The organism is uncultured Sphingorhabdus sp., assembly GCF_937872355.1.
GTDB lineage: Bacteria > Pseudomonadota > Alphaproteobacteria > Sphingomonadales > Sphingomonadaceae > Sphingorhabdus_B.
The window spans coordinates 1-57,105 of the sequence record NZ_CALMSV010000096.1 but is presented as its reverse complement, the minus strand read 5'-3'; the positions used below and the strand labels follow the sequence as shown (position 1 = coordinate 57,105).

At 57.0% G+C, this 57,105-nt stretch carries 53 protein-coding genes and 1 pseudogene (1 of these 54 only partly in view); 32 read left to right on the top strand and 22 right to left on the bottom strand.

The genetic code is table 11. From position 1 onward, the window contains the following. Nucleotides 1–115, top strand: partial view of a hypothetical protein gene (locus tag Q0239_RS05570; RefSeq protein WP_298599633.1) — the end only. Its footprint begins 365 nt before the window's first position; the window shows 115 of its 480 coding nt (coding positions 366–480); the start codon falls outside the window, past its left edge; the stop codon is at nt 113–115. A gap of 3 nt (nt 116–118) precedes the next feature. On the opposite strand, the gene trpD is transcribed toward Q0239_RS05570, so the two are convergent. The 4 genes from trpD to Q0239_RS05550 are packed head-to-tail and all read right to left on the bottom strand — an operon-like array spanning nt 119 to nt 5,157. After that, nucleotides 119–1,087, bottom strand: coding sequence for an anthranilate phosphoribosyltransferase (trpD, locus tag Q0239_RS05565; protein ID WP_298599630.1), 969 nt, complete (start codon nt 1,085–1,087; stop codon nt 119–121). Then, nucleotides 1,084–1,680, bottom strand: a complete 597-nt coding sequence (locus tag Q0239_RS05560) for an aminodeoxychorismate/anthranilate synthase component II (protein WP_298599627.1) — start codon at nt 1,678–1,680, stop codon at nt 1,084–1,086. Before Q0239_RS05560 ends, trpD begins: the two co-directional genes overlap by 4 nt. Next, nucleotides 1,677–3,197 carry an anthranilate synthase component I family protein gene (locus Q0239_RS05555; RefSeq protein ID WP_298599624.1) on the bottom strand — a complete coding sequence of 507 codons (1,521 nt, stop codon included), beginning with the start codon at nt 3,195–3,197 and terminating at the stop codon, nt 1,677–1,679. The genes Q0239_RS05560 and Q0239_RS05555 overlap by 4 nt, the downstream gene beginning before the upstream one ends. Before the next feature lie 16 nt (nt 3,198–3,213). Further along, nucleotides 3,214–5,157 carry a peptidyl-prolyl cis-trans isomerase gene (locus Q0239_RS05550; RefSeq protein WP_298599621.1) on the bottom strand — a complete coding sequence of 648 codons (1,944 nt, stop codon included), beginning with the start codon at nt 5,155–5,157 and terminating at the stop codon, nt 3,214–3,216. A 158-nt stretch (nt 5,158–5,315) separates the two neighbouring features. On the opposite strand from Q0239_RS05550, the gene tpiA reads away from it, so the two are divergent. The 3 genes from tpiA to Q0239_RS05535 all read left to right on the top strand — a co-directional run bounded on the left by tpiA (nt 5,316) and on the right by Q0239_RS05535 (nt 8,270). Then, on the top strand, nt 5,316–6,056 hold the full coding sequence (gene tpiA, locus Q0239_RS05545; RefSeq protein WP_298599618.1) for a triose-phosphate isomerase: 741 nt from the start codon (nt 5,316–5,318) through the stop codon (nt 6,054–6,056). An 84-nt stretch (nt 6,057–6,140) separates the two neighbouring features. Continuing rightward, entirely contained in the window at nt 6,141–6,521 is a 381-nt protein-coding gene (gene secG / locus Q0239_RS05540) for a preprotein translocase subunit SecG (protein ID WP_298599615.1), read from the top strand. A gap of 114 nt (nt 6,522–6,635) precedes the next feature. Then, the gene (locus tag Q0239_RS05535; RefSeq protein WP_298599612.1) at nt 6,636–8,270 is read left to right on the top strand and encodes a CTP synthase; all 1,635 of its coding nucleotides are present in this window, start codon (nt 6,636–6,638) and stop codon (nt 8,268–8,270) included. Nucleotides 8,271–8,403: 133 nt separating this feature from the next. Here the strand turns inward: Q0239_RS05535 and Q0239_RS05530 are convergent, their stop codons facing one another. Beyond that, entirely contained in the window at nt 8,404–8,883 is a 480-nt protein-coding gene (locus Q0239_RS05530) for an Hsp20 family protein (protein ID WP_298599610.1), read from the bottom strand. Between the two features lie 430 nt (nt 8,884–9,313). Here Q0239_RS05530 and Q0239_RS05525 point away from each other — a divergent pair, with 430 nt between their 5' ends. From Q0239_RS05525 to Q0239_RS05495, 7 genes are all read left to right on the top strand, one after another. After that, the gene (locus Q0239_RS05525) at nt 9,314–10,564 is read left to right on the top strand and encodes a lipoprotein-releasing ABC transporter permease subunit (protein WP_298599607.1); all 1,251 of its coding nucleotides are present in this window, start codon (nt 9,314–9,316) and stop codon (nt 10,562–10,564) included. Further along, nucleotides 10,557–11,231 carry an ABC transporter ATP-binding protein gene (locus Q0239_RS05520; RefSeq protein ID WP_298599605.1) on the top strand — a complete coding sequence of 225 codons (675 nt, stop codon included), beginning with the start codon at nt 10,557–10,559 and terminating at the stop codon, nt 11,229–11,231. The genes Q0239_RS05525 and Q0239_RS05520 overlap by 8 nt, the downstream gene beginning before the upstream one ends. A gap of 94 nt (nt 11,232–11,325) precedes the next feature. Beyond that, nucleotides 11,326–11,862, top strand: coding sequence for a hypothetical protein (locus Q0239_RS05515; protein WP_298599602.1), 537 nt, complete (start codon nt 11,326–11,328; stop codon nt 11,860–11,862). Between the two features lie 14 nt (nt 11,863–11,876). Further along, nucleotides 11,877–12,356 (top strand): glutathione peroxidase, encoded by a 480-nt coding sequence (locus Q0239_RS05510; RefSeq protein WP_298599599.1) that lies wholly within the window; start codon nt 11,877–11,879, stop codon nt 12,354–12,356. 84 nt (nt 12,357–12,440) lie between these two features. Then, complete coding sequence (gene dnaE / locus Q0239_RS05505) at nt 12,441–15,926, top strand: DNA polymerase III subunit alpha (RefSeq protein ID WP_298599597.1); 3,486 nt, start codon at nt 12,441–12,443, stop codon at nt 15,924–15,926. A gap of 26 nt (nt 15,927–15,952) precedes the next feature. After that, on the top strand, nt 15,953–17,557 hold the full coding sequence (locus Q0239_RS05500; RefSeq protein WP_298599595.1) for a long-chain fatty acid--CoA ligase: 1,605 nt from the start codon (nt 15,953–15,955) through the stop codon (nt 17,555–17,557). Further along, the gene (locus Q0239_RS05495; RefSeq protein WP_298599592.1) at nt 17,557–17,997 is read left to right on the top strand and encodes a DUF1330 domain-containing protein; all 441 of its coding nucleotides are present in this window, start codon (nt 17,557–17,559) and stop codon (nt 17,995–17,997) included. Before Q0239_RS05500 ends, Q0239_RS05495 begins: the two co-directional genes overlap by 1 nt. On the opposite strand, the gene Q0239_RS05490 is transcribed toward Q0239_RS05495, so the two are convergent. The 4 genes from Q0239_RS05490 to Q0239_RS05475 all read right to left on the bottom strand — a co-directional run bounded on the left by Q0239_RS05490 (nt 17,998) and on the right by Q0239_RS05475 (nt 22,184). After that, nucleotides 17,998–19,059 (bottom strand): PA0069 family radical SAM protein, encoded by a 1,062-nt coding sequence (locus Q0239_RS05490; protein WP_298599590.1) that lies wholly within the window; start codon nt 19,057–19,059, stop codon nt 17,998–18,000. Between the two features lie 68 nt (nt 19,060–19,127). Next, the gene (moaB, locus tag Q0239_RS05485) at nt 19,128–19,655 is read right to left on the bottom strand and encodes a molybdenum cofactor biosynthesis protein B (RefSeq protein WP_298599587.1); all 528 of its coding nucleotides are present in this window, start codon (nt 19,653–19,655) and stop codon (nt 19,128–19,130) included. Beyond that, the gene (locus Q0239_RS05480) at nt 19,642–21,462 is read right to left on the bottom strand and encodes a lytic transglycosylase domain-containing protein (RefSeq protein WP_298599584.1); all 1,821 of its coding nucleotides are present in this window, start codon (nt 21,460–21,462) and stop codon (nt 19,642–19,644) included. The genes moaB and Q0239_RS05480 overlap by 14 nt, the downstream gene beginning before the upstream one ends. Next, nucleotides 21,420–22,184: a uracil-DNA glycosylase family protein gene (locus Q0239_RS05475; RefSeq protein WP_298599582.1), complete on the bottom strand. Its 765-nt coding sequence runs from the start codon at nt 22,182–22,184 to the stop codon at nt 21,420–21,422. Before Q0239_RS05475 ends, Q0239_RS05480 begins: the two co-directional genes overlap by 43 nt. Nucleotides 22,185–22,299: 115 nt before the next feature. Here Q0239_RS05475 and Q0239_RS05470 point away from each other — a divergent pair, with 115 nt between their 5' ends. The 7 genes from Q0239_RS05470 to Q0239_RS05440 all read left to right on the top strand — a co-directional run bounded on the left by Q0239_RS05470 (nt 22,300) and on the right by Q0239_RS05440 (nt 30,704). Beyond that, entirely contained in the window at nt 22,300–23,946 is a 1,647-nt protein-coding gene (locus Q0239_RS05470; RefSeq protein WP_298599579.1) for an electron transfer flavoprotein-ubiquinone oxidoreductase, read from the top strand. Nucleotides 23,947–23,965: 19 nt separating this feature from the next. Continuing rightward, complete coding sequence (locus tag Q0239_RS05465) at nt 23,966–25,537, top strand: tetratricopeptide repeat protein (protein ID WP_298599576.1); 1,572 nt, start codon at nt 23,966–23,968, stop codon at nt 25,535–25,537. 4 nt (nt 25,538–25,541) lie between these two features. Next, entirely contained in the window at nt 25,542–26,369 is an 828-nt protein-coding gene (locus tag Q0239_RS05460; protein WP_298599573.1) for a 4-(cytidine 5'-diphospho)-2-C-methyl-D-erythritol kinase, read from the top strand. After that, a complete protein-coding gene (locus Q0239_RS05455) occupies nt 26,366–27,094 on the top strand; it encodes an N-formylglutamate amidohydrolase (protein ID WP_298599570.1) in 729 nt (242 codons plus the stop codon). Before Q0239_RS05460 ends, Q0239_RS05455 begins: the two co-directional genes overlap by 4 nt. A gap of 58 nt (nt 27,095–27,152) precedes the next feature. Continuing rightward, nucleotides 27,153–29,009 (top strand): dihydroxy-acid dehydratase, encoded by a 1,857-nt coding sequence (gene ilvD / locus Q0239_RS05450; RefSeq protein ID WP_298599567.1) that lies wholly within the window; start codon nt 27,153–27,155, stop codon nt 29,007–29,009. Nucleotides 29,010–29,071: 62 nt separating this feature from the next. Further along, nucleotides 29,072–29,455, top strand: coding sequence for a hypothetical protein (locus tag Q0239_RS05445; RefSeq protein ID WP_298599566.1), 384 nt, complete (start codon nt 29,072–29,074; stop codon nt 29,453–29,455). Between the two features lie 46 nt (nt 29,456–29,501). Further along, entirely contained in the window at nt 29,502–30,704 is a 1,203-nt protein-coding gene (locus Q0239_RS05440; RefSeq protein ID WP_298599562.1) for a class I SAM-dependent RNA methyltransferase, read from the top strand. Nucleotides 30,705–30,712: 8 nt separating this feature from the next. Here Q0239_RS05440 and Q0239_RS05435 read toward each other — a convergent pair whose 3' ends face one another. From Q0239_RS05435 to Q0239_RS05410, 6 genes are all read right to left on the bottom strand, one after another. Continuing rightward, a complete protein-coding gene (locus Q0239_RS05435) occupies nt 30,713–31,150 on the bottom strand; it encodes an MAPEG family protein (protein WP_298599560.1) in 438 nt (145 codons plus the stop codon). A 22-nt stretch (nt 31,151–31,172) separates the two neighbouring features. Continuing rightward, a complete protein-coding gene (locus Q0239_RS05430) occupies nt 31,173–31,595 on the bottom strand; it encodes an MAPEG family protein (RefSeq protein ID WP_298599557.1) in 423 nt (140 codons plus the stop codon). Between the two features lie 67 nt (nt 31,596–31,662). After that, complete coding sequence (locus Q0239_RS05425; RefSeq protein WP_298599554.1) at nt 31,663–32,874, bottom strand: type III PLP-dependent enzyme; 1,212 nt, start codon at nt 32,872–32,874, stop codon at nt 31,663–31,665. A gap of 180 nt (nt 32,875–33,054) precedes the next feature. After that, nucleotides 33,055–33,876, bottom strand: coding sequence for a hypothetical protein (locus Q0239_RS05420; RefSeq protein ID WP_298599551.1), 822 nt, complete (start codon nt 33,874–33,876; stop codon nt 33,055–33,057). A 62-nt stretch (nt 33,877–33,938) separates the two neighbouring features. Then, nucleotides 33,939–35,093: a carboxynorspermidine decarboxylase gene (locus Q0239_RS05415; RefSeq protein WP_298599548.1), complete on the bottom strand. Its 1,155-nt coding sequence runs from the start codon at nt 35,091–35,093 to the stop codon at nt 33,939–33,941. Next, the gene (locus Q0239_RS05410; protein WP_298599545.1) at nt 35,093–36,301 is read right to left on the bottom strand and encodes a saccharopine dehydrogenase family protein; all 1,209 of its coding nucleotides are present in this window, start codon (nt 36,299–36,301) and stop codon (nt 35,093–35,095) included. The genes Q0239_RS05415 and Q0239_RS05410 overlap by 1 nt, the downstream gene beginning before the upstream one ends. 54 nt (nt 36,302–36,355) lie before the next feature. Here Q0239_RS05410 and Q0239_RS05405 point away from each other — a divergent pair, with 54 nt between their 5' ends. Continuing rightward, entirely contained in the window at nt 36,356–37,342 is a 987-nt protein-coding gene (locus Q0239_RS05405) for a threonine/serine dehydratase (RefSeq protein ID WP_298599542.1), read from the top strand. Continuing rightward, nucleotides 37,339–37,929 carry a GNAT family N-acetyltransferase gene (locus Q0239_RS05400; protein WP_298599538.1) on the top strand — a complete coding sequence of 197 codons (591 nt, stop codon included), beginning with the start codon at nt 37,339–37,341 and terminating at the stop codon, nt 37,927–37,929. The genes Q0239_RS05405 and Q0239_RS05400 overlap by 4 nt, the downstream gene beginning before the upstream one ends. Nucleotides 37,930–37,932: 3 nt before the next feature. Here the strand turns inward: Q0239_RS05400 and Q0239_RS05395 are convergent, their stop codons facing one another. From Q0239_RS05395 to murI, 3 genes are all read right to left on the bottom strand, one after another. Further along, the gene (locus Q0239_RS05395; RefSeq protein WP_298599535.1) at nt 37,933–38,442 is read right to left on the bottom strand and encodes a DUF1993 domain-containing protein; all 510 of its coding nucleotides are present in this window, start codon (nt 38,440–38,442) and stop codon (nt 37,933–37,935) included. Nucleotides 38,443–38,496: 54 nt separating this feature from the next. Next, the gene (gene hemA / locus Q0239_RS05390) at nt 38,497–39,717 is read right to left on the bottom strand and encodes a 5-aminolevulinate synthase (protein ID WP_298599532.1); all 1,221 of its coding nucleotides are present in this window, start codon (nt 39,715–39,717) and stop codon (nt 38,497–38,499) included. A gap of 82 nt (nt 39,718–39,799) precedes the next feature. Next, entirely contained in the window at nt 39,800–40,615 is an 816-nt protein-coding gene (murI, locus tag Q0239_RS05385) for a glutamate racemase (RefSeq protein ID WP_298599529.1), read from the bottom strand. Nucleotides 40,616–40,708: 93 nt separating this feature from the next. On the opposite strand from murI, the gene plsY reads away from it, so the two are divergent. The 3 genes from plsY (at nt 40,709) to topA (ending at nt 45,023) form a co-directional block, all read left to right on the top strand. Then, on the top strand, nt 40,709–41,302 hold the full coding sequence (plsY, locus tag Q0239_RS05380; protein WP_298599526.1) for a glycerol-3-phosphate 1-O-acyltransferase PlsY: 594 nt from the start codon (nt 40,709–40,711) through the stop codon (nt 41,300–41,302). A gap of 6 nt (nt 41,303–41,308) precedes the next feature. Beyond that, nucleotides 41,309–42,400, top strand: coding sequence for a DNA-processing protein DprA (gene dprA, locus Q0239_RS05375; RefSeq protein WP_298599523.1), 1,092 nt, complete (start codon nt 41,309–41,311; stop codon nt 42,398–42,400). A 79-nt stretch (nt 42,401–42,479) separates the two neighbouring features. Then, nucleotides 42,480–45,023 carry a type I DNA topoisomerase gene (gene topA / locus Q0239_RS05370; protein ID WP_298599520.1) on the top strand — a complete coding sequence of 848 codons (2,544 nt, stop codon included), beginning with the start codon at nt 42,480–42,482 and terminating at the stop codon, nt 45,021–45,023. A gap of 39 nt (nt 45,024–45,062) precedes the next feature. Here the strand turns inward: topA and era are convergent, their stop codons facing one another. From era to lepB, 3 genes are read right to left on the bottom strand one after another with little or no spacing between them, the layout of a single operon-like run. Continuing rightward, nucleotides 45,063–45,956: a GTPase Era gene (gene era / locus Q0239_RS05365; protein WP_298599517.1), complete on the bottom strand. Its 894-nt coding sequence runs from the start codon at nt 45,954–45,956 to the stop codon at nt 45,063–45,065. Then, nucleotides 45,953–46,621, bottom strand: coding sequence for a ribonuclease III (rnc, locus tag Q0239_RS05360; protein WP_298599715.1), 669 nt, complete (start codon nt 46,619–46,621; stop codon nt 45,953–45,955). Before rnc ends, era begins: the two co-directional genes overlap by 4 nt. Then, nucleotides 46,618–47,505, bottom strand: coding sequence for a signal peptidase I (gene lepB / locus Q0239_RS05355; protein WP_298599514.1), 888 nt, complete (start codon nt 47,503–47,505; stop codon nt 46,618–46,620). Before lepB ends, rnc begins: the two co-directional genes overlap by 4 nt. Before the next feature lie 85 nt (nt 47,506–47,590). Between lepB and pgi the strand changes: the two genes are divergently transcribed. The 3 genes from pgi to Q0239_RS05340 all read left to right on the top strand — a co-directional run bounded on the left by pgi (nt 47,591) and on the right by Q0239_RS05340 (nt 51,586). Then, entirely contained in the window at nt 47,591–49,087 is a 1,497-nt protein-coding gene (gene pgi, locus Q0239_RS05350) for a glucose-6-phosphate isomerase (RefSeq protein WP_298599511.1), read from the top strand. An 83-nt stretch (nt 49,088–49,170) separates the two neighbouring features. After that, a complete protein-coding gene (gorA, locus tag Q0239_RS05345; RefSeq protein WP_298599508.1) occupies nt 49,171–50,514 on the top strand; it encodes a glutathione-disulfide reductase in 1,344 nt (447 codons plus the stop codon). A gap of 55 nt (nt 50,515–50,569) precedes the next feature. Next, nucleotides 50,570–51,586 carry an NAD-dependent epimerase/dehydratase family protein gene (locus Q0239_RS05340; RefSeq protein ID WP_298599505.1) on the top strand — a complete coding sequence of 339 codons (1,017 nt, stop codon included), beginning with the start codon at nt 50,570–50,572 and terminating at the stop codon, nt 51,584–51,586. Here the strand turns inward: Q0239_RS05340 and Q0239_RS05335 are convergent. Continuing rightward, nucleotides 51,583–52,986, bottom strand: a pseudogene (locus Q0239_RS05335) (short-chain fatty acyl-CoA regulator family protein). The gene Q0239_RS05340 and the pseudogene Q0239_RS05335 sit on opposite strands and share 4 nt — an antisense overlap. 129 nt (nt 52,987–53,115) lie before the next feature. Here Q0239_RS05335 and Q0239_RS05330 point away from each other — a divergent pair. From Q0239_RS05330 to Q0239_RS05305, 6 genes are all read left to right on the top strand, one after another. Then, the gene (locus Q0239_RS05330) at nt 53,116–54,648 is read left to right on the top strand and encodes an acyl-CoA carboxylase subunit beta (RefSeq protein WP_298599712.1); all 1,533 of its coding nucleotides are present in this window, start codon (nt 53,116–53,118) and stop codon (nt 54,646–54,648) included. Next, the gene (locus Q0239_RS05325; protein ID WP_298599503.1) at nt 54,645–54,875 is read left to right on the top strand and encodes a hypothetical protein; all 231 of its coding nucleotides are present in this window, start codon (nt 54,645–54,647) and stop codon (nt 54,873–54,875) included. Before Q0239_RS05330 ends, Q0239_RS05325 begins: the two co-directional genes overlap by 4 nt. Nucleotides 54,876–54,882: 7 nt before the next feature. Continuing rightward, nucleotides 54,883–55,323, top strand: coding sequence for a methylmalonyl-CoA epimerase (gene mce / locus Q0239_RS05320; RefSeq protein WP_298599500.1), 441 nt, complete (start codon nt 54,883–54,885; stop codon nt 55,321–55,323). Between the two features lie 26 nt (nt 55,324–55,349). Next, nucleotides 55,350–56,135 carry an enoyl-CoA hydratase-related protein gene (locus Q0239_RS05315; RefSeq protein ID WP_298599498.1) on the top strand — a complete coding sequence of 262 codons (786 nt, stop codon included), beginning with the start codon at nt 55,350–55,352 and terminating at the stop codon, nt 56,133–56,135. After that, on the top strand, nt 56,135–56,746 hold the full coding sequence (locus Q0239_RS05310) for a glutathione S-transferase family protein (protein WP_298599495.1): 612 nt from the start codon (nt 56,135–56,137) through the stop codon (nt 56,744–56,746). The genes Q0239_RS05315 and Q0239_RS05310 overlap by 1 nt, the downstream gene beginning before the upstream one ends. Nucleotides 56,747–56,757: 11 nt before the next feature. After that, the coding region (locus Q0239_RS05305) for a methylmalonyl-CoA mutase family protein (protein ID WP_298599492.1) at nt 56,758–57,105 on the top strand (348 nt) is incomplete at its 3' end.

The window sequence follows — 57,105 nt, the reverse complement described above, 5'->3', positions numbered from 1 at the left end:
TAATAATCTCGGTGCAATGTTAATTGTTATCATTTTCACTATGATAATGACGCTTGCATTGGCTGCCTTTTTAGCTTGGCAAATGACCAAGAGGCTGCCTCGCGCAAAGACCTAAATCTCAGTATCTCACCCAACAATCCAGCAGAGCCTTAGCCAGCCCCTTGTCAATGGCCTCGGCGGCTTCTTCGACCCCTGACTGCCAATCATTGGCATGACCTGCAACCATCAGCGCGGCGGCGCTGTTGAAGAGGACGGCATCGCGATAGGCGCGGTCTTGTTCGGATTCCTGCGTGCCAGCCAGCAGTCGGCGGAGGGCGTTGGCATTATAGTCCGCATCTCCGCCCTTCAGGGCTTCGGGGGGATGGCGCGGTAGGCCGGCATCCTCAGGTGCAATGCGTTCCGGCGGCTGACCAAGGCGGATGAAGCTACTAGGGCCCGAAATAGACAATTCGTCTAATGGTTCGTCGCCAGCCACGAGCATTGCATCATCATAGCCGAGCAGTTCAAGAGCGCCTGCATAAACGGGCATAAAATCAGGCCGTGCAACGCCGATCAACTGACGTGTGACCCCAGCAGGATTGCAGGCCGGGCCGCAGAGGTTGAAGATGGTGCGTCGCCCGATTTCCTTACGGATCGGGGCGAGGCGGCCAAGAGCGGGATGGTATTTCTGCGCAAATAGAAAGGCGATGCCGAGGTCGGCGAGAGTTTGCTCTGCTGTTTCTGCCGCACGATCAAGATTGAGGCCTAAAGCCTCGAGCGTATCCGCACCGCCCGCCTTACTGGATGCCGCCCGGTTGCCGTGTTTTGCGACCGGCACTTCGCAGGCGGCCACTACGATGGCGACCGCGGTGGATACGTTCAGGCTGTGCGCGCCGTCTCCGCCAGTGCCGCAGACGTCTATGGCACCTTCGGGAGCAGAAACGCGGATCATGCGGGCGCGCATCGCGCGGATGGCTCCGGCGATTTCTTCCGAGGTTTCGTCGCGTTCGGCCATTTCGATCAGGGTGGCCTTGATCTCGGCGTCGCCCATTTCACCGTCGAGCATCCTGCCGAACAGGGCTTCGGATTCCTGGAGAGACAAACTCACAGACGGTCCTTTGGTGTCATGCCCGCAAGCCGCATGAAGTTTGCCAGCATGGCGTGGCCATGTTCGGTGGCGATGCTTTCGGGGTGGAATTGTACGCCGTGGATCGGCAGTTCGCGGTGGCGGAAGCCCATGACGTGGCCGTCGTCGCTGGTTGCATTGACGACAAGGCTATCGGGAATATCTTCGACAATCAGTGAGTGATAGCGGGTGGCAATGAATGGTGAGGGCAGGCCGGTGAACAGCCCGCTGCCGTCATGGCTGACCGGGCTGGTCTTGCCATGCATCAACCCGCCACGCACCACCTTGCCGCCGAAATGCTGGCCGATGGTCTGGTGGCCCAGACAGACGCCGAGCAGAGGTTTTTTCGCCTCGGCACAGGCAGCAACCATATCGAGACAGATACCTGCTTCATTGGGTGTGCAAGGGCCGGGGGATAGCAAGAAGGCCTGGGCTCCACTCGACAGCGCTTGTCCTGCGGAGATGGCATCGTTGCGAACAACCTCCACCTCGGCACCCAGTTCCTGCAGATAATGCACCAGGTTGAAGGTGAAACTGTCATAATTGTCGATGACGAGGATAGGGTTGTTGCTCACTGGCCGAACCCTGCCTCTCCGGCAACGCGGACGGCTTCGCGAGCGGCGGCCATCAAGGCGCCTGCCTTGGCCTCGCATTCGCGCTGTTCATAATCGGGGTTGCTGTCAGCGACGATGCCAGCGCCTGCCTGCACATGCAGCATGCCATCCTTGACGATGCCGGTGCGCAGCACGATGCAGCTGTCCATATTTCCGTCCGGGCTGAAATAGCCGACGCCGCCTGCATATGCGCCGCGTGTTTCGGGTTCCAGTTCGGCGATGATTTCGCAGGCACGGACCTTGGGGGCGCCGCTGACCGTTCCAGCCGGGAAGCCCGCGAACAACGCATCGAGCGCGTCCTTGCCTTTGGCGAGGCGGCCGACGACGTTCGAGACGATGTGCATCACATGGCTGTAGAATTCGACCATATAGCTGTCGGTTACCGTCACGCTGCCGCCCTCGGTCACACGGCCGACATCGTTGCGGCCAAGATCGAGGAGCATCAGATGTTCGGCCCTTTCCTTAGGATCGGCGAGCAGGCTGTCGCGATTTTCGGCATCCTCGAGCGCGGTCTTGCCGCGCGGACGGGTGCCGGCAATCGGGCGGATGGTGACTTCGCCGTCGCGCACGCGGACAAGGATCTCCGGGCTTGAACCGATTAATGCAAAACCGGGCATGTCGAGAAAGTAGAGGAAAGGCGAAGGATTGATCCGCCGTAATGCGCGGTAGAGATCGACCGGGGGCAATTCGAAGGGCAGCGAGAAACGCTGTGCCAGCACGACCTGAAAGATATCGCCCGCCGCGATATAGTCCTTCGCCTTCAACACCATCTTTTCATATTGGCCGGGGCCGAGGGCGGGGGTTGGTTCGGGCAGCGACGCAAGTTCGGCATGTGCCAGACTTGCAGGAACCGGTTGGGCCAGCTTCGCCGCTGTGGCATCGATCCTGTCATAGGCTGCATCAATCAACCGGTCCGGATCGCCACCCTCAGGCCAGATCGGTGCGGCTATGTAGAGACGATCGGCGAGCCGATCAAAGACCAGCACCACCGTTGGCCGCACAAACATCATGTCCGGCACATTTATCGGGTTTGCAGGTGGGCGTGGAAGTTTTTCAACGAGGCCGATGGTTTCGTATCCAAAATGCCCGACAAGGCAGGCGAAGGCCGCTGGCAGCCCTTCAGGCATGTCGATGCGGCAGGTCTCTACCAGCTTGCGCAGGGATGCAAGCGCACCTTCGCCGGTCGGCTCAAAGGCCGTCCGGTCGGTCTGCCATTTGCGGTTGATTTGAGCGGCGTCGCCCTCGGCGCGAAAAACGAGATCGGGCGCAAGGCCGATCAGGCTGTGACGGCCCCGCACCGCACCGCCTTCGACTGATTCCAGGATGAAATCGCCGCGCCCAGCCTCAAACAGTTTGAGTGCCGCAGAAACCGGTGTTTCAGTGTCCGCTATCAAATCACGCCAGACGATGGCCGACTGGCCAGCGGCCAATTGGGCGCGTGCAACGTCGGCAGGGCGGGCAGAGCTGGTGTCGTTCATACCCGTCCAATAAGCCTTACTGCGCCGCGTCCTGATTGGTCAGGCGGCGGCGAATATCCTTGATGGCGCTGTCATTCTTGCTGACGCCAACTTCGGTGCGGGCGGCATTGATCAACTGCGCAGCATATTCCTGCTGTAACAGACCCAGCATTTCCTGACGGCGCGCTGCGACCAGTTCGACATTTTTGCTCGCATCGCCCTTTATGACTTCGTTGAGGTGCACGACGAACCAGCCCTGGCTGCGTCCGGCATCGAGTGTTTTGGCTGTGCCCTTCTTCATCGCGAACATCATCGCGAGCGGCGGCGGCATTTGCTGGCCTTCGCGGTTGAGATCCATACGGCTGCCTGACACGCTTTCAACTGCTGGCAATTTGACGCCAACCGCTGCCATCGCCTCGGCCAACGACTTGCCGCTCAGCACGGCGCGCTGCACTTGTTCGGCAACTGCCTTTGCCTTTTTCGAGCCTTCTGCCAGCGCCCACTGCTGCAGCACGACATCACGAACCTCGGCAAGCGGCGGAGGAGCGGCTTCTTCAAAATCGGCTACCGAAACCATTGCAAATTTCTCACCGGGAACGATCTCGATCAGTTGGGCTTCGCCGTCGCTTTCCATTTCGAACGCGGCAGGCAGGATGCGCTGCATCTCAGCTATCGGCTTGTACGCAGGCGAAGCCGGGTTCTGACCATTGGCGAACAGCTTCGGTGTGGTTTCCACCTTTAGGCCATTGGCCTTGGCCATGTCGGCAATGGAGGCACCACCGGCAAATTCATCTTCGATTTCCGAAGTCAGGTCAGACAGTAATTCCGCTTTCTTTTCGGATGCAATTGTCCTGGCAATTTCGGCGCTGACAGCGGCGAGGGGGCGCGCCGCGATTTCATTGACTGCGTTGACCTTGACCACATACCAACCAAGGCCGCCGCGTGTTGGTGTCGCTGTCTTTCCTGAAGCTGTTGCAAACACAGCATCGGCAACGGCTTTTGATGCAGAATTCGTCAGAGCTTCACGAGTGACCGCATTGCTGTTGGTGGGGCTGAGGCCAAGTTCAGCCGCAACCGCTGATATGGATTGTCCAGCCGAAACTTTTGCGAGTGCAGCTTTGGCTGCTGCCTCGGTCGGGAAAACCAGCTGGCTGATGTCTCGGGTTTGTGATGCAGCATATTGCTTGGCGTTTGCCTTATAATAGTCGGCAATTTCCTGCGTCGTCGCATCTGCCTTTGAATCGACGATAGAGGCATCGAAAATTGCATAGCTGATCGCGCGCTTCTCGGGGATAGTGAAGCGTGCTGAGTTGGCACGGTAATAGGCCTGCAACTGGGCATCGGTTGGTGCAGTTGTTGGCAGAAATGCCTGTGACGGCACCAGCGCGACGTTACCCGCGCGCTTTTCGAGAAACAGCGAGGCGTAGGGCAGGACAAGACTGTTGGGCGCGGGGGCACCTACGCCAGCCACCGGCAGGATCTGCTGGGCGTACAAGTTCTGCGTAAAATCGTCGCGGATCATCTGCTCGGTAAGATCAAGTCCTTGCAGGAAAGACTGGAAGGCCTGTTGGCTGAACTTGCCGTCAGGGCCATTTACATTGGGCAGTTTGCGGATTTCGGAATCAACCAAACGCTTGCTGACTGCAATACCATGTTCTTCGCCAAAGGATGAAAGTGCGTAGCGATTGATCAGTCGATCGAGCGTGCCGTCCAGACCGCCGCTTTCAACGAACTTCGCCATATCAAGCGTGGGATTGTCGCGGCGTTCGGCGCGCAAGCTGTTGTCGAGAAGGTCTTGAAACTCGCCGAGTCCGATCTTTTTGCTGCCAACCTTGGCGACGTGGCCTTGACCTAATCCGCCAAAGCTGCCCGAGCCCGTGACATCACCCAGCGCAAAGGCAAAGCCAACCAGCACGACAAAAGCCAGGGCGAAAACGGCGCCCCAGCGTGAACCCAGAAGCTTGCGTATAAAACTGATCATGTCGGTCCTGAAAAACTATGGCAAAGCGCGATTGGCGCCCGCTTTAGGCGGCACTGGTCGGTCAATCAAGCATGAAGGCCATTTGGATTTGTGATGCCAATTTGCTAGCGGGCCGAATCGAAATTCACCCTTTATCCAGACCGGCAGAGGAAAACAGGATGCGCAAGCTGATCGCAGGCAATTGGAAAATGAATGGACTGCTCGCTGAGTTGGAGGATGTCGCATCGATTTGCGAGGCGGTGGCGGCACATCCGTCGGTCGATACGGCACTATGCATTCCCGCAACGCTGATCCGTTCGGCCGCCGGGCGATTTGCCGATATGGCGATTGGCGGTCAGGATTGGCACATGGCTGCTTCTGGCGCCCATACCGGATGCATTTCAGCAGAGATGCTGGCCGATGCAGGGGCGAAGCTGACGATCATAGGGCATAGCGAACGCCGTGCGGCGCAAGGTGAAAGTGATGCCGATATCCGCGGCAAGGCATTGGCTGCTAAGCGGGCAGGGCTAGCTGCCATTTTATGTGTTGGAGAAACCGAAGCGGAACGCGACGCAGGGCGGGCTGAAGCCGTTGTGTTGGGGCAATTAGAGGGTTCAATGCCTGATGATGCAGCAAGTGAATGGATATCGGTTGCCTACGAGCCTGTTTGGGCTATCGGAACCGGTCGCATCCCGTCGGTGGAGGATGTTAAAGCAATGCACGCGGCAATCCGCGGTGCACTGGTAGCCCGCTTCGGAACTGATGGCTCTAATATCCGGATTCTGTACGGCGGATCGATGAATGGTGATAATGCTGCAAGCCTGCTGGCGATCCCCGATGTCGATGGGGGTCTCATTGGTGGCGCGAGCTTGAAGGCCGACAAATTCTTGCCGATTGTAGCCGCTGCGGCTGCCGCTTGAGCAATAAGATTTGAAAAACGTGGCTGCCATCCCTATGTGGGCGGCATTCCGGCCAAGTGCCATGCTATTTTATCGGACAGAATAATGGGTCTATTTCACTTCCTCCTCGTCGTTTTTGCCGTTGTTGCGGCTGCACTGGTTGGCGTTATCCTGATGCAGCGTTCCGAAGGCGGTGGTCTCGGGATGGGCGGCAGCCCTTCGGGCCTGATGTCGGCACGCGGCGCAGGGGATTTCCTAACCCGCACCACGGCGATTCTCGCTACCCTGTTCGTTGGCCTTGCCATTGCTATGGCATTTGTTTCGGCGAAGCGTGGCGCACCCGCGGGCGTGGATGAAACCCTCGAACGTGCGGCTCCCGCCACGCAGCAGCAGACTGTCGATCCGACCGCAGCGCCCGCAAATGCACCCGCTGCTGACAAGGCTGCACCTGCATCGCCCGCAAGCGACGTGCCGCTGGACAAATAATCGGCAGTTCGGTCGCTTTCGTGCGCGGCACGCGTCTGCGTCCACAATTTATTTGCTCCGGCGGGCATTCGCCCCTTGCCGAATCCCATAAACTCGTCTTAGGCCTTTCCTCCCATGGCGCGGTACATTTTCATAACCGGCGGCGTGGTCTCCTCGCTTGGCAAAGGTCTTATGGCAGCCTCTTTGGCGGCTCTTTTGCAAGCGCGTGGCTACAAGGTCCGCATTCGTAAATTTGATCCCTATCTCAATGTCGATCCGGGCACGATGTCGCCCTATCAGCATGGTGAAGTCTATGTGACCGACGATGGCGCGGAGACGGATCTCGATCTCGGCCACTATGAGCGCTTTACCGGTGTTTCGGCGCGCCAGTCGGACAATGTGACTTCAGGCCGCATTTATCGCGACATCATCGCGAAGGAACGGCGCGGCGACTATTTGGGCGCTACGGTGCAAGTAATTCCGCACGTTACCAACGAGATTAAGGCATTTGCGCAAGCTGATGTGGAAGGCCTCGACTTTGTACTATGCGAAATCGGTGGCACGGTGGGGGATATTGAATCGCTGCCCTTCATCGAAGCCATTCGTCAAATGCGCAACGAATTGGGCCGTGAACAGACCGTATTCGTCCATGTGACGCTAGTCCCTTATATCGCGGCTGCTGGTGAGTTGAAGACCAAGCCGACCCAGCACAGCGTCAAGGAACTGACCGCGCTGGGAGTGCAGCCTGACATATTGCTCTGTCGTTGCGAACATCCGCTGCCTGAAAATGAGCAGGCGAAGATTGCGGCTTTCTGTAATGTGCGCAAGGAAGCCGTTATTCCGGCACTCGATGCCAAGTCTATCTATGCTGTACCGTTGCAATATCACGCCGAAGGGCTGGATTATGAAGTGCTGCGCGCCTTTGGCATTACGCCGGGCGTCGCTCCGGATTTGCGCCGCTGGGAAGACATTCTTGATCGCCAACAGAACCCTGAAGGTGAAGTGACCATTGGTGTGGTCGGCAAATATGTCGGCCTGGCCGATGCCTACAAGTCGCTGAACGAGGCGCTCGCGCATGGTGGCTTTGCCAACAGGGTTAAGGTCAATATCAACTGGATAGATGCCGAGCTGTTCGAGAAAGACGACAGCGATATCGCTGCCGCACTTGAACCGATGCATGCAATCCTCGTTCCCGGCGGATTTGGCGAACGTGGTTCCGAAGGCAAGATCGCCGCAGTCCGTTTCGCCCGCGAACGTAAGGTTCCATTTTTTGGTATCTGCTTGGGGATGCAGATGGCCTGCATCGAAGGCGCGCGGAATACTGCAGGGATCAAGAAGGCCTCAAGCACCGAATTTGGCCCGACCGACGAGCCGGTTGTGGGCATCATCACTGAATGGATGACCGAAGAAGGCTTGCAGAAGCGCGAAGCTGGTGGCGATTTGGGTGGTACGATGCGCTTGGGGGCCTATGAGGCGCAGCTTGCAGGCAACAGCCATGTCGCTGGAGTCTATGGTTCGACAGAGATTTCAGAGCGCCATCGGCACCGTTATGAGGTCAATGGAGCCTATAAGGAGCCGCTTGAAAAGGGTGGTTTGATGTTTTCGGGCATGTCGCCGGATGGTTTGCTGCCGGAGATTGTAGAGCGGCCCGACCATCCCTGGTTCATTGGGGTCCAGTTTCACCCCGAACTGAAATCGAAGCCTTTTGATCCGCACCCGCTGTTCGCCAGCTTTATCGCAGCGGCGGTGGAACAGAGTCGTTTGGTATAAACTAAGGTCCAAAACAAAATCTCGTCACCCCCGCGCAGGCGGGGGTCCAACCCCTGTGATCGAAATTTAGAAGGCAGGGGTTGGATTCCCGCCTTCGCGGGAATGACGAAATCATACTAATCGGCGTTCCGCATCAAGCGGCCTTGCCGCCTTTTTTCTTCGCTTCGTCATGCTCGATGACGGTTGGTGTGGCGCCACCGATCAATACCTTGCGCGGCTTCAATTCCTCGGGAACCTGACGCTCAAGCTGGATGATCAAAAGACCATCGGCAAGGTCGGCACCTTTCACAAACACATGGTCTGCAAGCTGGAAGCGGCGTTCGAAATTGCGGTTGGCGATGCCAAGATGCAGGAAGTCGCGGTTGTCATTGCCTTCGACCTTTTTCTGGCCGGCGACCACCAACTGGTTCTGCTGCGCGGTAATGTCGATCTCGTCGGGCTTGAAACCTGCGACCGCAATCGTCACTACATATTCTGTTTCGGAGGTGCGTTCGATGTTGAACGGAGGATAATTGTCGCCCTGTGTAACGCCGCGTGCATTTTCGAGCATGTCGAAGAGGCGGTCGAAACCTACGGTATTGCGGCGATAGGGGGTGAAATCAAAACGGTTCATGTCAAATTCTCCTGTTGAGCAATTTGGTTTTGGTGAAAGCCCGCATGCACGGCGCTTCCTTTTTGGTTGAGGGACCGTCTCCGGCTCCCTCACGGCTTAGATGGAATGCGAAAGGCAAAAATCAAGGCCGCCCAATAAAAATTGGACGGCCTGATTGACGAAAAATCGTCAGGGTCACACCGTTTCGCTTTTCGCAAAATCGCGTGGGACCAAATCCCCCTGAACCACGGCCATTCAGCGATGAACCTATTCAGCGCGGTCAAAATGACGCAATCCAGCGCGTTCGCAACGATTCTCTGTTTCGGTCGAACGCTTTTTCAAACAGTGTGTCATCGCTGCAACAATAGTGTAACACAGGCTTTGGCTTGCGCGCAGCATTGCTGCACCCTAAAGGCTTGAGCAACAACGCTATGCCGGAACACTGCCCGACATGATCCTCAATCGATACGAACGCATGATCGCCAGGCGCTATGTGCTGCCGGGCAAAGGCGAAGGGTTTATATTCCTGGTCGCGACGATCAGCCTGATCGCCGTCGCGCTTGGAGTCGCCGCGCTCATCATCGTGATGAGTGTGATGAATGGATTCCGTGCCGAACTTTTCGACAAGATCGTCGGGTTAAACGGACACGCGGTCGTGCAAGGCTATGGAGGGCGTTTGACTGACTGGCGCGAGGTCTTGAAAGATGTGCGCGCCACGCCCGGCGTGACCGAAGCGTCTCCATTGATCGAGCAGCCGCTGCTCGCGACCAGCGAAGGCCGCGTTGAAGCGATCCTTGCACGCGGGATGGAGGTCAGGGATATTCTGACCAACCCAACGCTCAAGGGTAAAACCTTGGCGGGTGACATGAAGCTGCTTCGCCCGGGGAGCGAACGGGTAGCTATCGGTTCGCGCCTCGCGCAAAATTTGGGTGCTCGTGTCGGCCAACGTATTACGATCATCAATCCGGCGGGTCGGACGACACCATTTGGCACCGTTCCGCGCGAGATTTCCTATGAAATTGCCGCAATCTTCGAGGTCGGTGTCTATGACTATGACAAAGCCTTTGTCATCATGCCGATTGAGGATGCGCAAATCCTGATGCTGATGGGCGATCAGATCGGGATGATCGAACTGACCACCACCGATCCGGACAAGGTTAATGACATTCTGGCACCACTGCAGCCCAAAATTGCCGACAAGGCGGTTATTGTTGACTGGAAAAGCATGAACGCAACCCTGTTCGAGGCGCTTGCGATCGAGCGGGTGGCGATGTTCATTGTGCTATCGATCATCGTGCTGGTGGCGGTGTTCAACATCCTGTCGTCACTGATCATGCTGGTCCGAGCCAAGACGCGCGACATCGCGATATTGCGCACAATGGGCGCATCGCGGCAGTCATTGCTCAAGATTTTCGTGACTGTTGGGCTGTTGATCGGCGCGGCAGGGATGGTGGCGGGATTGATCCTCGGCTTCATCTTTCTGTTTTTCCGCCAGTCGATCGTCACTGCCATCCAGTTTGTTACGGGGTTGGAGCTATGGGATCCATCAATCCGTTTTCTGACCGAGCTGCCGTCACGCACCGACCCGTTCGAGGTGCTGGCCATCTGCACGCTGGCCCTGTTCTTCAGCTTCCTCGCGACACTGTATCCGGCTTTCAAGGCCGCAGGAACCGATCCGGTACAGGTGCTGCGCTATGAGTAAGATAGTCGCCGAAATGCGCGATGTCCGACGCAGCTTTACGCAGGGTGACGTGACTATTGACGTTTTGCGTGGAGTAAATCTCTCGATAGCCGAGGGCGAACTAGTGGCGTTGCTTGGGCCTTCTGGCACTGGCAAGTCGACGCTGTTGCAGGCACTGGGGCTGCTTGAGGGCGGCTTTACCGGCTCTATCCTGATCGATGGTGAGGAAATGCGCGATGCCGGGCCAGACCGGGCAACCGATGTCCGCCGCGCGAAGCTGGGCTTTGTGTATCAGTTTCATCATTTGTTGCCTGATTTCGATGCGCTTGAAAATGTCGTGCTGCCGCAACTGATCGCAGGCGTGGAGCCTGATGCAGCAACGGAGCGTGCGACTTCATTGCTGTCGACGCTGGGATTGGGTGAGCGGCTCGAACATCGCCCGTCGAAGCTTTCGGGTGGTGAGCAACAACGCGTTGCGGTCGCGCGTGCGCTCGCAAATAGGCCTCGCCTTGTTTTGGCAGACGAGCCCACCGGCAATTTGGACGAACATACCGCCGATGTAGTGTTGCGTGAGTTCATGACGCTGGTGCGCGAGCAAGGCTCGGCAGCGCTGGTTGCGACACATAATGAACGCCTTGCGGCCAAGATGGACCGCGTCGTGCGCCTGCACGATGGCGTGCTCGGCTGAATTGACGTTTATCGAATCTCCAAGTCGAATGGACGACAAGCAATTGCTGAAATTTGACACACATTCATGATCTCCAAATCTGGGGAGAAACATCATGAGCTTTTTTGCACCAGCAATTTTACTCGCAGTCCAATCGGCGCCCGCCGCAGCACCATCCGCGCCGCCTCCGTCGCCTTGTGCCGCAGCAGAATTCAGCCAGTTTGATTTCTGGGTGGGTGAATGGGATGTCTATCCCAATGGCAAAGACAATCAAGTTGCGCTTAGCAAGATCGAGAAACTCTATGCGGGCTGCGCGATCCGCGAGAACTGGATGCCGCTGAAAGGGCCGGGAGGTGGGAGTCTGAACGCCTACAACCCGGCAACGAAGAGCTGGCACCAGACTTGGGTCGGTTCCGCGCCGGGCCATGTCAATTTTGACGGCGGATTTACCGGCGAAAAGATGGTGCTGACCGGAATGTGGGCAGGTGTAAACGGTCCAGGACAGGATGCGCTGATCCGGATGATCTATTCGCTGCAACCCGATGGCTCGGTCCGCCAGCATGGCGAACAATCGACAGACCAGGGTTTGACATGGTCGACCAATTTCGATTTTATATATAAGAAGCGCAAAGAGCCCATTCCGGCCAAATAGCGCCGGAGATTGCAATGAACGTACATGATTTCACCGTCGACATGCCCGGCGGCGGCAAGCAGGATATGTCTGCGTTTAAGGGCAAAGTTTTGTTGCTAGTGAACACTGCATCGAAATGCGGCTTCACCCCGCAATATAAGGGGCTGGAGGCGCTGTACGAAAAATATGGCGAAAAAGGCCTCGTTGTAATGGCCTTTCCCTGCAACCAGTTTGGTGCGCAGGAACCAGGCGATGAGGAAGAAATCAAGAATTTCTGCTCGCTAACCTACGATGTTACCTTTCCACTAGCCAAGAAAATTGACGTAAACGGTGATGCTGCTGACCCGTTGTGGAAGCATCTAAAGGATCAGCAGGCGGGTCTGCTCGGTAGCCGCGCAATCAAATGGAACTTCACCAAATTCCTTGTCGATCGCGATGGTAAAGTTGTCGGCCGCTATGGCCCGCAAGTGGCGCCTGGTTCGCTGGAAAAGGATATTGAAAAGCTATTGGGTTAGTTGGCGTCGGCAGGGTGGTGTTTGTCCACAAATTAGCCCGCGCTTTCATTTGCAGAATCATCGAGACTGACGCACTTTGTGCGCATGGCCATCGCACCCTTTGTTCCCTTGCGGGTTTTCTCCGCTTACACGATGCTAGAGGGTGCGATCGAGCCCAAGGCTATCGGTAAATATGCCAAGGGCCTAGGCTTTCCGGCTGTCGCAATCACCGACCGTAACGGGCTCTATGGGGTGATGCCTTTCGAAGACGGTTGCCGCGGTGTCGGCGTCCAACCGATAATGGGATTGATGCTCGGCTTGCAAAGGCCACCGGAATATGCCGGCGGACAGGCGGTGCGCGACTGGATTGCACTCTATGCGCAGGACGAAGCGGGGTATGAAAATCTCTGCCGCTTGACCTCGATGGCGCATCTGGAAAATCCGGATGATAGCGATGCTCAGGTGCGCTTTTCTCAATTGGAAGGGCGCACCGATGGGCTGATTGCTTTGACGGCGGCGGGTGAGGGCGGTCTCGCTCGGCTGTTTGCCGACGGGCAACTGGATAGCGCCGCTGACTATTGCTCAAAGCTGCAAAAGCTTTTCCCTGACCGGCTCTATATTGAACTGGCGCGGCGCGGTGATGCGACGGAAGAAGCTGCCGAAGAGGCATTAATCGCACTGGCCTATGAGCGCGATCTACCGCTGGTCGCGACTAACCCCGCCTGTTTTGCTGAACCCGATTTCTACGCCGCACATGATGCGATGCTCTGTATTTCAGATGGCGAATATGTCGAGAATGACGATCGCCGTAAAAGCAGCCCGCATGCATGGATCAAGACGTGGCAGCAGATGTCCGAACTGTTTGCCGATGTGCCCGAGGCGCTGTCCAACACGCTGGTCGTTGCGCAGCGCTGCGGGGTCGGAGCACCCAAACGCAAACCAATTCTCCCCAGTCTTGCGGGCAGCCGAGAGGCAGAAGAACAGCAGTTACGCGACGATGCGCGTGAGGGACTTATTGCCCGGCTTGAGCACGCCGGCATCAAAGACGAAGAAGCCCGCAAACCATATTTCGAACGACTGGAATTCGAGTGCGATGTTATCTGCTCGATGGGTTTTCCCGGTTACTTCCTGATCGTTGCCGATTTCATCAAATGGGCCAAATCGCATGACATTGCGGTGGGGCCCGGGCGTGGTTCGGGTGCAGGCTCGGTCGTCGCATGGGCGTTGACGATTACAGACCTCGATCCGTTGCAGCTCGGCTTGCTGTTCGAACGCTTCCTCAACCCCGAACGCGTATCGATGCCCGACTTCGATATCGACTTCTGCGAAACGCGTCGTGGTGAAGTGATCCGCTATGTGCAGGAGAAATATGGCCGCAACCAGGTCGCGCAGATTATTACCTTCGGTAAGCTGAAGGCACGCGCTGTTTTGCGCGATACCGGTCGCGTCTTGCAGATGAGCTATGGGCAAGTGGACAGGCTGTGCAAGCTGGTACCGAACCATCCAACCGATCCGTGGGATCTGGAGAAGGCACTGGGTGGTGTTCCCGAACTGCGCGAAGAGTATCGCCGCGATGAACAGGTCAAGCGGTTGTTCGACCTTGCGATGAAGCTGGAGGGCTTACCGCGCCACAGCTCCACCCACGCTGCGGGTGTGGTGATTGGAGACAGGCCCCTTTCCGAACTGGTTCCACTCTATCGCGATCCACGCTCGGATATTCCCGTTACGCAGTTCGACATGAAATTTGTCGAGGCAGCAGGGCTGGTGAAATTCGACTTTCTCGGCCTGAAGACTCTGTCAGTGCTGCAAAAGGCGGCGCAAATGCTCGCCAAACGCGGCATCATCGTTGAGTTTGACAAGCTGACGCTTGATGATCCAGCAACCTATGAACTGCTGCAATCGGGCGATACGGTGGGCGTGTTCCAGCTGGAATCCGAAGGTATGCGGCGCACGCTGGCGGCGGTGCGACCAACCAATTTTGGCGACATTATCGCGCTCGTTTCACTCTATCGCCCCGGCCCGATGGACAACATCCCGATGTTCGGCCGCCGTAAAAATGGCGAAGAGAAGATTGAGTATCCGCACCCGCTGCTTGAAGGCATTCTCGCCGAAACCTATGGTATCTTCGTCTATCAGGAGCAGGTGATGCAGGCCGCGCAGATCCTGGCTGGCTATTCGCTTGGCGGCGCAGACCTTCTCCGTCGCGCGATGGGCAAGAAGATCAAGTCGGAAATGGATGAACAGCGCGCGATCTTCGTCAAGGGCTGCGCGGAGCACAACCAGATAGACGCAGCTAAGGCGAACGAACTGTTCGACTTGATCGACAAATTTGCAGGCTATGGCTTCAACAAATCGCACGCTGCGGCTTATGCGTTACTGTCCTACCATACGGGCTGGCTGAAGCGGCACCATCCTGAGGCCTTTTACGCCGCATCGATGTGTTTCGATATGCATCAAACCGACAAGCTGGCGGTGTTTGTTGACGATATGCGCCGAATGGGCACGCACTGCCTGCCGCCTTCGATCAACCACAGTGAAGCCGAATATAGCGTTGAAGAATGCGATGCCGGATTGGCAGTGCGCTACGCGCTCGCCGGCCTCAAAAATGTCGGTGAAAAGGCGATGGAAGGCATTGTTGCGGAGCGCGAGGCCAATGGACCCTATCGCGACCTCGACGATTTCGCCAACCGCGCCGATCCATCGCAAATCAACCGTCGCAGTCTCGAAAACCTTGCTTCCGCAGGGGCATTTGACGAATTTGAACCCAATCGAGCGTCAGTCTTTGGTGGTATTGAAACTATACTCGCTACCGCTCAGTCAGCACGCGACCAGCGCGAAAGCGGGCAGGGAGGGTTGTTCGGCGGCGATGCCGCAACCGATGGAGGAAAGATGCGTCTGCCCAATGCCGAGAAATGGTCCGTCGCGGAAACAATGGAGCATGAGCGGGAGGCGTTCGGTTTCTACTTCTCCTCACACCCCATTTCACAATTCACCCAGATTGCGGCAAGCCATGGAGCGAAAAGCTATCTCGAAACCATTGATTGCGGCCCGATACCCGAAGGCGGCCGCAAATCAGCGGTAATTGCGGCAATGGTTCAATCGGTTAAGTGGCGTGAATCCAAACGCGGCAAACGCTTTGTGCAGGCTGATTTTTCAGACAGCAGCGGCCAGTTTCAGGCAAGCTGTTTCGATGAAGATGTGTGCGCGAGTCTTGCTGAATGGGCTAAGTCCGGAGAATGCCTGCTCCTTACGGTCGAAATGGACCTGCCTTCGGGTGAGGAAATTCCGCGCATCGCTGTGCGCAGCGCAAAGCCGCTTGCTGGTCTGGTATCGAACACGCAATTCAAAATGCTGCTGGATATCGACAGCGCTGATGCCTTTCTGCGGCTTCAAGGCCTGATCCTGCCGCTTGGTGGCGGACGCGGTGAAGTTATTGCACGCACTCGCACCGCCAACGGCAAGACCGCCGATATCGTACTAGGACGCAAATTCAGGCTTGACGTGGAGCTGGTCGAGAAGGTCAAAGAAATACAAGGCGTCGAGAATGTGGAACTCGCGCCGGTCAAACCGCATCTGATGAGCGTCCGCTGAAAATATAGCGGGCAGGGGAGAGAAAAATGCTGGGTGGAATGCAAGATTGGGATCTGAGGGTCACACATCTGATTGACTATGCCGAACGCGAACATGGCACCCGCGAAATTGTGACGCGCTGGGCCGATGGCAGCATCGAACGCACCAATTGGGCGGGCGTTGCCAGTGAGGCGCGGCGCATGGCGCAAGCCTTTGTCGGCATGGGGCTTAAGCCCGCAGATCGCGTTGCGACCTTTGCGATGAACCACCACCGTCATCTGGCAGCCTGGTATGGTGCGATTGGCTGCGGCGGTGTGATCCACACTGTGAACGTCCGGTTGTTTGATGAAGACCTTATCTACATCATGAACCATGCCGAGGATAAGGTGCTGCTCTATGATGCGCAGTTCCAGCCCGTCATTGACCGGCTGAAGCCGCATTTGAAGACAGTGGAGCATTATATCGTCTTCGACAGTGTGCAGTATGAAGAATGGCTCGGCGGGCAGGAAGGCAATTTCGATTGGGGGGGGGGCGACGAGGGCGACCCTTGCATTCTCCGCTATACGAGCGGTACGACCGGAAACCCGAAAGGCGTGCTGTACCAGCATCGCTCGACCATGTTGCACGCCATGGCGGAGGTGGCGCCGACCATCTTCAACTTATCGATGACTGCGGTTTTGTTGCCGATCGTCCCAATGTTCCATGCTGCGAGCTGGGGCCTGCCTTTTGCGGGTGCGATGGCTGGCGTGAAGTTCGTTTTTTCCACCACAAACGAAGCAGCCGTGCTGCATACACTGATGCTCGACGAAGGCGTCACGCACAGCGCTGGCGTACCGACGGTGTGGCTTGCGATGTTCCAGCACCTCGATGCTGAAAAGGCTGCAGGGCGCCGCTATGACCTTGGCAAATTACAATTGGTGACCATTGGAGGCACGGCGGCTCCCCGCATGATGATCGAGCGGCTGATGACACAAGGTGTGCGTGTTGCTCACGCTTGGGGCATGACGGAAACCTCTCCGATCGGCACGATGGGTGCACCCATCCCGGGCTGGGATGAAATGACGCTCGACCAGCAGATCGATGTTGTTTCAAAACAGGGCAAAATCCCATTCGGTGTCGAGCTGCGCGTTATCGATAAGGACGGCAATGTCGCCCCGCGCGATGGCACCACCGAAGGCGCGCTTCAAATTCGCGGGCCATGGGTGATTAAGCGCTATTTCAAGGCCGAGACCGATGCCGTCGATGGGGAGCAATGGTTCGATACTGGTGACGTCTCGGTCATCCATCCGAATGGCACTATGCAGATTACCGATCGCGTCAAGGACGTCATCAAGTCGGGCGGCGAATGGATCAGTTCGGTTGAACTGGAAAATGCCGCTGTGGGCTGCCCTGGCGTGGCGCAGGCCGCAGCCATCGGTGTCTATCACCCCAAATGGGATGAGCGGCCGATCATTGTTGCGGTGAAAAAGCCCGAGGCGGAGACGCTGACCGAAACCGATGTGATAGATTACCTCAAGGAACGTATCGCCAAATGGTGGCTGCCGGATGAGGTGCATTTCGTCGACAGCATGCCGATCACGGGCACGGGCAAAATCCAGAAGGCAGAACTGCGAAAGCAATACAAGGATTACAAACTGCGGAGCCTCGGCTGATGTCTGTCGAGGCGCATGTCGATCCGACGCGTGAGGCATTCAACGCCTTCAAAGCGTTGCCGCGCGATGTGCCGATCCAGATGCTCAACCTGATCCGTTATCGCGATCTTGCAGCCTATCCGGAAGGTCACGAAAATGCCGGCAAGGGCTGGTCAGGCGAGCGCGCCTATCAGGAATATGGTAAAACCAGCGGACCTATCTTCCAGCGCGTGGGGGGAAGCGTCCTTTGGCGCGGCGCCTTTCAGGCCGTACTGACTGGTCCTGCCGACGAGCATTGGGACGCAGCTTTCATCGCGCAATATCCCAACGCCGGAGCGTTTCTGGAGATGGTCACCGACCCCGACTATCGTCTCGCGGTGGTCAACCGCCAGGCTGCGGTGCAAACGAGCCGACTTATTCGTTTTGCACCCATGGAGGGTGATACCAGCAGCTTTGGCTGATCAGAACAGCGCCAGTTGTCCGTCGCAGCGGGGCGGAATGAACAGGTCGCTGCGCAATTCTATCCTTGTCTGGTTTAGTCCGGCCTTTCGCGCAGCGATTCTAAAACGGTTCCTGATCAAATCAGCCCAAGGTCCCGACCCGCGCATGCGCTGGAAAAAGTTCGGATCGTTGTCTCTGCCTTCACGGATTGAGCGAACAATCGACATAACTTTGCCTGCTCGGTCGGGAAAATGCACTTGCAGCCAATCCTGAAATAAAGGTGCGACTTCATGTGGCAAGCGAAGCGGAATCCAGCTTGCGGTTTTTGCGCCAGCGTCTGCCGCTCGCTCTATGATAGACTCGATTTCATGGTCGTTTATCGCGGGAATGATAGGTGCTACATTGACGTGAGTGGGGATGCCTGCGGTCGCCAGTTCTTTAATTGCCGCCAATCGCTTCTCCGGGCGAGGTGCGCGCGGTTCTAAAATCCGGTGCAAAGCCGGATCGAGCATGGTCACCGAAATTGCTACAGCCACCAACCCCTTCGTCGCCATGGGTGCCAGCAAATCGATATCCCTCAGGATACGGTCAGACTTTGTCGTGATAGTTAGCGGATGATTGGCCTTTGCTAGTACTTCGAGGCATTGGCGCATGATCCTCCATTCGCGTTCGATGGGCTGATAGGCGTCTGTGTTCGTGCCAAAGGCAATGGGTGTCGGTACATGCCCCTTGCGCCCGATTTCCTTACGCAGCAAGCTGGCTGCATCGGGTTTGGCGAACAGGCGGCTTTCAAAATCAAGCCCTGGCGACATGTCATGATAGGCATGAGTAGGCCGGGCATAGCAATAGATGCATCCATGTTCGCAGCCGCGATAGGGGTTGACCGATTTGTCGAATGGGATGTCAGGAGATGTATTGCGGGCAAGGACGGATTTTGGACGTTCCGACGTCACTTGCGTTCTCAGTGGGGCAATACCTCCGTCAATCTCTTCGCGTTCATCCAGCCAATCGCCATCCGCCTCTCGCGAATTCAGATTGAAACGCGAAGGGGAGGTGTTGGCGGGAGCGCCTCGTCCCTCCACAAAATCCGGGTAACAGCTTTTGGGCACCCGGAAAGGGTAACACCAAGCATGGAACAAATAAAGAACAATTATTGTTCGCGCAGCCGAGGCATCAGTTCAACGAAGTTGCACGGCTTATGACGGCTGTCGAGCTGGTGGACCAAAATCTTGGTCCAGCCATCTTTCACCGCACCATTCGAACCAGGCAGGGCAAAAATATAGGTCCCCCGCGCCAGCACTGCACAAGCGCGACTCTGGATTGTTGAAGTGCCAATGGTTTCGTAACTCAGCATTCGGAACAATTCGCCAAAGCCCGGGATATCCTTGCTTTTTACGCGATCAAGCGCCTCGGGCGTAATATCGCGCCCGGTGAGGCCGGTGCCACCGGTTAAAATGACAACGTCGATATTGTCATCATCGATAAGCATATGCAGCCGTGCGACCAATCGAGAGGCATCGTCTTGCTCGATCACGCGGTCGGCCAATTTATGTCCAGCCTCGACTATGAAATCTGCCAAAAGATCACCGCTGGTGTCGTTTGCAAATGTGCGGGTGTCCGACACCGTGATCAACGCGATGTTGACGGGCTTGAAGGGCTTGGTTTCATCGAGCGGCAATGCTGCCTCCATTTCGTGGCGTGTTGCCCATGCGAACAGTGGCCACGCGGCCTTCCTTGGGGACTGTGGGCCATAAATATTGCGCAAGTCCCTTCATGCTGCCGCTATTTTTGCCGCGCTGGATTTCGTACATCCAGTAGTTGCGCAGGATGATCGATACATAGCCGCGGGTTTCCCAATAAGGGATCGACTCTATAAACAGCAGTGGATCGCCATTGTCGCGGATTTCGCTATTCCAGCGCGTGACGGGGGCCGGTCCGGCGTTATAGGCAGCGATGACCTTTGGCAGCAGCCCTCCGGTCGCGTTCATGTCGCGTAATTTCTCGATGTAGCTCTGGCCATATTCCAGATTAACCGAAGGACGGTCTAGATCGCTCGCTGACAGGAAAGAGCCGCGCGCGCGCGCCATTTCCTGGGCGGTAGATGGCTTAACCTGCATCAGGCCACGCGCACCTGCGCTGCTGATCACTGAGGTGCGGAAGGCGGACTCCTGCAGTGAGTGGGCATAAACCAGCGACGGGTCAATGCGCCAACCGCCAATTGGCGTCCAGTTCGGATAGGGATAACGCATCATCGGATCGAGTTTTCCGCCGGATGGGCCATAATGCCCCATCCAAAGCTGCGTTGCAGGCAGATTCAACGCGCCTGCAATTTGCGCGAGTGCCGAATGTTGTTCGGGGTTGCCGATCTTGGCCTGATGGCGGAGCGCTTCGTCAGCAAGACTATCTTTGCCGATTGAAGCGAGTGTAACGGCAGTGCGGACATTTTCTTGCTGGCCCAGCTGCTTCCAGTTGGTCGAATGATATCGCATCGTCTTGCTCGCGACCGGTTCCATACCCAATGCTTCGCTGGCAAGCAGACCGTAAAAGGTTTCCTGAAGGCGGGCAGCTGCCTGAAGACGCGGTTGCACTTGTTGCGGTTGACGCGCAGCCATTGCCGCACGGCTGCTCCAGAAAAGCGCTGCGCTACGCAGTTCATCATTATCGGCAGTACGTGCAACCTTGTCGAAACTGGCGAAAGCCTCGCGCTGGTCGCCGAGACGCCAGCTAGCCAGGCCATGTACCCATTGCGATTGTGTCGCCCAGGCTCCACCTGCGACCATTGCCGTTGCGGCCAATCGGCGGGCGTTTGTGTCATCATTTTCGATATAGTAAGACCAGGCGACGCGATAACGCAGTTCGGTGAGCGCTTCGCTGTCGAGCGAAACACCTTGTTCGTTCAATAGCGCTTCCGCTTCAGCCGGATTGTCGGCCTTGATAAATTCCTGCAGCTTGGAGCGAAGGGCTGCTGCGCTTTGGTTGCTATCGGGCAGATCGCGTTTGGGGGCGCTGCCAAGGAAAGAAAAACGGCGGGTGCCTGGTCGTACCGGCAGATCGGCGACGCCGCGCTTGATAGCCATTTTTTCGATCTGTTCGGCTTGTGGAAGCCAGGGGGCCTCTTCGAGCAGCGCCTGTAGCTGAGCAGCCTCAACTTTCGGACTACCCGCCGCCAGATATAGTTCGGCGCGGGCCATAGAAGTCATAGGCCCTTTGGGTGCAGCCTCAATCAATCGCGCTGCTTCCACCCAGTTCTTGCCGTCAATCGCAGCAAAAATGGCAGCATAGGCCTGCTTGTCCTTGCTTGTCGGCATCGCGCCAAGTGCGTCAAGCGAATCGGGCGAGACCGCTTGGCGAACGCTATCGGCAGTGCCCGCAGACGCGGCTGTTGAAATGCCGAACGCCGAAGCTGCCAGAATGAGAGATTTGCCCAGTTGCACGGTCTTGATCACTGCTGATCTTTCTGCACGATCCGCTGCAGATCCTTCCAAGCCTGCGCCTTCAAAACCGGGCGCGCGAGGAGAGTTCGCGGATGGAATGTTGCCACTGCGGTCAAAATGCCGCCATCTTGGTTAAAATCAGGTAAATTTGCGCGAGCTGACATCAGTTCTTCGCCCAATAATGCTTCGGACACCGCAGAGCCGAGCAGCAGCAACCTTCCTGGCTGCGCAACTTTGATCTGATGGCGCGCAAATTCGCCCAAAATTGGAATGTCTTGCGGTGGCAGTGCGCCGCTCGCTGGGCGGCTGTGCGCTAGGGCAGAGAGGTGGACGCTTTGGGGCGCGTATCCGCAGGCTTTCAACATCGCCTGCAGCAATTGCCCAATGGGCCCGCTACCCAATTTTCCGGCCGCCAAATCCGCTTCTTCGGGGAAGTCGACAAGAACCATTAATTCGGGTGCTTGTGTCCCATGAGGCGCTGCGCGAGCGGGACTGTAGCCATTGCCGGGAAGCGATGCATCGCTGGCGATGACGTTTTGCAACGTTTCAAAATCGGTCGGCCAGTCTTTGCTTACAGATTTTGCCGCAACGGGTGCAATCGGCGATGGTGTTGCGCGTCTGATGGGTTCTTCCAGCTTTGTTGACGACGCGGCAGGTTCATCCAGCCAGTTGGTCGTCGCTTCACGGCACAGATAATCGACGCCGGCATCGTGCCACCAGCCAATGATCGAGTCTGCGAGGATTTTTCCCCTGTCCTGCGGTGCGACCTGCATGTTTCGCATCAGTCACTGGTTGACGCGAAGGTCAATTGCTTGGCATGGCGAATCCTGTCAGTTGAGGCAAAATCGAGACAGCCCGATATCAGGGCAAAGGGAAGGATGAGTTGCTATGAGCGAACGGGAGTCGATGCCCTATGATGTGGTGATCGTCGGTGGCGGTCCGGCAGGCCTATCTGCGGCCATTCGCCTCAAACAGATTAACCCTGAAACCTCTGTTTGCATCCTGGAAAAAGGGTCGGAAATCGGCGCCCATATCTTGTCTGGCGCGGTATTCGATCCGAAAGCAATCGACGAATTGCTGCCGGACTGGAAAGATCAAGGCTGTCCGATGGCCGACGTTCCGGTCACCGAAAACCACCACTGGGTGCTTTCGCGCGGCGGCCATATGGCTATTCCGCATCTGTTCACGCCGGGTTGGATGCACAACAAGGGCACCTATACAGGCTCGCTTGGCAATCTGTGTCGCTGGCTGGGCACGCAGGCCGAAAATCTCGGCGTCGAAATCTTCCCGGGCTTCCCGGCTGCCGAAATCCTCTACAATGATGATGGCTCTGTAAAGGGCGTTGCGACCGGAGACATGGGTGTAGCCCGCGACGGTAGCCACAAGCCCGACTATATGCCGGGGATGGAATTGCACGCCAAATATACCTTGTTTGCAGAAGGCGCGCGCGGACATCTCACAAAACAATTGAAATCAAAATATGATTTGGAGCGTGATTGCCAGCCGCAGGTTTACGGTATCGGCATGAAGGAATTGTGGGATATTGAGCCTGAAAAACACAAGCCGGGCAGGGTAATCCACACCCAAGGCTGGCCACTGTCTGAAACCGAAAGTTGGGGCGGGGGCTTCCTCTATCACCAGGCAAATGGTCAAGTGGCCTTAGGCTTCGTCGTCGCGCTCGATTATACCAACCCGCATGTCTTCCCGTTTGAGGAATTCCAGCGTTGGAAGCAGCATCCCGAAATCCGCAAGATTTTGGAAGGCGGCAAGCGTGTGTCCTATGGCGCGCGTGCGATCAACGAAGGTGGCTGGCAATCGGTGCCGAAGCTCGCTTTCCCGGGCGGCGCGCTGATTGGTTGCTCTGCTGGTTTCGTCAATGTTCCCCGTATCAAGGGCAGTCACACCGCAATGAAATCGGGTATGCTGGCTGCAGAAAGCATCTCGGCTGCGCTGTCCGCGGGCCGTGAGCATGACGAATTGTCGGATTATCAGGCCAATCTCAACGAAAGCTGGATCGCGACCGAGCTTAAGCTGGTAAAAAATGCCCAGCCTGCGGTCGCCAAATATGGCGAAACCTATGGTACAATCTTCGCAGGTATCGACATGTGGATGCGCACGCTGAAGATCGGCCTGCCGATCGAGATGAAGCATCATGCGGACAATGAATCACTTGGCCGCAAGGACCTGTATCAGCCCGTTAATTATCCAAAGCCCGATGGCGTAATCAGCTTTGACCGGCTTTCCTCGGTGTTTCTGTCAAACACCAATCATGAGGAAGACCAGCCCTGCCATTTGCAGCTCAAAGACCCCGAGGTGCCCATCACCGTTAACCTCGCGCTCTATGACGCGCCAGAAACGCGTTACTGCCCGGCAGGTGTTTATGAAATCGTCGGTAAGGATGAAGGGCAACTGCGCCTTCAGATTAACGCGCAAAACTGTGTCCACTGCAAAACTTGCGACATCAAGGATCCGACGCAGAACATCAACTGGGTGACGCCCGAGGGCGGAGGTGGCCCCAATTATCCGAATATGTAAGACCCTTTCTGTTTCCGTATTGCTGGCGATTGCCGCGCCAGCCTCTGCGGCGCAGGAGGCGAGCGACATTTACTGGAATGCGCAGCGGCAGGAAATAACCGGCCGCGGTGATGAGGCGTTGAAAAGCTATGCGAAGCTGCTTGCGCGTAGCCCGGATAGCGAGGCAGCGGCCAGCAACCTGTTGGATGCGGCGGTTCGGGAAGGGAGTTTCATCGATGCGGTGGCTGGCGGGGAAGCTGCGCCCAAGGCGGAACAGGCTGACAGCGATGCACCGCTTTTGCTTCTTGCCGATGCTTTTCGTCGAAAGAAATGGGGTGAAGCGGATCGCACATTGACTGATCTGGAAGCAGAAGGCGATTTTGCTTTCATGATGCCGATGCTCAAGGGCTGGTTGAATGTTGCGCAAGGGCGCGATTCCGGCGTCGATGTACGGACATTCCAATCATCTGGGCTCACCGCCTATTACAGCGACGATCAGCTGATATACTTCGATCTTACCGAGCGTAATATTGCGCAGGCAAAATTGCGGCTGCGTAATTTCAGGGGTTATGATGAGCCGCACGGCCGCTTCCTTGCCGGGCACGCTATGGGTGAATTTTCGCGAAGCGGGGATGCTGAGTTCGAATCCGCACTGGGGCGACAGATCGGTCTGGATGCGGGCAATTATGCGACGCCGCCAGTTACTGCGGAACTAGGGCTGGCAATGCTGTTCGCCCGTCTCGGATTGGCACTTGATGAGCAGGGGCAGCCGCAGAAGGCTCTGTATTTCGCGCGTATCGCCAACTGGATCGCGCCGTCCAGCGATGCCGCCAAATTGTCCTTGGCAGAATTGTTTGACAGGCAAGGGCTGGATGCAAAGGCGTCCGGGCTACTGAAAGTGATTGCGCCAGCTTCGCCTTTCTGGACCCAAGCCGTTGTTAACCAAACCCAATTGGCGGCCACGCCTGAAGAGGCGGTTGCAATTGCCCGATCGGCTTCAGAGATGCAGCCTGCTTCGTCGCAACTGAAACTGCTCCACGCGCAAACGCTCGAGCAGGCAGAAAAGCGAGATAAGGCCATAACAGTCTATCGCAGTCTGCTTGATCAGGATGCGGGAGGTGCAAATGGACCAAGGCGCGCGGTCTACCTGTTGTTGCTCGCAACGGCCCTCGATGCAAATGGCGATTGGGACAGCGCCCGAAATGCATTGGAGGATGCGGCTGTTCTTGACCCCCAAAACGCGCAGATCCTCAACTATCTGGGATATTCTCTGCTCGAACGACGGATCGACGTCGCACGAGGGTTCGACCTTGTTTCGAAGGCGCACCAACTCGCGCCACAATCTGCCGCCATCACGGACTCGCTGGGTTGGGCGCATTTCTTGCGTGGCGAAACCGACGCGGCGATACCGTTGCTCGAAAGCGCGGTTAAGGGTGCGATTGCCGATGTGGCGATCAACGAACATCTGGGCGATGCCTATTGGGCCAACGGACGGCGGACCGAAGCGCGTTTCGCCTGGAAGGCCGCGGCGCTGGCAGCCGAAGGTAATGTGGCAGAGCGTTTGACCCGAAAAATCGACTTTGGCTGGACCAAAGAGACGGCCGCACCCTAAGCCGATGCTGTTGAGCGAAACCGCCTACGCCAAGATCAACCTTGCGCTGCATGTCCGGCGGCGGCGCGAGGATGGCTATCACGAACTGGAAACGCTTTTTGCGTTTACGGAAGATGGCGACCTTTTGACGGCGGAGCAGGCAGATACACTTGCGCTTTCTATTACGGGGCCGTTTGGCAAGGGTTTGGAGGCCGATGACACCAATTTGGTTCTGCGCGCTGCAAAGGCGCTGCAGGTCGCCGCTGGGACGGGGCAGGGAGCGCTAATCAAGCTCGATAAACGCCTGCCTGTTGCAGCCGGTATTGGCGGAGGTTCGGCTGACGCAGCTGCCGCGCTACGCCTTCTGACACGACTGTGGGGAGTCGCTATTCCCGATGCAGCGGTGCAGGAAATAGCGATCCGCCTTGGCGCAGATGTTCCGGCATGCCTGCAGTCGCAGACCGTTTTCGGCAGCGGCGTCGGTGAAAAGCTCACCGCACTGGCTGTCCACGACATCGCTGGCGCACCGATCCTGCTCGTCAATCCTTTGAAACCCTGCCCGACCGGTGCTGTGTTCAAGGCTTGGGATGGGGCTGACCGGGGTGTGCTAGATGTGCAGGACTGGCGGCATGCGCGCAATGATCTGGAGGTGCCGGCGATCGGGTTGGTTCCGGAAATTGCTGAGGTGATTACTCAGCTTAAAGTGCAACCGGGTGTCACTTTTGTGCGTATGTCAGGTTCAGGCGCGACCTGTTTTGTGTTGTTCGGGTCGTTGGATGACAGAGACAGGTCTGCACAGGCCATATCGGAATCGAGGCCGGACTGGTGGTTGCTGCCAACGGTGCTGCGATGAATGACGCTTGGAAACTGATCGGTGAACCCAAGGCAGGTGGCATCCTGATTGTCAGCGATCATGCGTCTAACCGCGTTCCGGATGATATCCATCTGGGCATCGATCCGGTCGTGTTGAACCAGCACATTGCCATCGACATAGGGGTTGCAGGCGTGGCCGAGATCATGTCAGAAAGTACCGGCTATGCGGCGTTTCTCGGCAATGTCAGCCGTCTGGTTTGCGATTTCAATCGAGAGGAACATCAACCTGCGGCGATTCCGATCGCCAGCGATGGACATGCGATACCGGGAAACGCCCTCGACCATGAAGCGCATGAGGCGCGCCTCAATCGCTTCTTCCGGCCGTATCATGTGAAACTAGCGGAATTGCTGGAACAACATCGGCCAGCGCTAATCCTTTCCTTGCACAGCTTCACTCCACAATTGGAAAGCCATCCAGAGCAGAAACGGCCGTGGCAAGTTGGCGTATTGTATAACGAAGATGATCGCGCTGCGCGTATTGCCATTCCCATGCTTGAGGCGGAGGGCCTGTGCGTTGGCGACCAGCAACCCTATTCAGGCAAGCTGCTCAACGCGACGATGAACCGCCATTGCGAAGCTCATGGCAGGCCCTATCTCGGCATCGAAATCCGGCAGGACCAGATCGGTGACGGGACGGGACAGTCTGCCTGGGCAAACCGCCTTATTCGGATTTGCAACGAAGTGGCGTTGAAACTGCGGGCTTAGCGCTGTAAGGCGCCTGCAAACGCCTTATTGGCGAAATAATATTACAGGAGTCTCCCTCATGCCCGCCCTTCGTTCGCGCACCTCAACCCATGGCCGTAATATGGCAGGCGCGCGCGGGCTTTGGCGCGCAACGGGCATGAAAGATAGCGACTTCGGCAAGCCGATTGTTGCGGTGGTCAACAGCTTCACCCAGTTCGTGCCGGGGCATGTCCATTTGAAGGACCTCGGCCAGATGGTCGCGCGCGAAATTGAAGCCGCAGGCGGCGTTGCCAAGGAATTCAATACCATCGCTGTCGATGATGGTATCGCCATGGGGCATGACGGGATGCTCTATTCCTTGCCAAGTCGCGATCTGATTGCCGACAGCGTCGAATATATGGTCAACGCGCATTGCGCTGATGCGATGGTTTGCATTTCCAACTGCGACAAGATCACGCCCGGCATGTTGATGGCTGCTCTGCGCATCAACATTCCCGTGGTGTTCGTCTCCGGCGGGCCAATGGAGGCGGGCAAGGTCATCCTGAAAGGCAAGGAAGTCGCGCTCGATCTGGTCGACGCGATGGTTGCCGCGGCCGACGGGAAATATAGTGATGAAGAAGTCGCAACGATCGAACGGTCGGCTTGCCCGACATGCGGTTCCTGTTCGGGCATGTTCACCGCCAATTCGATGAACTGCCTGACTGAAGCGCTGGGCCTTTCGCTTCCCGGCAATGGCTCAACGCTTGCGACCCATTCTGACCGCAAGGCGTTGTTCCTGCGTGCGGGTGAACTCGCAGTCGAGCTGTGTCGCCGCTATTACGAGCAGGAGGACGAGAGCGTTTTGCCGCGCAACATCGCGACATTCGAAGCCTTCGAAAATGCGATGAGCCTCGACATTGCAATGGGCGGTTCGACCAATACCGTGCTGCACCTGCTTGCCGCAGCCTATGAGGCTGGGGTCGATTTCACCATGACCGATATTGACCGGCTGTCACGGAAAGTGCCCTGCCTGTCAAAAGTCGCACCGGCCAAGCAGGACGTTCATATGGAGGATGTCCATCGCGCCGGCGGCATCATGTCGATCCTTGGGGAACTGGACCGGGCCGGGTTATTGCATACGCATCTCCCTACCGTTCACAGCCGGACAATGGGCGATGCGCTCAACCAATGGGACATTGCGCGCACCAATGATCCGGATGTGCAGAATTTCTTCAAAGCCGCTCCCGGTGGCGTGCCAACGCAAACCGCCTTCAGCCAATCACGCCGTTGGGACGAGCTTGATCTGGACCGCGAAGGAGGGGTGATCCGTTCGGCTGAACATGCCTTTTCGAAAGATGGTGGTTTGGCTGTTTTGAACGGCAATATCGCACTTGATGGCTGCATCGTGAAAACGGCAGGCGTGGATGAGAGCATCCTAAAATTTACGGGCCCCGCCAAGGTCTATGAGAGCCAGGACGCGGCGGTAACCGCGATTTTGACCGGCCTGGTCGAGGCTGGCGATGTCGTTGTCATCCGCTATGAGGGACCGAAAGGTGGTCCGGGAATGCAGGAAATGCTCTACCCGACCAGCTATCTGAAATCGAAGGGATTGGGTGCCGCCTGTGCGCTGCTGACCGATGGACGCTTTTCGGGTGGTACATCCGGGCTGTCGATAGGCCATGTTTCGCCGGAGGCTGCAGAGGGTGGTACGATCGGCCTAGTCGAAAATGGCGACCGGATCGAAATCGATATTCCAAACCGCACCATCCATCTGGCAGTCAGCGATGAAGAACTGGCCAAACGCCGTGCAGTGCAGGATGCCAAGGGCTGGCAACCGGCGAAGGAACGCCCGCGTAAAGTCTCGGTCGCCTTGCAGGCCTATGCGGCTATGACCACCAGTGCAGCGCGCGGAGCGATCCGCGACGTTACACAGCTTGTGCCTAAGCCACGCGGATAGCGGCCCAACAAGCAGGGTTAATGCTCTAGGCTAAGCCATAACTCGCAGACTATAGAGCAGCCATGACTCTTACTGCGCGTTTCCTTTTCGTTGCCACGGCCACCAGCCTGACATTGGCTGCTTGTGGCGATGGTGCGCCTGCCAGCGGGGTCGAAGGCGTTGCCGAGGCCGACCGCATTGAATGCGCGCTCGCCGGTTCAACCAAGTTCGAACGGGTGTGCGCCACCGAAACCATGCCTGGTGAAAAGGGCAAAATGCTCGTGGTGCGTCATCCCGATGGCGGGTTTCGCCGTTTCAACATCCTTACCGACGGTCGCGGGCTGGCCCCGGCCGACGGTTTTGATGAAACCAATATCAAGATCCTTGGTGGTGGAATGATTGAGGTCAGTTCGGGTGACGATATCTACCGTCTGCCTGCCGATATCAAATCAACAGGGCAGAAATAGACCGCCAAGCTTGCTTCTGCCTGCGTGCGCGGGCAAGGCGCATAGCGTGAATGACAGCAGCGAAATCATCCGAATAGCCTCACGCGGCGACGGCGTTACCGCCGACGGGCGGCATGTGCCTTTCGCAGCGCCCGGAGATTGCCTTAATCCCGGCGGCGGTTTGATCCACGGCCCGCACCATGCCGATCCGCCTTGCCCGCACTTCCAGCTGTGTGGCGGTTTTCAGTTGCAGCATCTGGACGAAGAAACGCTCAAGACGTTCGTGCAGGATCGCATCGTCCACGCCCTTGTGGCGCAGGATATCGATCTGCCGGAATTCATGCCGGTGCACATCTCTCCACCGCACAGTCGGCGTCGCGTAGCGGTACGATCAGCTTGGGCTGGCAAGCAATTCCAGCTGGGCTTCAGCTCGGAAAAGAGCCATCGCATCGTCGATTTGAAGCAATGCGACATCATGGTGCCGGACCTGTTTTCGCTGCTGCAACCGTTACGGGCCTTTCTCGCCCCGCGCATCGGGCCAAAGCGCAATGTGGAAATCAAACTGGCGCTGGTTGATCAGGGCGTGGATGTCTTGATCGAGAACTGGGCGCCCGAGGGTTTGGAAACGCATGAGGCGATGACGGCCTTTGCAACGGCCAACCATTTGGCTCGGCTCTCTACAGACGACGGGTACGGCCCGACGACCTATTGGGAGCCTGAGCCCGCGACCGTCACGCTCGATGGGATTTCGGTGGCCTATCCACCCTATGGATTTTTGCAAGCCACACGCGATGGAGAACAGGCGCTGTCTTTGGCGGTACAGGAAATAGTAAGCGAAGCGAGGCTGGTGGCAGATCTGTTTTCCGGACTTGGAACCTTTGCCTTCGCCGTTGTTCAGGGCCGCAAGCTGTTCGCTGCAGAAGCTGAACGGGCGGCGCTGCTGTCGATGAAGGCGGCGGCAAGCAAGGCTGGCCTGTCGCTGTTCGCAGAGCACCGTGACCTATTCCGGCGGCCATTGACGACAGCAGAACTTAATCGTTTCGGTGCCGTTATCCTCGACCCACCAAGGGCTGGTGCGCGTGAACAGGTTGCCGAACTTGCGAAAGCGGATGTGTCGAAGATCGCCTATGTAAGCTGCAACCCATCCAGCTTTGCACGCGATGCAAAGACACTAATTTCAGGTGGCTTCAGGCTTCAGCGGATATGGCCTGTCGGGCAATTTCGCTGGTCAACCCATGTCGAACTGGCGGGAGAATTCCCCCGCCAGTGACTTTCAAATCAATGAAATACGGCCAATATGGCGTGCAGCACCAGCGCCATCAGCGCGAGTGACGACAGCGCAAACAGCAGGAAGCGCACGGCCACCTTGTTCACCAGCGATTGCCACAGGCTGTGCGTTATGCGCAGGCCTACATAGGCCCAAGCGATAGTGGCGTTCAGGCCATCGCCCTGACCAATAATGGCGAGCAACAGCGCAACTGCGTAGAACACGGTCGGGGCCTCGTGCAGGTGGTTATAATTGTGCGCCTTCCACTGGATATTGCCAGGTAATAGCCCCTCCAATTTGGCACTTGTCCAACCCACATCTGCCCCTTCGCTGTTATCTTTAGGCAGCTTGTTGATTGCGGGGATGCGCGTAGCGTACATCCATATCCACATCAGCATCGTCCAGCCTGCGAGCACCGCGACTGGTTTCAGGATTTCAGCATGTTCCATAGAATCTCCTCCCGTTCTGTTATCAAAGCGTTGCCATCAAGGCATTTACTGCAAGCACGACCAGACACACGGTCGACAGCGCAAATATCGAAAAACGGACCATCACCTTGTTGACGACCGCCTGATAAACCGAATGGATGATGCGTAAGGCAACATAGGCCCATGCAAATTTCACCATTAGCGGCGTGGCCGCCTGCGATATATGCAGGATGAAAACCGCCGCATAAAAGATGGTCGGCTGCTCCATAAGATGCGCATAATTGTGCGATTTCCACGCGGCAGTGCCGAGCATCGGATCGATATCCTGTCCGCGCAGTCCGGGTGCAGGCGGCTCCTTGCTTCCCAATTTTGCAAGCATGCCAAAGCGAGCAATGGCCAACCAGCCAAGCATTACCAATGACCAAGCAACCAATACGGCCGCAGGCGCGAGTATCGTTGTATCCATAAGAAAACCCTCCCCGTTTTCGATGATGGGGAGGGTGCTTCAACCTGTGTAAATTGTCAAATGCAACTTATTGTGCGGATCGCTTACCGATGTGGTGGACATTACCCAAATCATTGGCGGCAATGCGCGTATAAAGACTCGCCATAGGCTCATCCTCAACCACGAAATCCTCGGTTTCACCGAAACCATTGAATTCGGTTCGCATCGCGCAACCATAGGCACCCAACATGCCCACTTCGATATAATCGCCAGCTTTCACGTCGGCAGGCAGAATGAACGGGCCAGCCATATAATCCATGTCGTCGCAGGTCGGGCCGTAAAAAGCGAACTCGGCCTGATCGTCGCTGTCGCTCTCGCGCATCAGTTCGACCGGGAAGCGCCAACCAACATGCGCTGCATCAAACAGCGCGCCATAGGCTCCGTCGTTGATGTACAGTTCATTGTCGCGGCGCTTTTCGACCTTGACCAGCAAGGAAGCATATTCGGCGCACAGCGCACGGCCCGGTTCGCACCAAAGCTCTGCCGAGTAGCTGATTGGCAAATCTTCAAACGTGCGGTGGATCGTTTCGAAATAGGCTTCGAGCGGCGGAGGCTCCATGCCGGGGTAAACCGATGGAAATCCGCCGCCAACATCGACTATATCGACCGTAACCGATGCTTCGACAATTGCCGCGCGCACTTTCTCCATCGCTTCGGCATAGGCCAGCGGCGTCATCGCCTGGCTGCCGACATGGAAAGCAATGCCAAGGCTATCGGCGGCCTGACGGGTCGCGACCAGCAGGTCTGCGACTTCAGAAGGTTCGGCACCGAATTTGGCCGCGAGGCTGAGTTTTGCATGGTCTGACGACACGCGGACTCGCACGCACAACTCAAGGTCCGCAGCAGCAACGCCATCGGTCGCCGTAGCGCGGACGATCTTGTCCAATTCCTCACGGCTGTCGAGGCTGAAGGTGCGCACGCCATGGTTGTGATAGGCCTGCGCGATTGCGCGCTCGGACTTAACCGGATGCATGAAGCACAGTTTCGCATCGGGCAGGAATTTGTGCACGAGCCGCACTTCGCCGAGCGAAGCGACGTCGTAATGTGTGATTCCAGCCGCCCACAGCGTTTCGAGAAGCGCGGGCGAGGGATTGGCCTTTACAGCATAGAGCGACCGACCCGGAAACTTCTCAACAAAGAAGCGGGCGGCGCGCGTCGCAGCATGCGGGCGTAGGAGTGTTACGGGCTCATCCGGGCGCAGGGCGCGGACTAGGGACGCAGCATCAGGATAGTTGTGCAACTCAAGGGACCCCCAAAAAACAAACGGTGAAACAACAAGGCTGCCTTGCGGTTATTGGAAGTCCCCCTGGGGCAGCGGAAGGGCGCTATATGATTCGGGGGGGTGTTTGTAAAGTGAAAATGGACCCCAATTTGCCCGATGCCAACTGGCAGTCTCAACATCGGGTAGAGAGGGATTTGGTCAGGCCATAGCCTTGGCCATCGCTTGCCTGTTGCCTCCGCCTGCGTGCCAACCAAACCACGCCGCTGCCGCTCCAGCCAGCACTCCGGCGGTCAACGTAATTGGCATGGGAATTTGCGCATAGGCGCGGAACGATGTCCCCAATTCCGGGAAAAATGGCGCGAACCACATTACAGCAGCTTGCAAAGCCATGAAGAAGGCCGCGACGAGCCACGGCGCACCATGCTTTCTGTCCATGAAGTAAATGGAAAGAGCAAATACAACACCAATCCCGTCGCTAATGGCGATCGTATCTTGAACAGCTTGCGGGCCTTCGCTGCCGATAAAATTCATCCACGGCATGAATTGTTCCATGACCCTTGAAAATGGGGATTCAAACAGGATCAAAGGGGTCGCCAGCATATAACCCGCGTGCAATTTGATATTCCTGCGATTCTTCAGTGCCTGATAGTAAAGTGTCAGATAAGCCGCGATAGCGATGGCCATACCTAATCCAAAAGACGGGCCATTGTGGAGAATGAAATCGCCTTCTGCGCTCGCGTAACGATTGGCTGAAACATCGATGATCATCATGAAGCCAAGGATGAGGAATGGGAAAAGAACAAAACTGGCCTGACCCATTTGTTTATGGAATCCATTAGCGCGGCGATGGATTGATACACTCTGGACGATAAGGAGCAGCAACCATGTTGACGAACTCATGGCATGCATATGAAAGGCGATGGGAACATTGCCGATGGCAGACCAATAGCTGGCCCAAAAGCCGCCAAGGATGACAAGCAGGACAAAACCTACATAATAATGTGCGTAACGATATGGCATCGAGTAACTCCCCTTCTCGATGCGACCCTCTTTTTACAAACTTAACATAATTGTTGGGGTGGTCAACTCAGTCGATCGCGGAACTCTTCCCAGCCAAATTCGCGCACGCACCGCAATTCGTCGGTTTCGCTGTTCCAAAGCCATATCGAGGGCAGCGGAACGCCGTTGAAGGTGGTCGTCTTCACCATCGAATAATGCGCCTGGTCGAGGAAGGCGAAGCGCTGGCCTGCGTCGGCAACGACAGGCAACCTGTAGTCGCCGATAATGTCTCCGGCAAGGCAGGAAGGGCCACCTAGGCGGATTACGGGGCCATCTGATCGTTCACCCAGCATTGCCGGACGATAGGGGGCCTCAATCACATCGGGCATGTGGCAGGTGGCGCTGATGTCAGTGATGCCGATGGGCATACCGTTGTTAAAAACATCGAGCAACTCGCCGACCAATATCCCTGCGTCGAGCGCGATTGCCTCACCAGGTTCCAGATACACATCGCAGCCGGTTTCGGCGCGAACGGCTTTGATGAATTCTACCAAATCCTCGCGCTGGTAATCGGCGCGGGTTATATGGTGGCCACCGCCGAAATTGAGCCATTTCAGCTGTGCAAAATAAGGCGCGATCTTTGGCTTCAGGCTCTTCCATGTACGCTTAAGCGGTTCAAAATCCTGCTCGCACAGCGTGTGGAAATGGAGTCCCGAAACGCCCTCCAGATGTTCCGGCCTCAACTGGTTGACAGGAAAGCCCAAACGGGAATGCGGAGAGCAGGGATCATATTTCGCGACCTCTCCCTCGGCATGCTCTGGGTTGATGCGCAGGCCGACATCAGTGTTTTCGTTGAGATAACCCGCAAAACGCACATGCTGCATCGGTGAGTTGAAGATTACATGATCCGAAATTGCGACGATTTCTGCCATGTCCGCCGCTTTGTAACCCGCACAATATGTAGCAATCTCGCCCTTGTAATAGTCGCGTGCCAGCCGTGCTTCCCAAAGCCCGCTGGTACACACGCCATCGAGATATTCGCCAACCACATCGGCCAGCGACCACATCGAGAAGGCCTTGAGCGCTGAAAGCACCTTCGCCCCCGACCGCGCCTTAACATCAGCCAGGATCGAAAGGTTCCTTCGCACTGCGACCTCGTCCACCACAAAGGCGGGCGTCGGCACGCGGTTCAAGTCAAATCGGGCAAAAGCCCCGGGATCTCCGGCTCTGGTTTCCATCAGAAGGTCAGCGGCCCATCCAGTTCCTTCACCTGCCATGGCAGGCCGTGCTGGTTGAGCATATCCATGAACGGATCGGGATTGAACTGTTCCATGTTGAATACGCCATGCCCGCGCCACAGGCCCTTTACCACCAAGGCCGCGCCAATCATTGCCGGCACGCCGGTGGTGTAGCTGACTGCCTGATTGCCGGTCTCTTCATAGGCGTCTTCATGGTCGCAGATGTTGTAGATGTAGAGGGTCTTTTCCTTGCCGTCCTTGCCGATACCGGTCGCAATGCATCCGATATTAGTCTTGCCCTTCGTCGTCGGGCCAAGGCTTGCAGGTTCGGGCAGCACGGCCTTCAGAAACTGCAGCGGAATGATTTCGACGCCCTGATACTTCACCGGATCAATGCGCGTCATACCGACATTCTGGAGTACGGTCAGGTGCTTGATATACTCATCGCCAAAGGTCATCCAGAATCGGATACGCTTGATTTCGGGCAGGTGCGTTTTCAGGCTTTCGATTTCCTCATGATACATGAGGTACATGTTCTTCGGGCCGACGCCTTCGAAATCGAACTGCTGCTTCACCGACATCGGCGGGGTTTCAACCCAGTCGCCATTTTCCCAATGGCGTGCGACCGCGGTCACTTCGCGGATGTTGATCTCGGGATTGAAGTTGGTGGCAAAGGCCTGGCCATGGTCGCCGCCGTTACAATCGAGGATGTCGAGCGTGTCGATCCGTTCGAAATGATGCTTCTTCAAATAGGTTGTGAACACGCTGGTCACGCCTGGATCAAAACCCGAACCCAGCAGCGCCATCAGCCCTGCATCCTTGAAGCGGTCCTGATAGGCCCATTGCCAGTGATATTCGAACTTGGCTTCATCCTTCGGCTCATAATTCGCGGTATCCATATAATGCACACCGGCAGCAAGGCAGGCGTCCATGATAGCGAGGTCCTGATAGGGCAGTGCCAGATTGACGACGAGGGCTGGCTGGACTTTCTCGATCAGGCGGGTCAGCGCAGGCACTTCTTCGGCATCAATTTCATAGGTGTCGACTTTCACGCCTGTGCGCTCCATGACCGACGCGGCAATCGCATCGCACTTGCTCTTGGTGCGGCTTGCCAAGCTGATGTGCGTAAAAATATCGGCGTTCATCGCCATCTTGTGCACCGCGACCGAGCCGACACCGCCGGCGCCGATTACCAAAACCCTGCTCATCTGTTACGTCCTTCGACAAAGATTCGTTATGGCGAAGGCATATAGAGGGCTTTGATGACAGAACAAGAATTGCGCGACCCGAAACGTAAGCCAAGCCATGAAGGCGTGCAGCGGGCGATGATGAAAATTGCCCAAATCCTGCCGCCTACGCCGCTATTGCCGTTGGAAGTGGATGGTCAGACTATTTGGTGCAAGGCGGAGATGCTGCAGCCCATCGGTGCATTCAAGATCAGGGGCGCTTGGCACCGACTTTCGGATTTGACCGAAGAGGAGCGTGCCCGCGGTGTGGTTGCGGTTTCCAGTGGCAACCATGCCCAAGGCGTCGCCTGGGCGGCGAAGCGGCTTGGTATATCCGCAACGATCATCATGCCGAAGAACGCGCCGAAAGCGAAGATTGAAGCCACGCGCGGCTATGGAGCCGAAGTCATTCTCTACCAGCGCCCGGGGCAGGATCGTGATGCGATTGCAGCTGAATTGATTGCGCGCACCGGCGCCACCTTGGTGCATCCCTTTGGCGATCCTTGGGTGATGGAGGGGCAGGGCACTTTGGGGCTTGAGGCAGAGGCGCAATTGAAGGTGCGCGGGGTAGAGGGGCCGTTGCACATCATCGCCTGTTGCGGTGGCGGCGGGCTATCTGGCGGGCTTGCATTGGCATGCCCCGATGCTGCCTTGTCGATTGCCGAACCTGAGGGGTGGGATGATGTCATCAGGTCGCTCGCCGCCGGTGAGATAGTAACAGTGGAAGATCAAAGCTTCGCGACGCCATGCGACGCGCTGCAAACGCCGCGCACCTTTCCGATCAATTTCGATGTTTTAAGCCAACGGGTGCACAGCAGTGCGGTTGTAACCCCGGCTGAAATTGCTGCGGCGATGCGGGTGGCGTTCGAAAAACTGCACCTAGTGGTCGAACCGGGGGGCGCAGCTGCCCTGGCCGCTGTCCTTTCAGGAAAAGTTGTCCCGATTGCAACGCCGGTGGTCACCCTGTCTGGCGGCAATGTGGATTGGGAAACCTATCGAAAAATGGCGGGAGACGTTCGGTGATAGAAATTATCGATGCTGAAAGTCGCGACCATGCCCAAGTTGCCGAGACGTTAACGCAAGCTTTTCACACTGACCCTGCACTGTCTTACATTTTGCAGGATGAACTATCACGACCCCGCCGACTGAACCGACTTTTCGACCTGATCATCGAAGATGACGCGACGGTTGGCCGTGTGGTTCGGTCATCGGGAAATGAAGCGGCGGCTTTATGGCGTGCGCCAGGCAAGGCCGATAGTGATGATGAACCATTGATTGCGCAATTGCTGCCCATGCTGCGGATCTTTGGATTTGCGCTTCCCCGGGCGATGCGTGTTGTTGAGGGCATCGACAAGAACCGGCCTAAAGGCGATTTTTGGTACCTGCATTTTGTAGGGGTTAGACCCGGCCATCAAGGCAAAGGATGGGGTGGACGGATTATCCGCGAGGGCCTAGCTCGTGCAGATGCTGGAGGGCTACCCAGTTGGCTCGAAACCGCCACACCGGAAAATGTGCCGCTTTACCAGCGGCTTGGTTTCGTCATTCAATGCGAATGGGACGTGCCGAAGGGCGGGCCGCATTTCTGGGGAATGATGCGGCCGCCTGCCTGACCCTTAGGCCGACACTTTGGCGTGGCGGGCCACATAACCAACATAGTCAGCCTTCCCGAGCGGGATTCCGGCTTTGCGCAGGATTGAATAGGCGGCCATGAGGTGGAAATAGAATTGGGGTAGCGACCAGTCGCGGACATATTCGGCCGCCGACATTTCGAATGCCATACCGTTGGGGAGGTCAAAGGAAACGGGCGAGTCGTCAGCAACAAATCCTTTGCCGTGTGCATTTTTGATCAATTCGCGTGTTTCGGCGATGTGCGCCCGTGCTTCAGCTAAGCTAGTATGATCGCTGTCCTGCGTGGCAATCGATGTTCCGGTCAATCGGTTGAGCGTATTTACGACCTGGTGTGTAGTAAATCTAACCTGGGTCGCCAAAGGATACATATCGTCAGCAAGCTTCTCAGCTATCAAAGCTTCGCCACGTGGATCGGCCTCGGCCTTCGCCAACAGATGGTCGAAAGTGCCGAGCATCTGGTCAAAAGATGTTAGTGTGAAATCAGCTATGTTCATGCATCCGCCCCTAGTTGCAATTTGAAACTTATCTAGGAGCGGCGGACTGGTCGGTCAAGCAGCTTCAGCGAATTTCAGTTCCATCCGATCCCAGATTTCAACGAGAGCCTGGGTCAGTTCCTGCATCATTTCTTCGGTATGTTGCGGGCCGGGGGTGAAGCGCAGGCGCTCGGTTCCGCGCGGAACTGTGGGGAAATTGATTGGCTGAACATAGGCGCCATATTCGGCGAGCAAGGTGTCGCTGATCTTCTTGGCCTTGACCGGATCGCCCACCATCAGCGGCACGATGTGGGTCACACTTTGCATCACCGGCAGCCCGGCTTCGGCGAACAATTGCTTGAGGCGGGCGGCATTGGCTTGCTGTGCGGCGCGCTCTTCGCCCGACTGCTTGAGGTGCTTCACTGATGCCAAAACACCGGCAACCAGCACGGGCGAAAGGCTAGTGGTGAAAATGAAGCCTGGGGCATAGCTGCGGATCACGTCGACAATCTTCTGGTCGGCCGCGATATATCCGCCCATCACGCCAAAAGCTTTGCCCAGCGTGCCTTCGATGATCGTAACCCGGTCGGCAACCTCGTCGCGCTCGGTAATGCCGCCGCCATGATCGCCATACATGCCGACAGCATGCACTTCGTCGCAATAGGTGATGGCGTTATATTTGTCGGCCAGATCGCAGATTGCCGCAATCGGTGCGATATCGCCGTCCATCGAATAGACGCTTTCAAAGGCGATCAGCTTGGGCAGTGCCGGATCGTCATTGGCAAGTAGCTCTTCGAGATGCGCCAGATCATTGTGCCGCCAGACGCGCTTTTCGCAGCCCGAATTGCGGATGCCGGCAATCATCGACGCGTGGTTGAGTTCGTCGGAATAGATGATGCATCCCGGCAAAATCTTGGCGAGCGTCGCCAGCGTCGCTTCGTTCGAGACATAGCCCGAGGTGAAGAGTAGAGCCGCGCCCTTGCCATGCAAATCGGCGAGTTCAGCCTCAAGTTCGACATGGTAGTGCGTGTTGCCACCGATATTGCGCGTGCCGCCCGAACCCGCGCCGACATCGTGCAGCGCCTCTTCCATCGCCGCGATCACCTTGGGATGCTGGCCCATGCAAAGATAGTCGTTCGAACACCAGACGGTGATCGGCTTAGGGCCATTATGGCCGGCAAAGCAGCGCGCATTGGGGAATTTACCTTTGTTGCGCAGGATATCGATAAAAACACGGTAGCGGCCCTCTGCGTGAAGCCGATCGATAGCCTTGTCGAAAATTTCGTCGTAGTTCATGGCAAGCTAAGCCCTGTTGGTTGCCCGCCCAATAATGCGGGTCAAAACGGAAATCCAGCGCGAACTATTCGCAATAATCCGATTAGAGTGACATGATCTGGGTCAAATTGTACCGTTCCAGCGCTGGACGATAGGTCTCGATCTGCTCGACCGGCCCGGTTGAGATGAATATCCCTTCAGCCGGACTATCCGGCCATAACTGTCCATCAGTCAAAAAAGAAACCCGGCGCGCAATCCCGTCCGAACCGTCGACAAAGCCCATATTTGCGTCAAGTCCCGCCTCTCTGGATGCCATGGCCAACTCTTCCTGTACCAGCGGAAAGTGGGTACAGCCCAAAATGATTTGGTCGATCTTGCTTCCCTGCGGCTGATCGGCAAGCCCCGCAATTGCAGCAGCGAAAATCGCTGGATCAGGTGTTTCTCCGCGCAATTTGGCCTCGGCTGCGGCGACAAGTTCCGGCGCGGCATGGCGCAGCAAAGTTTTGCCCCCGGCATATTCGGCCTCAAGCTTGTCGACATAGGCTTGCCGGATGGTTGCTTTCGTGCCGAGCAGGCCGATTATACCGCTTTGCGTCTGTTCGGCAGCCGGTTTAATCGCTGGAACGGTGCCGACAATCGGAACACCCAGCACCGCCCGTGCATGCGCCAATGCTATAGTCGAAGCGGTATTGCAGGCGATAACCACCAGTCTGGGGCGATATCGTTCCGAAAGGCGACCAAGAAACGCGCAAACACGCGTTGCCACCTCTATCTCGCTTTTTTCACCATAAGGCAGCCCTGCATAGTCCGCCGAATAGACGATTGGCGCCTGTGGCAGGGTTTTGCGGATTTTCTCCAGAACCGACAGTCCGCCTATGCCGGAATCAAAGACCAGTATCGGGGCGTCGGGAGAAATCATGCCGCGCAGATAGACAAGGGTCGAAGCAGAGGCAACCGGCCTTGAGTGTGTCCCCGTATGGCGATAACCATTGGGCAACAGAGGGAGTCGGACATGCCAACAGGCTGGATGGAAATCGGAAGCGCAGCCTTGCTGGGCTACTTGCTGGGGTCGATACCCTTTGGCTTGCTGCTGGCTCGATTTGGCGGTGCAGGCGATATTCGCGAAATCGGCTCGGGCAATATCGGTGCGACCAACGTGTTGCGTACCGGGCGCAAAGGGCTGGCGGCACTCACGCTGCTCCTTGATCTGCTGAAAGGAGTCGCGGCAGTTCTGCTCGCGCGGCAATTGTTGCCCGGATGTGAAGTGATAGCTGCCGTCGCCGCCTTTTTCGGACACCTGTATCCGATTTGGCTGGGTTTCAAGGGCGGCAAGGGCGTTGCAACCTATGCCGGGATCCTCTTTGGACTGCATTGGCCATTGGGGCTCATTTATGGCGTGGCGTGGATAGGCGTATTGCTCGCTTCGCGGATTTCCTCATTGGGCGGGCTTGTCGCTGCGGCAGTCGCGCCATTGGCTGCTGCATTTTTGGGGCTGGTAGAAATTATCATTCCGTTGGTGGCTTGCAGCCTGATCATTTTCTGGAAGCACCGGGAGAATATCCAACGGTTAATGGCGGGAATGGAACCGCGCATCGGGCAGAAATAATCCGCAATGGCGGTTGACGACAGCGACATATTCGACCGGCTGAGATTGATCCGTTCGCCCAATGTCGGACCAATCAGTTATCGTCAGCTGATTGCGCGGTTCGGGACGGCAAGTAAGGCGCTCGAAGCGCTGCCTGATCTCGCCGCTCGTGTAGGTGGTCGCAAGCTTACAGCAGCAGGGCCCGAACTAATCCATCGAGAAATCGAGCATCTGCGCCAGTTAGGCGGGCATTATCTGTTTATCGACGATCCTGATTATCCCGCGTTGCTCGGCGAATTGGAAAATGCACCGCCGGTTTTGACCTACAAGGGCAACATTTCGCTTGCCTCCCAGATCAATGTAGCGATGGTCGGTGCGCGCAATGCATCGGCTGCGGGTTGCCGGATGGCGCGCAATATCGCGCAAGAGTTAGGGCAGCGGGACATTGTCGTGACGTCGGGTTTGGCGCGTGGGATCGATGCCGCAGCGCATCAGGGGGCTCTCGCAACCGGGACCATCGCTGTTATCGCGGGCGGAATAGACATCGTGTATCCGCCCGAGCATGCCGAGTTGCAGGAACGGGTTGCTGCCGAGGGACTTCTTCTCGCCGAAATGCCTCCGGGCACAGAACCCAGAGCGCGCCACTTCCCCTATCGCAACCGTATCATCGCAGGACTGTCAGCAGGCACTGTGGTGGTTGAGGCAATTCCCAAATCAGGCTCGCTGATTACGGCCAGGCTGGCAGGTGAGGCGGGCAGGGAAGTGATGGCTATTCCAGGCTCACCACTCGACCCGCGTTCGCGCGGCTGCAACCAGCTTATCCGCGACGGTGCCACGCTGGTGCAGGATGCAAGCGAGATTGCAGAACTGATCGCACCGCTCGATCAGCGCGTGCGATCCAAGCCATCGACACAGCCGCAATTCGATTTCATCGCAGAGGCTGGCGATGGCGAACGCAATGCCATTTTCGAATTGCTCAGTCCCAATTTCGCGGCAGTAGACGAACTGGTGCGTCTGTCCGGCATGCCATCGGCGCAGGTTCAGATGGTATTACTCGAACTTGAACTGGCTGGCCGGCTCGAACGCGGGGCCGGAGCAAGGGTGCGTCTGACCGCCTGATTTTTGCAGCTTGACGACCCTAAAATCCCCCCGCCAATCTATGCGCGTACGTGAGAGTGTGAGAAAAGATCATAAATCCATGAAGTTAGTTGTCGTCGAATCACCCGCCAAAGCCAAGACCATCGAGAAGTATCTGGGGGCCGGATATAAGGTTCTCGCATCCTACGGCCATGTCCGCGACCTGCCGCCTAAGGACGGATCGGTCGACCCCGAAAATGGCTTCGCTATGCTTTGGGACAATTACCCGGACAAGGCCAAGCAGCTGAAGGCGATTGCCGACGAAGCTAAAAAAGCTGACGGTCTCATCCTCGCGACTGACCCTGATCGCGAAGGCGAGGCGATCAGCTGGCATGTTCAGGAGGTGCTTGAAAAGAAGAAAGCGCTGCCCAAAAATGTTTCGCGGGTGACCTTTAACGCAATTACCAAATCGGCGGTAACCGAGGCGATGGCGCACCCGCGCGAACTCGACCATGATCTGATCGACGCTTATCGGGCTCGCCGCGCGCTCGACTATCTGGTTGGCTTCACGCTGTCCCCGGTGCTGTGGCGCAAGCTGCCAGGTGCGAAATCGGCAGGGCGTGTGCAATCGGTGGCGTTGCGCCTGATTGTCGAACGTGACCGCGAGATTGAAGCGTTTCGCGCCCAAGAATATTGGTCGGTCACCGCCAAGATGGAACATAAGGGGCAGGGTTTCGACGCCCGCCTCGTTCGCTACAAAGGCGAAAAGCTCGACAAAATGGCGCTCGGCATGGAAGGCAGCGCCGAGGAAGCGCGTGCTGCGGTCGAGGCTGGCCATTTCAGCGTCGACAGCGTCGAAACCAAGCCTGTTACGCGCAATCCGCAGCCGCCATTCACTACCTCGACCTTGCAGCAGGAAGCTGCGAGAAAGCTGGGCTTTTCGGCCAGCCACACAATGCGGATCGCGCAAAATCTCTACGAAGATGGCGCAATCACCTATATGCGTACCGACGGCGTGCAGATGGATCATAGCGCGATTTCGGCCGCGCGCGGCGCTATCGCCAACCGCTATGATGCGGGATATCTGCCGGATAAGCCGCGGGTTTACCAGACCAAGGCCAAGAACGCACAGGAAGCGCACGAAGCCATTCGCCCCACCGATTTTGGTAAGGAGAAGGTGGGATCAGGCGATCATGCCAAGCTGTATGACCTGATTTATAAGCGCGCGCTCGCGAGTCAGATGGCGTCGGCTCGGATGGAGCGTACCACGGTCGATATGCTTGATGGTACGGGCCAGATCGGGTTGCGTGCTACCGGTCAGGTCGTGAAATTCCCCGGTTTCTTGGCACTTTACGAGGAAGGTATCGACGACAAGGACGACGAAAATGGTGCATTGCTGCCTGCTCTCGAAAAAGGTGATGTGCCAGCGAAGAAGTCGGTCGAAAAGACCCAGCATTTCACCCAGCCGCCACCGCGCTATTCGGAAGCAAGTCTCGTCAAACGGTTGGAAGAATTGGGGATTGGTCGCCCATCGACCTACGCCTCGACCATTCAGGTCCTGAAAGATCGATCCTATGTTCGCGTTGAAAAAAATCGTTTCTTTGCAGAGGAGTCGGGGCGACTTTTAACAGCATTTCTCGAACGGTTCTTCGAGCGTTACGTCGCCTATGATTTCACGGCAGGTCTTGAAGACCAGCTTGACGAGATCAGCGCGGGTGATGCCAATTGGCAACGTGTACTTGAGGCCTTCTGGCGCGATTTCAAGCCGAAAACCGCCGAAGTGATGGAGCAGAAGCCTTCGGACATCACAGCTGAACTCGACAAATTCCTGGCCCCCTATCTCTTCCCCGAGCGCGAGGACGGCACTGACCCGCGCATCTGCCCCAAATGCGGCGACGGAAAGCTGGCACTGCGCGGCGGACGATTTGGCGCCTTTGTCGCCTGCTCAAATTATCCCGAGTGCAAATTCACTCGCAAATTCGCGCAACCCGGGGGTGCTGACGGCATGACGTCAGATGGACCTGAAGTGCTTGGAAAACATCCGGAAACCGGGCTGGAGATCAGTAAAAAGTCCGGACGCTTCGGCCCCTATGTCGAAATGGGTGAGGGGAAGGAATCGGCGCGCGCGTCTATCCCCAAGGATATTCCTTCTGAAGATTTCGGGCTCGATTGGGCGGTCAAACTGCTGTCGCTTCCGCGCACCATAGGCACGCATCCCGAAAGCGGGGAACCTGTTACCGCCAGCATTGGACGCTACGGCCCCTATCTCGCGCATCAGGGCAAATATGCCCGTTTGCAGTCAACTGCCGAAGTCTTCGAAACCGGTATGAATGCAGCCGTCGTCAAGCTTGCCGAAGCGGCAAATGGCAATGGCCGGTCGCGTAACGGTGGTTCGCGCGAACCTCTGAAAATATTGGGAAATCACCCGCGTACGGAAGCCGAAATCAAGCTGATGGAAGGCCGTTACGGCAATTATGTCACCGACGGTACGACCAATGCGACGCTGCCAAAGACAATTGCGCCCGACCAGCTAACGCTGGAGGAAGCCGCGCAGTTGATTGACGAACGTGCGGCCAAGGGACCAGCGAAGGGCAAGGCGAAGAAGAAGGCGCCCGCAAAGAAAGCCCCTGCCAAAAAGGCTGCACCTAAAAAGAAAGCCAAGTAAGCCCGCTTCTGCCCCGGCCTGTGCCAGGGCGTCGCGGGGCTATTCCACCCAGTCCAGCCCCATGTCGCGGTAAACCGAGCGATCCTCGTCCCACCCGGCCTTCACTTTTATGTGGAGGTAAAGATGGACGGGGACACCCATCAGGTCGGAAATCTCCTTACGCGCGGCGGCGCCAATCGCCTTGATCCGGCTGCCGCCCTTGCCGAGAACAATCGCGCGCTGACTTTCGCGTTCGACGAAGATCTGCTGATAAATCTCGACACTGCCGTCAGGCCTTTCCGAATATTTTTCGGTTTCAACGGTGCTCGCATAAGGCAGTTCGTCATGCAATTGCAGGTAAAGCTGCTCGCGGGTGATTTCAGCCGCGGCCATGCGTTCAGACGCATCGGAAACCTGGTCTTCAGGGAAGTGCCATTCGCTTTCCGGCATCGCCGCGCCAATCGCGGCTTTCAGTTCCGCCAAGCCGTCCGAGGTCGCGGCGCTGATATAATAGACTTGCTCGAACGCACACAGATTCAAAAGTTTTTCGGTCAATGCCAGCAGCTTTTCCTTGGCCGCAATGTCGACCTTGTTGAGGATCAGCCATTTGCGTTCCGGTCGATTGACCAATCCTTCGATGATCTTTTCAACCTTGGGGCCAGCTCCGGTCCGCCCATCGACCACCGCCAAAATCAGATCTGCATCGGAAGCGCCTTCCCATGCTGCAGCCACCATCGCACGATCGAGCCGTCGGTTAGGTGCAAAAATGCCAGGGGTATCGACCAGTATGATCTGAGCATCACCCTCGATAGCAATACCCATCAAGCGGGTTCGCGTTGTCTGCGCCTTGGGGCTGACAATTGCCACCTTTTGTCCGACCAGCGCGTTCACAAGCGTTGATTTGCCCGCATTGGGCGCGCCGATGACGGCGACATGGCCGCAGCGCTTCGTCATGTGTTTTTCTCCAGAAACGCCTTTGCGGCCGCAGTTTCGGCGGCCTGTTTGCTGTTTGCGGTTGCCGAAACCGGATCGAAGCCTTTTACCGTCACCGTCACTTCGAAACGCATTGCATGCGGAGGGCCTTCCTTCGAAGTCACCTCATAAACCGGAACCTTGCGGTTATTGGCGGCACACCATTCCTGCAGCGCAGATTTGGGATGCTTGGGTGCCGCCTTTGCGGATTCGAGCAGCGGGCGCCAATAGCGTTCGATAAAGCTGCGCGCTTTATCAAGGCCGAGATCTAGATAGATGGCCCCAATCAGCGCTTCGACCATGTCTCCCAGGACATAATCGCTCTCTTTCGCGCCATCGTCGCGCGCTTGCTTGCCGAGCCGCATATGCATCTGCAGGCCGATTTCGCGTGCAACTTCGGCACAGGTGGCTCCTGATACCAGCGCATTCAGCCGATGCGAAAGCCGCCCTTCCGGTTCTTCGGGGAAGCGCTGGAACAGCATCGAAGCCGCGACCAACCCGAGAACGCGGTCGCCCAGAAATTCGAGCCGCTGGTAATGCGCTTCGCCGGTGCTGCCATGCGTCAGGGCTTGTTCGAACAGTTTCGGGTCGGTCGGCGCTACGCCGATAACTTCTTCAAGCCATTGTGTAAGATCGGACAAGGTCAGAAACCTTCGCCGATGCGGTTCCAGCGGGCTGCCGAAAACCAGGTCCAGGGTAACAACCAACGAGCTGAACCGTCTGTCGAAAACACCACAAACTGCGCACGGCCAACAAGGTTTTCGGTCGGAACCAGCCCGATCCAAACGCCATCTGCCGGATAGCGGCTGTCGGCGCTGCGATCGCGATTATCGCCCATCAGTAACAATTGGCCTTCTGGCACCATCTTGGCTTCGGTGTCGTCGCCTTTTTGATAAGGTTCGATGTCGAGCGAGAGATAACTTTTTCCTTCGGGCAATGTTTCGCGAAATTGCGGATAACGGCATTGCGTGCCGCCGCCCTTGGCGGGCTCTTCATATTGCGGTTTCCAGCAGGGAAATTCAGTCCCTTCCAGGGCTGCCGCATCGCGCATCCCCTGCGTCACGGGCGTCACAAAATCGCTGACGCGGATCTTCTTTACTGGCTTGCCATTAATTTCCAGCGTTCCGGCGCGCATTTGCACAACATCGCCCGGCAGGCCGATCACCCGCTTGATATAGTCGACATTGGCGTCTCCCGGTGCACGTACCACTACAACATCGCCGCGTTCGGGCAGGCTTCCGAAAATCCGACCCTCGAACAAAGGAGGCGACAGCGGGAAACTGTATCGCGAAATACCATAGGGCCATTTCGAAACCAACAGATAGTCACCTATCAGCAGTCGTGGGTGCATAGATTCCGAAGGAATATTAAACGGCGCAAAGATGAAACTGCGGAATATCAATACGATCGCAGCCAGTTTTAGCAGGAACAATCCATATTCGCGCCATTCGGAAGCGCTGTTTTTCTCAACACCGGCCGTTTCGGTTTGGGTGGTTTCAGTCAATTGTGATGCCCCGACATTCGATTTCATGGTTTTGGCGCCATACGGCTCTGGCCTTCTAATGAGCGTCCGCGCTATTGGCCAGTGCCGAGATTCTCCCTGCCAAGGAAATGCCATGACTGCCAATATTTGGGCCGCAATCGAAAACATGCCCGCCAAGAAGCTGGAAGCTTTGTTCGATGAGGATACGCAGCGCGTCGATGGAATGACGATTTCGCAATCGGGTTTGCGGTTTGATTTTTCCAAGACGCATCTCGACGCCGGCTTGATTGCGGCATTTTCTGTACTGGCAGCCAAGATGGATCTCGATGGTGCACGCGATCATCTGTTTTCGGGCGCCGTCGTCAACCCTACGGAAGGACGATCTGCAACCCATATAGCCGAGCGTGGTAGTGGTTCGGTGGACGATGTCGCGCAGGCAAAGGCGTTGCAAAACCGGATGCGCGGTTTGATCGAAGTGATTGAGGCCGGGGCATTTGGCGACATCAAGCACATCCTCCATATTGGCATTGGAGGGTCCGCTCTTGGCCCGAAACTGTTGATTGACGCACTGGGTCGCGATGGATTGCGGTTCGACACCAAAGTCGTGTCAAACGTCGACGCAACCGCATTGGCCGAGGCTGTCAAGGATATGGACCCTGCCGCAACGCTCGTTGCTGTGGCCTCTAAGACCTTCACGACAACCGAGACGCTGATGAACGCCGAAAGCGCTTTGGAATGGCTGCGCGATGGCGGGGTTGAAGACCCTTATGGTCAGGTCATTGCGCTAACGGCGGCGCCCGAGAAAGCAGTGGAATGGGGCGTCGACCATAGCCGCATTCTGCCCTTCGCCGAAAGCGTGGGCGGACGATATTCACTTTGGTGCTCCATCGGCTTTCCTGTCGCTGCAGCCTTGGGCTGGGCTGCGTTTGAGGAATTGCTTGAGGGCGCCGCTGAGATGGATCGCCATTTCAAAACCGCACATTTGGCGGCAAACGCGCCGGTGATAGCTGCTTTTGTTGATCTTTATTATGCTCAGGTCCGTAAATGCCAGACACGTGCGGTGTTTGCTTATGACGAGCGCTTGCGCTTGTTACCGGATTATCTGCAGCAGCTTGAGATGGAATCCAACGGCAAGTCAGTTACTGCGGAGGGACAACCTTTGGGGCGGGTAAGCGCTCCTGTGACCTGGGGCGGGGTGGGGACAGATGCACAGCACGCGGTGTTTCAATTGCTGCATCAAGGGACACACACCATCCCAGTCGAATTCATTGCCAGCAAGACCCCCGGTCATGATTTCGATCCGGCCCATCACGAAACGCTACTCATCAACTGTTTCGCCCAAGGGGCAGCGTTGATGCGGGGTAGGGCCAGTGCGGATCAGGCGCGTAATTATGTTGGGGACCGACCTTCGACCACTATACTGATGGATGACGTCACGCCGTCGGCGGTTGGCGCATTAATTGCTTTTTATGAACACCGCACCTTTGCCAATGCTGTGTTGCTCGGGATCAATCCATTTGACCAATTCGGGGTGGAATTGGGCAAGGAAATCGCCCGCGGAATATCCGAAAATGGACCAGCGGGTTTTGACCCCTCGACCAGCGCGTTAATTGCCGCCGCCGGTTTGTAACAATCTGCGCTTTATCAATGAACAGCATTTTCGATTGGCATTTCGGCCAAGGCATCGCCATCTGGCGGGCAAAGGAATAAGATATGGCATTTGATTTTGACCTGTTTGTGATCGGCGCAGGCTCCGGTGGAGTCCGCGCAGCACGCATAGCTTCGTCACATGGTGCACGCGTGGCGGTGGCGGAGGAGTATCGCGTCGGCGGAACTTGCGTAATCCGGGGCTGCGTTCCCAAGAAACTGCTCGTATACGGCTCCCACTTTGCAGAAGACTTGGCCGATGCTGCGCGTTTTGGCTGGAACACCAAAGGTGCAACTTTCGATTGGCCAACCCTGCGCGATAATGTCGCGTCGGAAGTGGACCGGCTCGAAGGGCTGTATGGCCAGACGCTGGGCAATGCGAAGGTGGATATATTCCGCCAGCGCGCGGTAATTGCCGGCCCCAACTTGATCCGCCTGGCGGATGGCACCGAGGTCAGCGCGGCCAATATTCTGATCGCGACCGGCGCGTGGCCCTCGATCCCGGATATACCGGGTGCGGAATATGGCATCACTTCGAACGAAGTTTTCCACCTGGATAAACTGCCCAAGCGCGCGGTCATTGCCGGGGCGGGATATATCGCCAATGAATTTGCCGGCATCTTCAATGAACTTGGCGTGGAAGTCACTCTGGTAACGCGCGGCGACAAGATGCTGCGCAGCTATGATCAGGAAATCGTCGAGAAGCTTGTCGGCATCAGCCGTGAAAAGGGCATCGATATCCGGTTCAACTTCAAATGTCCGGCAATCCGCAAACAAGCAGATGGCTCGTTGCTCGTTGAGAGTGGCGACGGCAGTGACGTTGAAGCTGATCTGGTGCTTTTCGCAATCGGACGCGTACCCAAGACGAAAGATCTGGGCCTTGAGGGCGTCGGCGTGGCTCTCGACAAGGATGGAGCGGTGATTGTCGACGAATATAACCGCACCAATGTTCCTGGCATCTATGCGGTCGGCGACGTTACCAATCGCGTTCAGTTGACGCCTGTCGCCATCCGCGAAGGCCATGCCTTTGCCGATACGGTTTTCGGAAACAATCCGCGCACCATCGATTATGGCGCGATTCCGACCGCGGTGTTCTCCAATCCGCCGATCGCTGGTGTGGGTCTGACCGAAGATGATGCGCGAACGCAGCTCAGCGACGTCAGGGTGTACAAGAGCGATTTCCGCGCGATGAAAAATGTCCTCGCTGATCGCAATGAACGTGCGCTCTACAAGATGATCGTCGATGGAGAGAGCGACAAGGTCGTTGGGCTGCATTTAATCGGGCCGGACAGTGCCGAAATCCTGCAGGCGGCAGCAATCGCGGTGAAGGCAGGCCTTACCAAACAGGCCTTTGACGATACCGTTGCCCTGCATCCCAGCATGGCCGAAGAGCTTGTCCTGTTGAAATAAGACTGGTTGCGAATTGCAACCTTACTGCTAATTCTCCGCCAAGAGGAGAATAGGCATGGCAGGACAGGTTTTTGTATCGGGCGGCAGCGGTTATATCGCTGGCTTCCTTATCCGTCAGCTGATTGCAGAGGGCTGGACAGTCAACACCAGCATCCGCAATTTGGGCCGCGAAGCCGAGGTGCGGGGCTGGCTGAATGTTGATAACAGCAAGCTTAAGTTCTTTGCCGCAGACCTGATGAGCGACGAAGGTTGGGCCGAAGCTATGGCCGGATGTTCCCATGTCGCGCATGTTGCCTCCCCGCTGCCATCCAATGCGCCAAAGAGCGATGACGAGCTGATCGTTCCCGCGCGCGAAGGGGCATTGCGCGCGCTGCGTTTTGCACATGCAGCGGGGATAAAGCGCTTTGTGATGACGTCGTCGGTCGCGGCGATTGCCTACGGGCATGGCAAAGCAAAACAGCATTTTACCGAGGCTGATTGGACTAACGTCAACAGCCCCGACGCCTATGCCTATGTGAAATCCAAGACGATTGCCGAAAGGGCTGCGCGCGATTGGGTTGCGGCGAATGCGCCCGACATGGAATATGTGACCGTCAACCCGTCGCTGGTGCTGGGGCCTTTATTGGCCGCAGACTTTTCGACATCGCTTGAATCGATCAAAAAGCTGCTCGACGGTTCATTGCCGGGAATTCCCAATTTAGGTTTCTCGGTAGTCGATGTGCGTGATGTGGCCGGCCTGCATGTTCGTTGCTTGACTGCCCCGAATATGGCGGGGGAGCGGTTTGTTGCTGCAGGGCCTATCTTGTGGATGCGCGAAATCTGCGAAATCCTCAAAGAAGGGCTGGGGCCAGACGGCAAGAAAGTGCCTTCGCGCAAATTGCCCAATTTCCTTGTCCGGCTATCAGCCTTGTTTGACCCGGTAATCCGTCAGGTGGTGGGCGAACTGGACAATGTCCGCGATACATCGGCGCAGCATGCGAAAGATGTGCTGGGCTGGCAGACACGCGACCCCAAGGAGAGCATCCTAGATACCGCGCGCGACATGATCCGTCTGGGTTTGGTGAAGACCTAGCCGATCCGGTAAGGCACAACGCTGCGGCGGTCTGGGTCGACGATGATTTCGCGGTCGCTCGGCGGGAAGGCGCGTTGATCGCAATCGGGGCGGGGGCAGAGGCGGCAGCTGATGCCGATCTGGGTGGCATTGCGTCCGGGGAGGTCCAGCCCGTCCGCATAAATGAACTCGCGCGCATGGTCGGTTTCACAACCCAGCGCGACGGCCTAGCGGCGGGGCGCTCGGGCATAAATTCCGGACGGCTTGACCAATCCTTTGGCCATTGAGACATAGCGAACGCCATCGGGTGTTTCGGCCAGCTGGACTAAAATGCGGTCGGGAATAGCTACGGCTTCGTGCACGATCCACAAAGGACAGGCGCCGCCAAAACGCGCGAATTGTAGACGCGTGGCACTGTGCCTTTTGGTGATATTGCCCGCCATATCGACGCGGCAGAAAAAGAAGGGCACGCCACGCGCATTGGGGCGCTGGAGCGTGGACAGCCGGTGGCAGGCCTGTTCGAAACTGACATTGAAGGCTTGGCACAAGCGATCAATATCATGCCGCACAGCGCGCGCCTCTTCACGGAAGCGGCGATACGGCATGAGGATCGCCCCTGCGGCATAATTGGCAAGGCCGATGGAGAGCAATTGGCGCGAGGCGGGGGTGCGGAGCTTTGCGCCTTCGACCACCTGGCTGATTTCGTCGCGCAAAGCCATTGCGGCCAATTGGTGAGCCAGTTGGAAACGACGGCTTTCGGCAGGCTGGCTTTGGTCAATCACCAGATGCCCCATTTGCGGGTCGAAATCGCGCAGGCCTGCATTGTGCGAGTAGAGCAAGGAGATCGACAGAGCGTTGCGCAGATAAAGTTCGAGACCTTCGATCGCTGGTGTCAGCTGCGCGCCACGAAGCTTGTCTCCCAGTGCTTCGGCGGCGCGGTCGAGGACGTCGACATAATTGCCCGAATTGTGGAACCAGTCGCGCACTTCTTCCCATGGCAGGCGCGATCCACCGGCATTGTCGCTGGAAAGCGCCTCATCAACTATTTGAAGCCTCTGCCCTGCGTGGAGATAAGCTTGATGTAAGACCACAAACTGGTCCGCCAATGCGGGCTGCTGCTCAGCGATACGGGCCAACTGGTCCGGCGAAAGCGGATTGGAAAACAGCGGGTCAGCGGCGGCTTCGCGTAATGCTGCAAATCGGCGCGTAGCAGCATCGTCCTCATCGACATCCCAGTCGAGCGGGAAGTTGCGCGCCAGCGTTTCGAGCAGGGCAGGGGTCAGTGGGCGATCATCATGCTCGATCTGCGAGAGGTAGGATACAGAAATGCCGAGCCGTTCGGCCATTTCCGCTTGTCGAAGACCGCGTTCGGCACGCAACGCCTTTAGTTTTTCACCCGCGAAAATCCTGCGCTTAGACATGGCCGGCCTCCAGATTGCAGGCGCTTTACTACTTTGCAAAGTAAGACTTTGCAACTTTGCAATTTCACATTGGACAAGCCCGCCAAATTCGGGTTGTGCAACATCTTTGCTGAATTTTCGGGGGAGCATATGTCCGCAAATATTGCCGAAATGGAGAAGCGTCGCGCGCAAGCCATGTTGGGTGGGGGGCAGAAGCGCATCGATGCGCAGCATGCCAAGGGCCGCCTGACTGCACGGGAGCGGTTGGATATTTTGCTCGATGAAGGCAGTTTTGAAGAGATCGACATGTATGTCGAGCATAACTGCACCGATTTCGGCATGGAAGAACAGAAGATCCCCGGCGACGGCGTGGTCACCGGCAGCGGCACGATCAACGGCCGCCTCGTCTATGTCTTCAGTCAGGATTTCACCGTCTTCGGCGGTTCGCTGTCCGAACGCTTTGCGCAGAAAATGTGCAAGGTGATGGATATGGCGATGAAGGTCGGCGCTCCCGTCATCGGCCTCAACGACAGCGGCGGTGCGCGCATTCAGGAAGGCGTGGCTTCACTCGGCGGCTATGCCGAGGTGTTTCAGCGCAACACGCTTGCCTCGGGTGTGATACCGCAGATCAGCCTGATCATGGGCCCCTGCGCAGGCGGTGCGGTGTACAGCCCTGCGATGACCGACTTCATCTTCATGGTCAAAGACAGCAGCTATATGTTCGTCACCGGCCCCGATGTGGTGAAGACGGTGACCAACGAAGTTGTCACGCAAGAAGAGCTGGGCGGAGCAACCACCCACACCACCAAGTCAGGCGTCGCCGACAATGCGTTTGAAAATGACATCGAGGCGCTCCTCGCGGTGCGCGATTTCTTCGACTATCTGCCCGAAAATAACCGCAGCGGCGTTCCCGAGCGGCCGACCAACGATCCGTGGGATCGCATTGAGAACAGCCTCGATACGCTAATCCCGCCCAATGCGAACCAGCCTTATGACATGAAGGAACTGATCGCCAAGGTTGTCGACGAAGGCGAATTCTTCGAGGTGCAGCCGGGGCATGCGGGCAATATCGTGATCGGTTTCGGCCGCGTCGAAGGCCGCACCGTCGGCATCGTTGCCAACCAGCCGATGGTGCTGGCCGGCGTGCTCGATATCAACAGCAGCCGTAAGGCAGGGCGTTTTGTCCGCTTCTGCGATGCATTCGAAATTCCGATCATCACCTTTGTCGACGTGCCCGGCTTTCTGCCCGGCACCGCGCAGGAATATAATGGCATCATCAAGCACGGCGCGAAGCTGCTCTTCGCCTATGCCGAGGCGACTGTGCCGAAAATCACCGTTATCACCCGCAAGGCCTATGGCGGCGCGTACGACGTGATGGCGTCAAAGCATCTGCGCGGCGATTTGAACTATGCCTGGCCCACCGCCGAAATCGCGGTGATGGGTGCGAAGGGCGCGGTGGAAATCATCTTCCGCAGCGACATTGGCGACCCCGAAAAAATTGCCGAGCGCACCAAGGAATATGAAGACCGCTTCGCCAACCCCTTCGTTGCCGCGAGCAAGGGCTTTATCGACGAAGTCATCCACCCGCATTCCACGCGCCGCCGTATCGCGCTGGGCCTCCGCAAACTGCGCAACAAGCAGTTGGAGAACCCGTGGAAGAAGCACGATAACATTCCGTTATGAGCCAAGTTTATCTATCGATATTGTTCGCACTAGGTGTGGCGTTAGCCATTGCTGACCTTCGGCGCGGAATAAAAGCCGGAACGATAAATCGTAAATATTGCTACCCAGCCCAGCGAAAAGACGAGCCCGTGCAGTTCTGGTTTCACATGTCGATTACCTTTATCGTGCTGCTGATTTCTGGCGGTCTGCTTTTGGGTACACTTCTCGGTTTCGTTGCACTGAAATGAGGATCATATGAAACTGGGCCGTCTAAACCATATCGGCGTCGCAACGCCTTCAATAGCGGACAGCATCGTGTTCTACCGCGACGTCATGGGTGCGACGAAGATCCATGAGCCGTTCGACCTACCCGATCAGGGCGTGAAGGTCTGCTTTGTCGATACACCTGCAGCCGATGGCGCGCTCAATGGCACGCAGATAGAGCTGATCGAGCCGCTGCCGGGCAACACCAGCATCGCGGGTTTCCTTGAGAAGAACCCGCAGGGTGGGCAGCATCATATGTGTTACGAAGTGCCCGATATCCACAAAGCCAAGGCCGAGTTTGAGGCGATGGGCAAGCGCGTGCTGGGCGAGCCGCGCATTGGCGCGCACGGCACGCTGATCTTCTTTGTGCATCCGCGCGACATGGGTGGGGTGCTGACCGAGATTATGGAGACGCCCAAAGAGGCGCATTGAAATTTGAGAGAGGAAACGGAGAGATCATGACTTACGAAACCATTCTAACCGAACGCAAAGGCGACGTTCTGGTTATCACGCTGAACCGCCCCGATCGCCTGAACGCGGCTTCGATCCCGCTTGCAGAAGAACTGGGCGCTGCCTTTTACGATCTAGACGGCGCGCGCGCTGTGCTTATCACCGGTGCAGGCAAGGGTTTCTGCTCGGGTGCCGACCTTGCCGCGCGAGGTGAAGTCAGTCCCATCCAGCAAAAGGGCGGCAGCCACCGTGCACTGCAGAACTACTATAACCCGTTGATCACGCAAATCCTGCGCTGCCCGGTTCCTGTCATCACAGCCGTAAACGGCGCTGCTGCAGGTGTTGGGTGCTCTATCGCGCTTGCCGGCGATTTCGTGCTCGCAGCTAAGAGCGCCTATTTCCTGCAGGCATTCGTCAACATCGGTCTTGTGCCCGATGGTGGCTCTACCTGGCTGCTCGCGCGCGCGATTGGCCGCGCTCGCGCTACCCGCATGATGATGCTAGGCGAAAAGATCGGTGCAGAGCAGGCTGAAGATTGGGGTCTGATCTACAAGGCTGTCGATGATGCAGCTTTGATGGATGAAGCGCTGGCTTTGGCCACACGGCTGTCGCAAGGGCCGACCGTTTCCTATTCAACCATGAAGGCCAATATCCAGACCGCGCTCGACGGCAATCTGTCGCAGGTATTGCTCGCAGAGGCTGAGGGACAGCGTGTCGCAGGCGCCAGCGAAGATGCGCGTGAAGGCGGCCTTGCCTTCCTGCAAAAGCGTAAAGCGGAGTTCAAGGGCAAGTAATGCTATTTTTCAACAGCCCGAATCCGGCGCCTAATCCGCGCCGGGTCCGCATCTTTGCGGCGGAGAAGGGGATCACGCTACCGACGCGTGATCTCTCTATTCCTGATCGTGAGCATAAGTCGGACGAATTTCTGGCGTTGAACCCGCGCGGGCAAACCCCTGCGCTGCAACTGGACGACGGCACGGTGATTTCCGAAAGCGTCGCCATCTGCCGCTATCTGGAAGGGCTGCATCCGGAACCTGCCTTGTTCGGGCGCGATCCTCGCGAGCAGGCGCTTATCGAAATGTGGAGCCGCCGGGTCGAAATGATCCTGATGCCTCCGGTGGGCGCGGTTTGGGTGCATACCCACCCATTCACCGCAAGGCTGCCAGGTCGAAACACCGAATGGGGTGAATCCAACCGGCCGCGCGTGGAAGAAGCGCTCCGCTTCTTCGATAGCGCGCTGCATGGCCGCGAGTTTCTCGCCGCCGATCATTATACGATTGCCGACATTTTGCTTCTGACCACGGTCGATTTTGTCGGGTTTATCGGCATAGCCATGTCAGAAGACCTTGTTTCCTTGCGCGCATGGCATGCGCGCGTTTCCGCCCGGCCCAGCGCCGCAACTTGAATGGTGTAGAGATGAGTAAGAACAGCCTATCTGATTGGCAGACCGCCGCCGCAAAAGAGGTCAAAGGCAAGGACCTGACCTGGCACACGCCTGAAGGTATTGATGTCAAACCGCTCTACACGGCCGAAGATGTGACGGCCGATCCGGGCCTGCCAGGTTTTGCACCCTTCGCTCGCGGCGTCCGCGCATCAATGTATGCCGGTCGTCCCTGGACCATCCGCCAATATGCGGGCTTCTCGACCGCAGAGGAATCGAACGCATTCTACCGTCGCAACCTTGCGGCAGGACAGAAGGGCCTGTCGGTCGCCTTCGACCTCGCGACGCACCGCGGCTATGACAGCGATCATCAGCGCGTAGTC

What these genes read in the sequence shown, in the direction of transcription:
- Q0239_RS05555 (WP_298599624.1), bottom strand. Translation starts at nt 3,197, where the DNA reads ATGAACGACACCAGCTCTGCCCGCCCTGCCGACGTTGCACGCGCCCAA.
- Q0239_RS05550 (WP_298599621.1), bottom strand. Translation starts at nt 5,157, where the DNA reads ATGATCAGTTTTATACGCAAGCTTCTGGGTTCACGCTGGGGCGCCGTT.
- tpiA (WP_298599618.1), top strand. Translation starts at nt 5,316, where the DNA reads ATGCGCAAGCTGATCGCAGGCAATTGGAAAATGAATGGACTGCTCGCT.
- secG (WP_298599615.1), top strand. Translation starts at nt 6,141, where the DNA reads ATGGGTCTATTTCACTTCCTCCTCGTCGTTTTTGCCGTTGTTGCGGCT.
- Q0239_RS05535 (WP_298599612.1), top strand. Translation starts at nt 6,636, where the DNA reads ATGGCGCGGTACATTTTCATAACCGGCGGCGTGGTCTCCTCGCTTGGC.
- Q0239_RS05530 (WP_298599610.1), bottom strand. Translation starts at nt 8,883, where the DNA reads ATGAACCGTTTTGATTTCACCCCCTATCGCCGCAATACCGTAGGTTTC.
- Q0239_RS05525 (WP_298599607.1), top strand. Translation starts at nt 9,314, where the DNA reads ATGATCCTCAATCGATACGAACGCATGATCGCCAGGCGCTATGTGCTG.
- Q0239_RS05520 (WP_298599605.1), top strand. Translation starts at nt 10,557, where the DNA reads ATGAGTAAGATAGTCGCCGAAATGCGCGATGTCCGACGCAGCTTTACG.
- Q0239_RS05515 (WP_298599602.1), top strand. Translation starts at nt 11,326, where the DNA reads ATGAGCTTTTTTGCACCAGCAATTTTACTCGCAGTCCAATCGGCGCCC.
- Q0239_RS05510 (WP_298599599.1), top strand. Translation starts at nt 11,877, where the DNA reads ATGAACGTACATGATTTCACCGTCGACATGCCCGGCGGCGGCAAGCAG.
- dnaE (WP_298599597.1), top strand. Translation starts at nt 12,441, where the DNA reads ATGGCCATCGCACCCTTTGTTCCCTTGCGGGTTTTCTCCGCTTACACG.
- Q0239_RS05500 (WP_298599595.1), top strand. Translation starts at nt 15,953, where the DNA reads ATGCTGGGTGGAATGCAAGATTGGGATCTGAGGGTCACACATCTGATT.
- Q0239_RS05495 (WP_298599592.1), top strand. Translation starts at nt 17,557, where the DNA reads ATGTCTGTCGAGGCGCATGTCGATCCGACGCGTGAGGCATTCAACGCC.
- Q0239_RS05475 (WP_298599582.1), bottom strand. Translation starts at nt 22,184, where the DNA reads ATGCAGGTCGCACCGCAGGACAGGGGAAAAATCCTCGCAGACTCGATC.
- Q0239_RS05470 (WP_298599579.1), top strand. Translation starts at nt 22,300, where the DNA reads ATGAGCGAACGGGAGTCGATGCCCTATGATGTGGTGATCGTCGGTGGC.
- Q0239_RS05460 (WP_298599573.1), top strand. Translation starts at nt 25,542, where the DNA reads ATGCTGTTGAGCGAAACCGCCTACGCCAAGATCAACCTTGCGCTGCAT.
- Q0239_RS05455 (WP_298599570.1), top strand. Translation starts at nt 26,366, where the DNA reads ATGAATGACGCTTGGAAACTGATCGGTGAACCCAAGGCAGGTGGCATC.
- ilvD (WP_298599567.1), top strand. Translation starts at nt 27,153, where the DNA reads ATGCCCGCCCTTCGTTCGCGCACCTCAACCCATGGCCGTAATATGGCA.
- Q0239_RS05445 (WP_298599566.1), top strand. Translation starts at nt 29,072, where the DNA reads ATGACTCTTACTGCGCGTTTCCTTTTCGTTGCCACGGCCACCAGCCTG.
- Q0239_RS05435 (WP_298599560.1), bottom strand. Translation starts at nt 31,150, where the DNA reads ATGGAACATGCTGAAATCCTGAAACCAGTCGCGGTGCTCGCAGGCTGG.
- Q0239_RS05430 (WP_298599557.1), bottom strand. Translation starts at nt 31,595, where the DNA reads ATGGATACAACGATACTCGCGCCTGCGGCCGTATTGGTTGCTTGGTCA.
- Q0239_RS05420 (WP_298599551.1), bottom strand. Translation starts at nt 33,876, where the DNA reads ATGCCATATCGTTACGCACATTATTATGTAGGTTTTGTCCTGCTTGTC.
- Q0239_RS05415 (WP_298599548.1), bottom strand. Translation starts at nt 35,093, where the DNA reads ATGGAAACCAGAGCCGGAGATCCCGGGGCTTTTGCCCGATTTGACTTG.
- Q0239_RS05410 (WP_298599545.1), bottom strand. Translation starts at nt 36,301, where the DNA reads ATGAGCAGGGTTTTGGTAATCGGCGCCGGCGGTGTCGGCTCGGTCGCG.
- Q0239_RS05405 (WP_298599542.1), top strand. Translation starts at nt 36,356, where the DNA reads ATGACAGAACAAGAATTGCGCGACCCGAAACGTAAGCCAAGCCATGAA.
- Q0239_RS05395 (WP_298599535.1), bottom strand. Translation starts at nt 38,442, where the DNA reads ATGAACATAGCTGATTTCACACTAACATCTTTTGACCAGATGCTCGGC.
- hemA (WP_298599532.1), bottom strand. Translation starts at nt 39,717, where the DNA reads ATGAACTACGACGAAATTTTCGACAAGGCTATCGATCGGCTTCACGCA.
- murI (WP_298599529.1), bottom strand. Translation starts at nt 40,615, where the DNA reads ATGATTTCTCCCGACGCCCCGATACTGGTCTTTGATTCCGGCATAGGC.
- plsY (WP_298599526.1), top strand. Translation starts at nt 40,709, where the DNA reads ATGCCAACAGGCTGGATGGAAATCGGAAGCGCAGCCTTGCTGGGCTAC.
- dprA (WP_298599523.1), top strand. Translation starts at nt 41,309, where the DNA reads ATGGCGGTTGACGACAGCGACATATTCGACCGGCTGAGATTGATCCGT.
- topA (WP_298599520.1), top strand. Translation starts at nt 42,480, where the DNA reads ATGAAGTTAGTTGTCGTCGAATCACCCGCCAAAGCCAAGACCATCGAG.
- era (WP_298599517.1), bottom strand. Translation starts at nt 45,956, where the DNA reads ATGACGAAGCGCTGCGGCCATGTCGCCGTCATCGGCGCGCCCAATGCG.
- lepB (WP_298599514.1), bottom strand. Translation starts at nt 47,505, where the DNA reads ATGAAATCGAATGTCGGGGCATCACAATTGACTGAAACCACCCAAACC.
- pgi (WP_298599511.1), top strand. Translation starts at nt 47,591, where the DNA reads ATGACTGCCAATATTTGGGCCGCAATCGAAAACATGCCCGCCAAGAAG.
- gorA (WP_298599508.1), top strand. Translation starts at nt 49,171, where the DNA reads ATGGCATTTGATTTTGACCTGTTTGTGATCGGCGCAGGCTCCGGTGGA.
- Q0239_RS05340 (WP_298599505.1), top strand. Translation starts at nt 50,570, where the DNA reads ATGGCAGGACAGGTTTTTGTATCGGGCGGCAGCGGTTATATCGCTGGC.
- Q0239_RS05330 (WP_298599712.1), top strand. Translation starts at nt 53,116, where the DNA reads ATGTCCGCAAATATTGCCGAAATGGAGAAGCGTCGCGCGCAAGCCATG.
- Q0239_RS05325 (WP_298599503.1), top strand. Translation starts at nt 54,645, where the DNA reads ATGAGCCAAGTTTATCTATCGATATTGTTCGCACTAGGTGTGGCGTTA.
- mce (WP_298599500.1), top strand. Translation starts at nt 54,883, where the DNA reads ATGAAACTGGGCCGTCTAAACCATATCGGCGTCGCAACGCCTTCAATA.
- Q0239_RS05315 (WP_298599498.1), top strand. Translation starts at nt 55,350, where the DNA reads ATGACTTACGAAACCATTCTAACCGAACGCAAAGGCGACGTTCTGGTT.
- Q0239_RS05310 (WP_298599495.1), top strand. Translation starts at nt 56,135, where the DNA reads ATGCTATTTTTCAACAGCCCGAATCCGGCGCCTAATCCGCGCCGGGTC.